This window comes from Acinetobacter sp. YH12136, assembly GCF_013418545.1.
In the GTDB taxonomy this organism is placed as follows: Bacteria; Pseudomonadota; Gammaproteobacteria; order Pseudomonadales; family Moraxellaceae; genus Acinetobacter; species Acinetobacter towneri.
Genome location: NZ_VPBV01000009.1, coordinates 57,672 through 105,140, shown reverse-complemented (window position 1 = coordinate 105,140; position 47,469 = coordinate 57,672). Strand labels below are relative to the sequence as shown.

The 47,469-nt window shown below is 40.9% G+C and carries 44 protein-coding genes, 1 other RNA gene and 1 pseudogene; 24 read left to right on the top strand and 22 right to left on the bottom strand.

What is annotated here, in order from left to right; translation table 11 throughout:
• The 10 genes and pseudogenes from FTU71_RS06195 to FTU71_RS06150 form a co-directional block, all read left to right on the top strand.
• Positions 1 to 120 (top strand): annotated as a pseudogene (locus FTU71_RS06195) (IS982 family transposase); the annotation flags it as partial.
• Positions 121 to 202: 82 nt separating this feature from the next.
• Positions 203 to 2,242 (top strand): UvrD-helicase domain-containing protein, encoded by a 2,040-nt coding sequence (locus FTU71_RS06190; RefSeq protein ID WP_004975304.1) that lies wholly within the window; start codon positions 203 to 205, stop codon positions 2,240 to 2,242.
• Between the two features lie 97 nt (positions 2,243 to 2,339).
• Entirely contained in the window at positions 2,340 to 2,792 is a 453-nt protein-coding gene (gene dut / locus FTU71_RS06185; protein ID WP_004975307.1) for a dUTP diphosphatase, read from the top strand.
• A 219-nt stretch (positions 2,793 to 3,011) separates the two neighbouring features.
• On the top strand, positions 3,012 to 4,451 hold the full coding sequence (locus tag FTU71_RS06180; protein ID WP_180111694.1) for a phosphomannomutase/phosphoglucomutase: 1,440 nt from the start codon (positions 3,012 to 3,014) through the stop codon (positions 4,449 to 4,451).
• A 10-nt stretch (positions 4,452 to 4,461) separates the two neighbouring features.
• On the top strand, positions 4,462 to 5,367 hold the full coding sequence (gene argB, locus FTU71_RS06175) for an acetylglutamate kinase (RefSeq protein ID WP_004975310.1): 906 nt from the start codon (positions 4,462 to 4,464) through the stop codon (positions 5,365 to 5,367).
• 209 nt (positions 5,368 to 5,576) lie between these two features.
• Positions 5,577 to 6,377 (top strand): GNAT family N-acetyltransferase, encoded by an 801-nt coding sequence (locus FTU71_RS06170; protein WP_168710353.1) that lies wholly within the window; start codon positions 5,577 to 5,579, stop codon positions 6,375 to 6,377.
• A gap of 149 nt (positions 6,378 to 6,526) precedes the next feature.
• On the top strand, positions 6,527 to 7,375 hold the full coding sequence (locus tag FTU71_RS06165) for a class II glutamine amidotransferase (RefSeq protein WP_096902262.1): 849 nt from the start codon (positions 6,527 to 6,529) through the stop codon (positions 7,373 to 7,375).
• Between the two features lie 263 nt (positions 7,376 to 7,638).
• Entirely contained in the window at positions 7,639 to 8,094 is a 456-nt protein-coding gene (locus FTU71_RS06160) for a bacteriohemerythrin (RefSeq protein WP_096902263.1), read from the top strand.
• Between the two features lie 147 nt (positions 8,095 to 8,241).
• Positions 8,242 to 9,327, top strand: coding sequence for a hypothetical protein (locus FTU71_RS06155; RefSeq protein ID WP_180111692.1), 1,086 nt, complete (start codon positions 8,242 to 8,244; stop codon positions 9,325 to 9,327).
• Positions 9,324 to 9,644 carry an RnfH family protein gene (locus tag FTU71_RS06150; protein ID WP_004975319.1) on the top strand — a complete coding sequence of 107 codons (321 nt, stop codon included), beginning with the start codon at positions 9,324 to 9,326 and terminating at the stop codon, positions 9,642 to 9,644. Before FTU71_RS06155 ends, FTU71_RS06150 begins: the two co-directional genes overlap by 4 nt.
• A 56-nt stretch (positions 9,645 to 9,700) precedes the next feature.
• Here the strand turns inward: FTU71_RS06150 and FTU71_RS06145 are convergent, their stop codons facing one another.
• Entirely contained in the window at positions 9,701 to 10,099 is a 399-nt protein-coding gene (locus tag FTU71_RS06145; RefSeq protein WP_004975323.1) for an outer membrane protein assembly factor BamE, read from the bottom strand.
• A 118-nt stretch (positions 10,100 to 10,217) separates the two neighbouring features.
• Here FTU71_RS06145 and fur point away from each other — a divergent pair, with 118 nt between their 5' ends.
• The gene (gene fur, locus FTU71_RS06140; RefSeq protein WP_004975325.1) at positions 10,218 to 10,655 is read left to right on the top strand and encodes a ferric iron uptake transcriptional regulator; all 438 of its coding nucleotides are present in this window, start codon (positions 10,218 to 10,220) and stop codon (positions 10,653 to 10,655) included.
• A 72-nt stretch (positions 10,656 to 10,727) separates the two neighbouring features.
• On the opposite strand, the gene FTU71_RS06135 is transcribed toward fur, so the two are convergent.
• Positions 10,728 to 11,846, bottom strand: a complete 1,119-nt coding sequence (locus tag FTU71_RS06135; protein WP_104852406.1) for a PilT/PilU family type 4a pilus ATPase — start codon at positions 11,844 to 11,846, stop codon at positions 10,728 to 10,730.
• 21 nt (positions 11,847 to 11,867) lie between these two features.
• Positions 11,868 to 12,905 (bottom strand): type IV pilus twitching motility protein PilT, encoded by a 1,038-nt coding sequence (locus tag FTU71_RS06130; protein ID WP_179993993.1) that lies wholly within the window; start codon positions 12,903 to 12,905, stop codon positions 11,868 to 11,870.
• A gap of 124 nt (positions 12,906 to 13,029) precedes the next feature.
• Between FTU71_RS06130 and FTU71_RS06125 the strand changes: the two genes are divergently transcribed.
• Positions 13,030 to 13,719: a YggS family pyridoxal phosphate-dependent enzyme gene (locus FTU71_RS06125; protein ID WP_131261727.1), complete on the top strand. Its 690-nt coding sequence runs from the start codon at positions 13,030 to 13,032 to the stop codon at positions 13,717 to 13,719.
• 360 nt (positions 13,720 to 14,079) lie between these two features.
• Here the strand turns inward: FTU71_RS06125 and FTU71_RS06120 are convergent, their stop codons facing one another.
• The 3 genes from FTU71_RS06120 to FTU71_RS06110 all read right to left on the bottom strand — a co-directional run bounded on the left by FTU71_RS06120 (position 14,080) and on the right by FTU71_RS06110 (position 19,366).
• Positions 14,080 to 14,355, bottom strand: coding sequence for a hypothetical protein (locus tag FTU71_RS06120; protein WP_180111690.1), 276 nt, complete (start codon positions 14,353 to 14,355; stop codon positions 14,080 to 14,082).
• 139 nt (positions 14,356 to 14,494) lie between these two features.
• Positions 14,495 to 18,106 carry an AAA family ATPase gene (locus FTU71_RS06115; protein ID WP_180111689.1) on the bottom strand — a complete coding sequence of 1,204 codons (3,612 nt, stop codon included), beginning with the start codon at positions 18,104 to 18,106 and terminating at the stop codon, positions 14,495 to 14,497.
• Between the two features lie 9 nt (positions 18,107 to 18,115).
• On the bottom strand, positions 18,116 to 19,366 hold the full coding sequence (locus FTU71_RS06110; RefSeq protein ID WP_180111687.1) for an exonuclease SbcCD subunit D C-terminal domain-containing protein: 1,251 nt from the start codon (positions 19,364 to 19,366) through the stop codon (positions 18,116 to 18,118).
• 481 nt (positions 19,367 to 19,847) lie between these two features.
• Here FTU71_RS06110 and FTU71_RS06105 point away from each other — a divergent pair, with 481 nt between their 5' ends.
• Together FTU71_RS06105 and FTU71_RS06100 are read left to right on the top strand one after the other, a co-directional pair.
• Positions 19,848 to 20,294: an ABZJ_00895 family protein gene (locus FTU71_RS06105; RefSeq protein WP_004975337.1), complete on the top strand. Its 447-nt coding sequence runs from the start codon at positions 19,848 to 19,850 to the stop codon at positions 20,292 to 20,294.
• A 136-nt stretch (positions 20,295 to 20,430) separates the two neighbouring features.
• Positions 20,431 to 21,348 carry a TIGR01777 family oxidoreductase gene (locus tag FTU71_RS06100; RefSeq protein WP_180008630.1) on the top strand — a complete coding sequence of 306 codons (918 nt, stop codon included), beginning with the start codon at positions 20,431 to 20,433 and terminating at the stop codon, positions 21,346 to 21,348.
• Positions 21,349 to 21,368: 20 nt separating this feature from the next.
• On the opposite strand, the gene thiO is transcribed toward FTU71_RS06100, so the two are convergent.
• Both thiO and hemB read right to left on the bottom strand, forming a co-directional pair.
• Positions 21,369 to 22,487: a glycine oxidase ThiO gene (gene thiO / locus FTU71_RS06095; RefSeq protein ID WP_180038162.1), complete on the bottom strand. Its 1,119-nt coding sequence runs from the start codon at positions 22,485 to 22,487 to the stop codon at positions 21,369 to 21,371.
• A gap of 13 nt (positions 22,488 to 22,500) precedes the next feature.
• Positions 22,501 to 23,514 carry a porphobilinogen synthase gene (gene hemB / locus FTU71_RS06090; protein ID WP_180038160.1) on the bottom strand — a complete coding sequence of 338 codons (1,014 nt, stop codon included), beginning with the start codon at positions 23,512 to 23,514 and terminating at the stop codon, positions 22,501 to 22,503.
• 120 nt (positions 23,515 to 23,634) lie between these two features.
• Between hemB and FTU71_RS06085 the strand changes: the two genes are divergently transcribed.
• From FTU71_RS06085 to FTU71_RS06065, 5 genes are all read left to right on the top strand, one after another.
• Positions 23,635 to 24,132: a thioesterase family protein gene (locus tag FTU71_RS06085; protein ID WP_180111685.1), complete on the top strand. Its 498-nt coding sequence runs from the start codon at positions 23,635 to 23,637 to the stop codon at positions 24,130 to 24,132.
• A 365-nt stretch (positions 24,133 to 24,497) separates the two neighbouring features.
• Complete coding sequence (locus tag FTU71_RS06080) at positions 24,498 to 25,148, top strand: thermostable hemolysin (protein WP_257222412.1); 651 nt, start codon at positions 24,498 to 24,500, stop codon at positions 25,146 to 25,148.
• Between the two features lie 28 nt (positions 25,149 to 25,176).
• Positions 25,177 to 26,868, top strand: coding sequence for an AMP-binding protein (locus tag FTU71_RS06075; RefSeq protein WP_179996954.1), 1,692 nt, complete (start codon positions 25,177 to 25,179; stop codon positions 26,866 to 26,868).
• Positions 26,822 to 27,676, top strand: a complete 855-nt coding sequence (locus tag FTU71_RS06070) for a TauD/TfdA family dioxygenase (RefSeq protein ID WP_180111683.1) — start codon at positions 26,822 to 26,824, stop codon at positions 27,674 to 27,676. Before FTU71_RS06075 ends, FTU71_RS06070 begins: the two co-directional genes overlap by 47 nt.
• A gap of 40 nt (positions 27,677 to 27,716) precedes the next feature.
• Entirely contained in the window at positions 27,717 to 28,532 is an 816-nt protein-coding gene (locus tag FTU71_RS06065) for an SDR family oxidoreductase (protein ID WP_180095838.1), read from the top strand.
• Positions 28,533 to 28,548: 16 nt separating this feature from the next.
• Here the strand turns inward: FTU71_RS06065 and FTU71_RS06060 are convergent, their stop codons facing one another.
• On the bottom strand, positions 28,549 to 29,886 hold the full coding sequence (locus FTU71_RS06060; protein ID WP_180111674.1) for a sigma-54-dependent Fis family transcriptional regulator: 1,338 nt from the start codon (positions 29,884 to 29,886) through the stop codon (positions 28,549 to 28,551).
• Positions 29,887 to 30,079: 193 nt separating this feature from the next.
• Here FTU71_RS06060 and FTU71_RS06055 point away from each other — a divergent pair, with 193 nt between their 5' ends.
• The 3 genes from FTU71_RS06055 to FTU71_RS06045 all read left to right on the top strand — a co-directional run bounded on the left by FTU71_RS06055 (position 30,080) and on the right by FTU71_RS06045 (position 32,048).
• A complete protein-coding gene (locus tag FTU71_RS06055) occupies positions 30,080 to 30,763 on the top strand; it encodes an MBL fold metallo-hydrolase (RefSeq protein ID WP_096902279.1) in 684 nt (227 codons plus the stop codon).
• Positions 30,764 to 30,807: 44 nt separating this feature from the next.
• Positions 30,808 to 31,590: a sulfite exporter TauE/SafE family protein gene (locus tag FTU71_RS06050; protein WP_154320426.1), complete on the top strand. Its 783-nt coding sequence runs from the start codon at positions 30,808 to 30,810 to the stop codon at positions 31,588 to 31,590.
• A 140-nt stretch (positions 31,591 to 31,730) separates the two neighbouring features.
• Positions 31,731 to 32,048: a hypothetical protein gene (locus FTU71_RS06045; protein WP_104852389.1), complete on the top strand. Its 318-nt coding sequence runs from the start codon at positions 31,731 to 31,733 to the stop codon at positions 32,046 to 32,048.
• 78 nt (positions 32,049 to 32,126) lie between these two features.
• On the opposite strand, the gene FTU71_RS06040 is transcribed toward FTU71_RS06045, so the two are convergent.
• From FTU71_RS06040 to ssrA, 11 genes are all read right to left on the bottom strand, one after another.
• Entirely contained in the window at positions 32,127 to 32,909 is a 783-nt protein-coding gene (locus FTU71_RS06040; RefSeq protein WP_257222459.1) for a hypothetical protein, read from the bottom strand.
• 3 nt (positions 32,910 to 32,912) lie between these two features.
• Positions 32,913 to 33,170, bottom strand: a complete 258-nt coding sequence (locus tag FTU71_RS06035; protein WP_004975373.1) for a hypothetical protein — start codon at positions 33,168 to 33,170, stop codon at positions 32,913 to 32,915.
• Between the two features lie 274 nt (positions 33,171 to 33,444).
• On the bottom strand, positions 33,445 to 34,152 hold the full coding sequence (locus tag FTU71_RS06030; protein ID WP_096902281.1) for an ABC transporter ATP-binding protein: 708 nt from the start codon (positions 34,150 to 34,152) through the stop codon (positions 33,445 to 33,447).
• Between the two features lies 1 nt (position 34,153).
• A complete protein-coding gene (locus FTU71_RS06025) occupies positions 34,154 to 35,362 on the bottom strand; it encodes an ABC transporter permease (protein WP_180051698.1) in 1,209 nt (402 codons plus the stop codon).
• A complete protein-coding gene (locus tag FTU71_RS06020; protein ID WP_180111672.1) occupies positions 35,359 to 36,510 on the bottom strand; it encodes an efflux RND transporter periplasmic adaptor subunit in 1,152 nt (383 codons plus the stop codon). The genes FTU71_RS06025 and FTU71_RS06020 overlap by 4 nt, the downstream gene beginning before the upstream one ends.
• Before the next feature lie 185 nt (positions 36,511 to 36,695).
• Complete coding sequence (locus tag FTU71_RS14600) at positions 36,696 to 36,908, bottom strand: hypothetical protein (protein ID WP_136144447.1); 213 nt, start codon at positions 36,906 to 36,908, stop codon at positions 36,696 to 36,698.
• Positions 36,909 to 37,317: 409 nt separating this feature from the next.
• A complete protein-coding gene (locus FTU71_RS06015; protein WP_180111670.1) occupies positions 37,318 to 38,298 on the bottom strand; it encodes a hypothetical protein in 981 nt (326 codons plus the stop codon).
• On the bottom strand, positions 38,298 to 38,498 hold the full coding sequence (locus FTU71_RS06010) for an AlpA family phage regulatory protein (protein ID WP_180111668.1): 201 nt from the start codon (positions 38,496 to 38,498) through the stop codon (positions 38,298 to 38,300). Before FTU71_RS06010 ends, FTU71_RS06015 begins: the two co-directional genes overlap by 1 nt.
• Before the next feature lie 55 nt (positions 38,499 to 38,553).
• Entirely contained in the window at positions 38,554 to 39,501 is a 948-nt protein-coding gene (locus FTU71_RS06005; RefSeq protein ID WP_257222457.1) for a phage/plasmid replication protein, II/X family, read from the bottom strand.
• Between the two features lie 421 nt (positions 39,502 to 39,922).
• The gene (locus FTU71_RS06000; protein WP_180111666.1) at positions 39,923 to 41,167 is read right to left on the bottom strand and encodes a tyrosine-type recombinase/integrase; all 1,245 of its coding nucleotides are present in this window, start codon (positions 41,165 to 41,167) and stop codon (positions 39,923 to 39,925) included.
• Positions 41,168 to 41,345: 178 nt separating this feature from the next.
• Positions 41,346 to 41,705: a transfer-messenger RNA gene (gene ssrA / locus FTU71_RS05995) on the bottom strand.
• A gap of 130 nt (positions 41,706 to 41,835) precedes the next feature.
• Here ssrA and glpK point away from each other — a divergent pair.
• A complete protein-coding gene (gene glpK, locus FTU71_RS05990) occupies positions 41,836 to 43,320 on the top strand; it encodes a glycerol kinase GlpK (RefSeq protein ID WP_180111664.1) in 1,485 nt (494 codons plus the stop codon).
• Positions 43,321 to 43,442: 122 nt separating this feature from the next.
• Here glpK and FTU71_RS05985 read toward each other — a convergent pair whose 3' ends face one another.
• Entirely contained in the window at positions 43,443 to 44,801 is a 1,359-nt protein-coding gene (locus FTU71_RS05985) for an NAD(P)-binding domain-containing protein (protein WP_136144449.1), read from the bottom strand.
• Positions 44,802 to 45,465: 664 nt separating this feature from the next.
• Entirely contained in the window at positions 45,466 to 45,672 is a 207-nt protein-coding gene (locus FTU71_RS05980; RefSeq protein WP_004975391.1) for a hypothetical protein, read from the bottom strand.
• A gap of 395 nt (positions 45,673 to 46,067) precedes the next feature.
• On the opposite strand from FTU71_RS05980, the gene sbmA reads away from it, so the two are divergent.
• The gene (gene sbmA / locus FTU71_RS05975; protein ID WP_180111662.1) at positions 46,068 to 47,264 is read left to right on the top strand and encodes a peptide antibiotic transporter SbmA; all 1,197 of its coding nucleotides are present in this window, start codon (positions 46,068 to 46,070) and stop codon (positions 47,262 to 47,264) included.
• Positions 47,265 to 47,469: the final 205 nt, after the last annotated feature.

Here is a 47,469-nt window from a genome sequence, read left to right as displayed (position 1 = left end):
AGTAAACATCGTTCGATTGCTGGTTTTTTAGCAGGCGTATTTTCTTCACTATGTGCGTATCAACTTTGCCAAAAGAATAAGCCTAAAATTCATGTGATTAAATCTTTGGCTTATCCGTAACTGGGGTAAAGTAGCATTTTAGATTAGTCATCTTTGGCGGAGATGACTATAATCGAGCTCGAACCGAAATAGAGGAAATACTATGACACTGGCAAGTCAGTTAAACGACAAGCAACTTGAAGCGATGAAATACACTCAAGGACCCTTGTTAGTGCTTGCAGGTGCAGGTTCAGGCAAAACTTCGGTGATTACCCGAAAAATTGCCTATTTGGTTAAGCATTGCGGGATTCCTGCGCATCGTATTACAGCGATGACTTTTACCAACAAAGCAGCACGAGAAATGAAAGAGCGTGTGACCAAATTGTTGTCACGTGAAGAAGCTAAAGGATTATCGGTTTCGACTTTCCACACCTTTGGTCTGAATTTATTACGTTTTGAATTAAAACACACGCCGTTAAAAGCCAACTTCTCTATTTTGGATGCCGATGACTGTAAACGTATTCTGATGGATTTAATGCACCGCGATAATTTGTCGGGTGCAGAAAGCAAAGAATTGATTGCCAAAGCCATGAAGATGATTTCGGACTGGAAAAATGATCTGATTGCACCAGAGCAGGCGCATACCACCTGCGAAACGCCAGAAGACATCCAGTTTGCACATTTATATCAACTTTATGAACGTAATTTACGTGCCTATAACGCGGTAGATTTTGATGATTTAATTGTAATGCCGACACGACTTTTGCAAGAAAATGCCGAAGTGCGTGACAAGTGGCAAAACCGTGTTCGTTATTTATTGGTCGATGAGTATCAGGACACCAACACCGCACAATATATCTTGGTGAAATTACTTGTGGGCGTAATGGGGCAGTTCACTGCGGTAGGTGACGACGACCAATCGATTTACGCTTGGCGCGGTGCGAAGCCTGAAAATATGGCCTTGCTGAAAGATGATTTCCCGAATTTAAAAGTGATTAAACTTGAGCAAAACTATCGCTCGACCAGTCGCATTTTAAAAGCGGCCAACACCGTCATTGGCAATAATCCACATATTTTTGACAAAAAACTGTGGTCAGATAAAGGTCATGGTGAAGTGATTCGGGTAATTACATGCCGCAATGATGATGATGAATCAGAACGCGTGGTTAAAGACTTACTCACGCATAAACTGATGAATGGTAAAAGCTGGAAAGATTATGCAATTTTGTACCGAGGGAACTTTCAGGCACGTATTCTGGAAACCCAATTACGTCAAATGCAAATTCCTTACAAGCTTTCGGGGGGGCAGTCATTCTTCGCACGTGCTGAAATCAAAGACATCATGAGTTATTTGCGTCTGATTATTAACCCTGAAGATGACAGCGCATTCTTACGCATTATTAACACGCCTAAACGCGCGATTGGTCCTGTGACTTTGGAAAAACTAGGGCTGTTTGCACAGGAAAACCATTTGTCATTATTGGCTGCTGCAGGTGATCAGCGCCTAACCATGGCAATTCCGAAAAAAGCCACGACGCAGTTGGCAGAGTTTTCAGATTTTATTAGCAATTTTACGCGTAACTTATTGGAAGATGATGAACCTGTGCCAATCATCCGTCAAATGATGCTCGAAGCAGGTTATATCGACTACATTAAAGAGCAAGCAGCTACCCCTGCGCAGGAAAAAACCAAGCTAGATAATATCGAAGTTCTATATAGCAGCATCCAAAGTTTGATTAACCGTGCTGAAGATGTCGATGAAAAGAATATTGAAAGCGTGATTCGTAAAATGGTGCTGCTCGATATGCTCGAACAGCAACAGGAAGAAGAAGACACTGATAAAGTCAATTTACTCACCCTGCATGCGTCCAAAGGCTTGGAATTTCCGTACGTGTATTTGATTGGTTTGGAAGAAGAGCTTTTACCGCATAAAAACTCAATTGTGGCAGATACTGTCGAGGAAGAACGCCGTTTGATGTACGTGGGGATTACTCGTGCACGTCAGGGCTTAACCATTACTTTGGCAGAGCAGCGCAAAGCGGGCGGGCAAATGAAACAAATGACCCCAAGTCGTTTTTTGGATGAATTACCACAAGATGAATTGGAATGGCTCGGACGTAAGAAAAAGTTAGCCGGTGATGTCGATCCGAAATTACAGGCACAGCATTATTTGGAAAATTTACGTGCCTTAATCAAGCGCTAATTTTTTGAAAATACTTAGGGCATTGATGCAAGTACAGCATCAAATGGCACATCGAAAATCGAAAGAAAATTGAAAATTTAAAAACAGGATAAACTTCATGAAAGTTCAAGTTAAAGTCTTAGATTCACGTTTAGGCACAGAATGGCCAATGCCAACTTATGCAACCGCAGGTTCGGCAGGTTTGGACTTACGTGCTTGTGTAGACAGCAGCACCGTGATTGAGCCGGGTCAAACAGTCTTGGTCAAAACAGGTTTAGCGATTTATATTCAAGATACAGGTTTTGCAGGCATGATTTTGCCGCGTTCAGGCTTGGGTCACAAACATGGCATCGTGTTGGGGAACTTGGTGGGTTTGATTGATTCAGATTATCAGGGTGAATTGATGGTTTCGGTGTGGAACCGTAGCCAAACAGCATTTAGCTTAGAACCTGGTGAGCGTTTAGCGCAATACGTTTTGGTTCCTGTGGTACAGGCCAAGTTTGAACAAGTAGATGAATTTGTTGCCACCGAACGTGGTGCAGGTGGTTTTGGGCATACGGGCAAAAACTAAGTTACTTAGGTTTCAGCCTATATCGTTTGGTAAAGTTTTATCTGAAACTTTACCAACAATTCTTGAAAAGTAACGAAAGATGTACTAATAATGACAAGTAAATCACTAGCTCTGATGAGACCATTGCACATCTATTAAAAAATCTAATTAGAATTTTCAAAATATCTCGAGCCAAGATTTATTCACTTTATGTTGGCTCATCTTTGTAGTTGTAAGCCTATGAACAATCCACAAACACTTTTTCCTCAGCATATTTTTCGCGCTTACGACATTCGTGGCAAAGAAACTGTGCTGACCGCGAAATTGGTACACGCCATTGCACAAGGATTGGTGCAACAATATCAACAAGAAAAGCAAACTCAAATTAGTATTGGTTATGATGCGCGTTTAAATAGCCCCGCTTATGCTGAAATTATGCGCCAAGTCTTTCTTGCCCATCAATTTCAAGTGACGATGGTGGGTTGTTGTTCTAGCCCGATGTTGTATTTTATGGCACGGCATACTGCAGGTAATGGCATTATGCTGACCGCCAGTCATAATCCAAAATCTGACAATGGTATTAAATGGATTATGCAGGGTGAACCGCCAACGCCTGAAATGATTCAGCAAGTGGCAATTGATGCCACACCATATTATGTGTTGAATCAAAGTAACAGTGGATGGGCTAATTCTGTCGCTACTACTTCACATGAATTTATAGAAGATGCTTGCCAGCAATATCAAAATGCCATGTTACAGGACATTCATTTGGCACGCCCTTATAAAGTGGTGCTGGATGGTATGTATGGCTCGGCAGGGCATTGCGCTGCATTGGTATTACAAAAAATGGGCTGTGAGGTGGTGGTACTACGCTGTGTGGCCAATGGACATTTTCCAGATCATGCGCCAGACCCATCTCAAGAAAAGCACTTACAACATTTAAAAACTGCGGTACTTGAACATCAGGCAGATATTGGCATTGCTTTAGATGGGGATGGTGACCGTGTGGTATTGCTGGATGAACAGGCAAAGGTTATTTCAGCAGACCGTTTGCTTTCCTTATTTGCAGAAATGTGTCTAAAAACCCATCCACAGCATGAGGTGGTGTTTGATGTAAAATGCTCCACTATGGTACGCAATACCGTGCGTGATTTAGGCGGTCAAGCGGTGATGATTCGTACAGGTAGTACTTTCTTGCGCCGTTATTTAGCTCAGTCGCAGGGTAAAGCCGTGTTTGGTGGCGAATATGCAGGGCATTATGTATTTAATGACGGGCGTGGTTTTGGCTATGACGATGGTATTTACGCAGCGCTGCGCGTGTTGGAATATTTAAGCCACAGTAATTACAGCAGCCTTTCGGCATTGATGCAGAAATACCCTGAGCGTTGCTGCACTGAAGACACGTATATCAGCACACGGAATATTGAACCGAGTGCGGTTTTAAATGATGTTGAAAGTTCTAGCCATCGCAGTGGTGCAGAATTAAGTAAAATAGATGGTGTAAGACTTGATTTTGAAGATGGATTTGGCATTATTCGAGCATCCAATACAGGCGAATATTTTACGGTGCGTTTTGATGCCGATAATCCATCACGACTGAATGATATTCGCGATACATTTGTTTCCATGTTAAGTGAGCGATACCCTGAAATCGCCCAAGACATTTTAGATGCTCAATAAGGAGAGGCGAATGCCACATCAACAGACTGGTATCGACAAAGCGCAAATTTTGACTGAAGCTTTGCCGTATATTCAACGTTTTGCGGGCAAGACCCTTGTTGTGAAATATGGCGGCAATGCCATGACCGATCCTGAGCTGGAAAGTTCTTTTGCTCGTGATATCGTGTTGTTAAAGACTGTAGGCTTAAACCCGATTGTGGTGCATGGCGGTGGCCCACAAGTGGATTCTATGCTCAAGCAATTGGGACGTGAGTCTGACCGTATTGATGGCATGCGTGTCACCGATCCTACGACTATGGAAGTCGTAGAAATGGTCTTGGGTGGTAGCGTCAACAAATCTATCGTCAATCTGATTAACCAACATGGCGGTCGTGCCATTGGTTTGACGGGTAAAGATGGTAACTTGATTCGCGCACAAAAATTATTGATGCAAAAAACTACTGAAACAGGCGAAGTACAACAAATTGACCTTGGTTTGGTGGGTGAAGTGGTGGGTGTCAAAACCGACGTGTTGGAAATGTTTACCAGCAGCGACTTTATTCCAGTGATTGCACCTTTAGGTGTCGATGATGCAGGCAATACCTATAACATTAATGCCGATTTAGTCGCAGGTAAAGTTGCCGAAGCATTGGGTGCGGAAAAGTTAATTTTGCTGACCAATATTACGGGTGTATTAGACGAAAATAAAAACCTGTTAACTGGTTTGACTACGCAGGAAGTAGATCGTTTAATTGATACAGGCGTGATTTACGGTGGCATGATTCCAAAAGTGGGTTGTGCATTGGATGCAGTTAAAGGCGGTGTAATCAGTGCACATATTGTAGATGGTCGTGTGCCACATGCTACTTTATTGGAAATCTTTACTGATCATGGTGTGGGAACATTAATTACCAACCGTGTCCAAACGCGTAAATAAAACTCTATAAGATGATCCCTAAAAGAGCTTCACAATTGAAGCTCTTTTTTATGTCAAATTTACGGCAAGAAACTGAAATTTTGTTGATTCAGCATCCTTGAAATTGCTTTGCACCTATCCTGCAATCTTAAAATTGTAGTCGCTAAAATCGCGGTCATCATAGTGTCATGCTGCTGTCCTAGTGTAGGAGAAAACATGAGGTATCTATGATGCTACAAAAATTAAATCAGTATCGTCAGCAGTTTAGCTTTCCTATGGTTAAAGTGGGTAAAGCACAGAAAAAAAACAGCAAAGCTACGCAATATGCGTTTGAATGGGTTGAAAATTTAAAGCAACTACAAGAAGTACAGCGCTTTCGTGCACAGCAATTTTCCAAGCAATTTGGCATTGAATTTGAATCGGCTTTAGATCAGGACTTGTACGATTTTGGCTGTGAACACGCCGTACTCAGAGATAAATCTACGGGTGAAATTGTTGCTTATACTCGTTTAAAACTTTGGCAAGGGCATGAGCTAGCCAACAGTTATAGTGCGCACGAGTTTAAAATTATAGATGAGTTAGGGCATCTCTCGAATATTGTCGAAATGGGGCGTACTTGTGTGCATCCACGTTATCGTTCAGGCAAAACACTCTCTATTTTATGGCTGAATTTAGTGCCTAAAGTGTTATGGGAAATGCGTGCCAAACACATGATTGGCTGTGTCAGTATTCGTTTGGAAGGTAATGAAGCACGCGCGTATCATACCCATCAAGCGATTCAACAATTGGCAGAAAATCAACGCTGTGATATTCAGTCACAGCAGCCGTTTGAGCCAAGTTGTCCAAGTCATAGCTTTAGCCAAGATGAACGAATACCTAAACTGTTTGATGTTTATCTGAAAATGAATGCTAAGCTGTCTGAGCAAGCATTTTATGACCGTGAGTTTAACTGTCTAGATTATTTTGTTTTGTTAGATGTGAAACAAATGGCGAAACATTTTATTCGCCAAAAGAAAGTGAAAGCATCTTAACTAGAATAATTAAGCAGAGATTTCTACAGCACTGCATATCTATGAGGTGGTACTGTAGAAATCTATTTATATTTTTCAGATTTGAATTATCCACATGGCTGATGCACAATAATCAGATAATTTCATTATTTGTATAAAGATAAGGCCTTATGTGTCAGTTGCTTGGAATGAATTGTGCGACACCTACCGATATTACCTTTTCATTTCGGGGATTTTCGCAGCGCGCAGGAATCACCTCAGATCATTCTGATGGCTTTGGCATTGCTTTTTTTGAAGATAAAGCTTGCCGTTTATTTGTCGATAACCAGTCTGCAGTGGAGTCACCCATTGCAGAATTGATCCGTAACTATCCCATCAAATCGCGTAATGTGATTGCCCATATTCGTAAAGCGACACAAGGCAAAATTAATTTAGAAAATTCACATCCGTTTAGTCGTGAGTTGTGGGGACGCCAGTGGATTTTTGCCCATAATGGTGATTTACATGACTTTCATCCACGTTTATCAGGTCGTTTTACCCCTGTGGGCAATACCGACAGTGAACGTGCATTTTGTTATTTGTTAGATCAATTGGTAAATCGTTTTGGTTATGATGAACCGAGCCTGACGCAAATTTTTGACTTGTTAGCCGAAATTTCTCCTAAAATTGCAGAACATGGCACTTTTAATTTTTGTTTGTCCAATGGTCAGGCATTATTTAGTTATGCGGTGACCAAATTACATTGGTTGGTGCGTGCTTATCCATTTCAGCCTGCACAATTAATTGATTTAGATGTTGAGGTTGATTTTAGCCAAGTCACCACAGCAGAGGATTGTGTGGCAGTGATTACCACTGAACCCTTGACTCAAAATGAAACATGGACAGCATTTCAGCCAGGTGAAATGATTTTATTTCAACATGGACGCCCAATTAAAACCCAAATGACACATATTGCGCGTTTGGAACGTGAGCGTTTAAATCCTGAATTAAGACGGATCACCAAAGCGGATCAATACTAATTTATACGGGTATGTGTGGTTGAAAAATATTCATTTTATTATTGTATAATTCAATTAAATCAAGAATGAAAATGTATAAATTGGTTAATTAATAATTGATTCTTTTAGTCGGGTATTTTTGTTAAAATTTATTTAAATCAATGTCTTGTGTTGTTTTTGTGCGATTTAAACCAATCCCTACCAATTCGCTTCATTTTTATTTATGGGAAATACGGCTACCATTCCGCAATGTGATTAATCATTTATTTCTGTAAGGTGGTCGTATGAAGATGAAATGGGTTCCAGAATACAATACTGGTATCGATGTGATTGACGATCAGCATAAACGTATCCTCGATTATATTAATGAAATTGTTGAAATTAGCGATGGTACAGATCGAGCACGTGTAAAGCAGATTTTAAATAATATTATTGATTACACCCAGTCGCATTTTACGTTTGAAGAATCATTACAAGAAGAAGCGGGTTATAAATACCGCGTACCACATAAACGTGTGCATGATTTATTCATTAAAAAAATTGAGTCTTATCGCGATCGTTTTGAAATGGGACAATCCATTGAAGGCGAATTGCATGAAGTCTTATCAAAATGGTTAATTAATCATATTCAACACGATGACGCCGATTATGTTGGTGCTGTGAAAGAGAATATGATGGGCATTATTAAGGAAAATGAGAAGAAGAAAGGTAAAGGTTGGTTCGCTCGTTTCTTCTCATAAGTCTGAAGCCATAAAAAATGAAAGAATAAAAATTATAAATTTGCGCAGCAAACTGTCTAACGATAGTTTGCTTTTTTCTTTTTTGAGGTTTTGCTTTTCCTTGATGACAAAGGCAAAATAGCAGTAGATTTTTATTAGGACAGCGTCATGCAGGACAATGCTATGTCACGATGGTTATCGCCGCTGATGGCATTTGGTTTATCATTCATTATTATTGGCACACTCGCACCAATGACAGGTATTCAGGTTGAGCGCCAGCTCGACTTTTGGTTGTTGTGGTTAGCAACCATGCTGATTTTGGCATTACCGATTACTTATTTGGAAATTGCCTTAGCCAAACGCTCAAAAACGACAGCATTACAAGCACTTTTAAGTTTAACCCGTGATGCCGATGCTTCTCAAAAATGGCGTTTGGTGGGCTGGCTTGCAGTGGTGTTCATTCCATTTTTAGCAGGCGGTTTGTTGTCTAATGCTGCGCAAATTTTAAATCAATATGCCGCTGCAGACTTGGCTAGTCATGTCTTGTTTGTGATTGTGGCTATTTTCGCACTGGCATTGTCATTAGTGCCGCGTCAAATTTTATTGCTATGTACCGCTGTTGCTGTTGTGGCGGCTTTGGTTTTATCGATGGTGATGGGTTCAGAACTCCCTGCATGGCAAGTCACCTCAATTGAGTTTAGCGAATGGGGCAGTGCAACCGTTTTGGCTTTGGTGGCCAGTGGTTTAGGCATGGGCTTGTACTGGCAAACTAGTTTGCCGCAAGTACAGCAACAATCTGCAGCAACTTCAACGGTATTGCCAATTTGGATTGCTCAGCTATTGGCAGTCGTTGCTTTTGCATTCTTTGCCGTGCAAGCACAAATTCCAGCATTGGCTTTGGTGGTGGCAACTGTTGCAGCAGCAGCGGTTTTATTACAATTGGCACGTGAACAATTGGCACAACGTCAAATGGTGGTTGCGATTCAGTGGGTTGTATTGATTGCAGCAACTTTGGCTTGGGCAATTCCTGCCATTAGTCCTGTATTTAATTTTGCCTTATTGCTTTGGGGCTTAGTTATTTGTTTGATTTACGCTATTTTTGCAGGCTGGATTATGAAAATCAGCCATTTGCGTAAAGCCATGAACTTTAGCAGTGAAGCCTTTTATAACATTTGGCGTATTGCGGTACGTGTGGTGTTACCTGTATCTATCGTAGTGGCGATGGTGGCGTTAATTGGACAGTGGATCGCATGAGTCAAATGGCGCAGGTTTGGGTGGCGTATGCCACACCCGAACAACAATGGCATGTGGCTGTCGCATTTCAGCAGGGCATGACTGTACTGGATGCAATTCAGCAGAGTGGACTTGTGACAGCAACGACTTTACCTGAACCGTTGATGCTGGGTATTTTTGGTGTACGGGTTGAGCCGCAGCATGTATTACAAGCAGGTGATAGGGTTGAGATTTATCGTGCTTTGACCATTAACCCGAAAGATATTCGTCGTAAACGTGCCGCAAAGAACCCAGTAGGGCGTTATGCCAAAAGCAATCGCTTGAGACAATTGCAATGATTTAAAAAACCCCTCAGATGAATTTCAGTGAGGGGTTTCTTTTTATTCTAAAGCGGCTATAGTGGTGGCGCGTTGAGAATCGCTTCTTTCGATCCTGGTAGGCCTGGTTGAGATTCTGGAATCGTTTCCAATCCTTCAACTTTTTCTACAATACCATTTTGATTGAAAAAGATTTTCAAATGCTGACCATGCGCGGCAGGGATCTTGGCTTTTTTAGCATAAGTTCCTGGGATATAGTTGTAAATGTAGTCCCAACGTAATGGATTCATCGGGTCGGCGATGGTAGGACTGCCCAGCAAAAAGCGGACTTGTTGATGACTCATACCGACTTGGACTTTAGACGCTTGAGCTTGGGTTAAAGGTGTACCCTGTGGAATATCGACTTTATAAACGCCCAAGGTCGAACAGCCTGCGAGCAGTGAAGTGACCAATAACGTCAACATGATTTTTTGCATTTTGCTACACTATCCCAAATTAATTATGATGCATTTGATCTTGATCCAGTGTTAGATCATACTGCATCTTAACTTTGTTGCATATTCCAACTTTAATTTTGTTGAGAGACCTTTTTTCATGCCTATTTCAAATCAAGAATTACGCAAAGCTGGACTTAAAGTTACCCTTCCACGAATTAAAATCTTAGAATTATTAGAAAATTCAAAACAACATCATTTAAGTGCAGAAGATATCTATAAAACTTTACTCGATCAGGGTGAAGATGTGGGTTTAGCAACTGTGTATCGTGTGTTAACACAGTTTGAAGCTGCAGGCATTATTGAGCGTCATAATTTTGAGAACAATCATTCTGTGTTTGAAATTATGCAGGAAGATCACCACGACCACTTGGTTTGCTTGAACTGTAGCAAAGTGGTTGAATTTATTAACGATACCATTGAAAAAGAACAGCATGATGTAGCTGAAAAATTTGGTTTTGAGCTCACAGGGCACTCGCTGAATTTATATGGTTATTGTGATGCGCCAGAATGTCGTGAAGCCTTACGCAAGAAATAATTTGCTGTAAGCATAAAAAATAGGCTTCCGTATGGAAGCCTATTTTGTTTGTGTTTAAGCGTTGTTGTGATGTTATTGCCCATCGAAGGTAATATTCGAAGTTGCATGTAACAAGCGCTCGCCACCTTCTTCTGCAAGTTTGATTTGTAGACGCAAATCGTTTGGCGAGTCGGCGTGTTTAAGTGCATCTTTGTAGCTAATTTGTTTGGCTTTATAAAGATCGTATAACGCTTGGTCAAAGGTTTGCATACCCAACTCACGTGAACGCTTCATCAGGTCTTTAATTTCGTGCACATCACCTTTACGGATTAAATCTGCAATCAGTGGTGAGTTAATTAAAATTTCAATCGCAGCACGACGTGAGTTGCCATCAATGGTTGGAATTAACTGCTGTGCCACAATTGCTTTCAGGTTTAGCGACAAATCCATGAACAACTGGTTATGACGGTCTGCTTCAAAGAAGTGAATAATACGGTCAATTGCTTGGTTAGCGTTGTTGGCGTGTAGGGTGGCAAATACCAAGTGACCTGTTTCGGCAAAGGCAATTGCATAATCCATGGTTTCGCGGGAACGAATCTCACCAATCAGAATTACATCAGGCGCTTGACGCAAGGTATTTTTTAATGCGATTTCAAAGGAGTCGGTATCAATCCCGACTTCACGCTGGGTAATAATACAGCCTGCATGTTCATGCACAAATTCAATCGGGTCTTCAATGGTAATGATATGACCTTTGGAATTTTGGTTGCGGTAACCAATAATAGACGCTAAAGAGGTCGATTTACCTGTACCTGTCGCACCTACAAAAATGATGATGCCACGTTTGGTCATCGCCAAATCTTTGAGAATAGGTGGCAGTTTCAAGTCATCCATGGTCGGGATTTTGGTTTCAATCCGACGGAGTACCATGCCCGGCTCATCACGTTGTTGGAATGCGCTGACACGGAAACGTGCTGTTTTTTCACGGTTGGTAATCGCAAAGTTACATTCACGGGTTTCGGCAAATTCCTTGCGCTGTTTTTCACTCATAATTGAGTTAAGCAGCTGACCGACAATTTCACCTGTAAGTTTACTTTTGGCTACAGGCACAATTTGTCCATGAATTTTCATGGAAGGTTCAACATCGGCTGTAATAAACAAGTCAGACGCTTTTTGCTGAATCATTAAGTTCAGTAAATCATTAAAGTCCATCGCGTATCTCGAATTTTAAACTTATAAGAATGATTCAGGCTGTTTTGCAACCGTACGAGCCGTTTGTGGGCTAATCACACCGCGCGATACCAAGTTTTTCAAACTCTGGTCAAGGGTGGTCATACCGTAGTTGGCACCAGTCTGAATTGCCGAGTACATTTGAGCTACTTTGTTTTCACGAATCAGGTTACGCACTGCAGGAATACCAATCATGATTTCATGCGCAGCTACACGACCACCACCATTTTTCTTGAGCAGGGATTGTGAAATGACGGCTTGTAAAGATTCAGACAACATGGCACGTACCATGTCTTTTTCTTCGGCAGGGAATACGTCAATCACACGGTCAATGGTTTTTGCTGCAGAGGTGGTGTGTAGCGTACCAAATACCAAGTGACCCGTTTCAGCAGCAGTCAGTGCCAAACGAATGGTTTCTAAGTCACGCATCTCACCCACTAGAATAATGTCAGGGTCTTCACGCAGTGCCGAACGTAATGCTTCGTTAAAGCCATGCGTATCACGGTTTACTTCTCGTTGGTTAACCAAACATTTTTTAGATTGGTGTACAAATTCGATTGGGTCTTCGACGGTCAGAATATGGTCGTAGCGATTGTCATTAATAAAGTCAATCATCGCGGCAAGTGTGGTTGATTTACCTGAACCCGTTGGGCCTGTCACCAATACCAAACCACGTGGATATTCACAAATATCTTTAAAGATTTGTCCCATGCCTAAATCTTCAAGGGTCAAAACTTTAGAAGGAATGGTACGGAATACTGCACCTGCACCACGGTTTTGGTTAAATGCGTTCACACGGAAACGAGCCACGCCTGGGACTTCAAAAGAAAAGTCCGTTTCTAGATTTTCTTCATAATCACGACGTTGTTTATCATTCATAATGTCGTACACTAATTTGTGTACTTCTTTATGTTCTAATGCTGGTAAGTTAATTCGACGAATTTCACCATCCACACGAATCAGTGGTGGCATGCCCGCAGATAAGTGTAAATCCGAAGCGCCGTTTTTAGCGGAGAACGCCAATAATTCTGTAATATCCATGAAAGTCCCCGAGATCAATTAAATCTTAATTATTTTGATAGAATAATACGGCTTTCCATCAGCTTAACCAACTGTTAGTTGCTGGACAAGGTAAAAAAAGATGAATGAAATGAGAAATGCATCAATGAATAATCTGCAGCTTATGCGCACTCAGGTTTTGCAACAAATTCAACAGGCATGCCAGTTGGCACAGCGCGAGCCAAATACGGTGCAATTGTTGGCAGTGTCTAAGACTCATCCGAGTGAAGCCTTGCGTGAAATGTATGCGACAGGGCAGCGCGCTTTTGGCGAAAATTATTTGCAAGAAGCTTTGGATAAAATGCAGGCCCTGAGTGATTTAGAAATTGAATGGCACTTTATTGGGCATGTGCAGCGCAATAAAACCAAACATTTGGCAGAAAAATTTGCATGGGTGCATGGGGTAGATCGTTTGATTATTGCCGAGCGTTTATCGAATCAGCGCGATGCTCAACAAGTGCCCCTGAATATTTGTTTACAAGTAAATATTGATGCGCAAGACACGAAGGATGGTTGTCAGCCGAGCGAAGTTGCAGAATTAGTCCGACAGATCAGCCAATTACCGCATTTAAAACTACGCGGTTTGATGGTGATTCCTGCACCTGATCATCCTCAAGCTTTTCAAGATGCCAAACAATTGTTTGATGCAGTGAAAGCACAACATGCACAACCTGAAGATTGGGATACTTTGAGTATGGGGATGTCGGGCGATTTAAATGCCGCAATTGCAGCAGGTTCAACTATGGTACGGATTGGTACAGCATTGTTTGGCGCACGTGACTATTCCAAGGCTTAATTGCTAGATGAACAAAGAATCTGCCAAGATTTTGCAAACATTATCTTGTACGTTTTGGCTGACATGAAATGCGGAATTTTGCGGCTAGTGCTGAAGGTTGGATTTTCTTAATATGAACTTATCGGGAATCAGGGAGTTTCCTAAATAAGAAGAATAAGAAATAGAACAACACGGAAGTGCTTGGTACGACAGGAGTTATACCAAAAACTGAATCTAGAAAGCCTCGACAGGATGTCGAGGCTTTTTTAGTTATGTATACTGTAAAGCTGTCAAAGTTTTGGCTTGTGTAGATTATTTTTAATAACCTTCACTATTTTTAGAAAGCGCCACTTCCGTCCAGTAAATAGGTGAAGTAGACATTCAAGATTTATTTTCTATCCAGATTCGAATACGGGCAATCAGTAAAAATAGCAAAAAACAGAACTGAAAGAAGCCTGTGAAAATGATGGTCCAACCGTTATTTCCAGGTGTTTTTCTTGCATCCAACTCAATGACTAAAGTGCAGACGGTGAGAATGATTTCAAAAATTAAAACCGCTTTAAAAACCCAAGGTTTAGGGAAACGTATTAACCATGTGAGAAAAATAATACTTAAACTGGGCAATACAGCAAAGAGAATAATCGTTTTTATATCCATAAAATTAAGTACTTAAAGTGTGGGTGATTTTAAAATATATTCAATACAACTTCATGGAAGCCTAAAATCTGAAATCTCACAGTCATCTCAATAATTCTTCAATCGACAAATAATCTTCAGATTTTAGGCAGTATTGGCTTTAACCAACCACATTGACTTCACTTGCCCCTGCACCCACTGGTTTGACTTGAATTTGCACAGGAATTCGTTCGTGCATTTCCTGAATATGCGAAATCAGCACCACTTTACGTCCCTGACTTTGCAGATGGTCTAAGGCATTCATCACCATGTGCAAGGAAGTCGGGTCGAGAGTGCCAAAGCCTTCATCAATAAATAGCGATTCCAGTTTCATTGAGCCAGATGCCATATTGGCAATTGCCAGTGCCAAAGCTAAAGAAACCAAAAAGGTTTCGCCACCCGATAAAGACAGAACAGGGCGAATTTCACTGTTCATATCTAAATCAATAATCGCCAACCCCAAACTGTCAGGAATACGATGCAACTGATAACGCGAACTCAGTGGCAGCAATTGCTGATTGGCGTATTCCACCAAAATATCCAAGTGATGTTCTTGAGCAATTTTCTTAAATTTCGTACCTTCTTTATGCCCAATTAAATCGTAAATACGTCCCCAGCGGTATTCTTCAGCTTTGATACTTTCAATTTGAGTTTGATAGGTAGCAAAAATCCCTTGATTGGTGCTATTCAGGCGTAGCTGTGCCTCAATCTCATTATAGTTTTGCTGTTGTTTGGCTTTCTCTGTTTGCAGCGCTGCCAGTTGCGTGGTGACCTCGTCAAAACTCAGTTGTGGCTGTTGCTTTAAGTGTTTTTGATATTGCTCTTCCAATGTTTGCCAAGCCGTTTTAGCACTCTCCAAACTGTTTTGTTGTTGCTGCAGCATGTTGCGTATTTGCTGATGTTCGGCATAAGAAATCTGTAAACATTTATCAATGATGCTGGCTTGAAAATGCGTGTGTGTCGCTTGCCACGTTGCAATGTGTTGCTGACATTCAGTGTGTTGCTGCATGCGCTGTTGAATTCTACTATCCAAACCATGTTTTTGCAGTTGTAAGTCTTTTAACATCTGTTCTGCTTGATTAAGTACAGTTCGTTGTGTGCTAAGTGCAAGATTGAGTTGCTGTTGTTGCTGATCTAAAGCCTGCTGCCATTCTTGATAGGTCTGATATTCACATCCCGCATGAGTTCTTGTAAGCTGCTTAATTTGATCACGCAGCTCACTTCCTGCAGTTTTAATCTGCTGCAGTTGTAGGGTTTTCTCTGCATGTTGCTGTTGTAAAAATAGCAACTTTTCTTGCACTTGCTGCTGTTGTTGAGTCAGTTGTTCAATCGTTTTGCTCAGTTGAACTTGCTGCTGCTGCAAGTGATGACGTTGCTCTAACTGTTGTAAGGCATTTTGATAGTATTCAATCGGTTGATTGAGCCAAGCGTGTCTTTGTTCTGCATCTAAAAGCGACAAAATAGGCTGTAAACGCTGAGCGAGGTCTTGGCGTTGTTGAATAGCATATTTGAGTTGTTCTGCCTGCTGTGCAGCATTGCGCCATTGTTTCAGGGTATCGTTTGCTTGTTGAATACTCTGCTGCAAGTGTTGAGTGGATTGATGTGTTGTTGCCCAATGTTGCTGTACGTGTTCAATTTGCTTTGCAACAGGCAGCGCTGCATCCAAATCTAAAGATAAGGATGTTGCAAGCTGTTGCACCAATGTCTGTTGTTGTTCAAGTTGCTGTTGCAGTTCAAGACTGCGTTGTTGTTGTTGATGATAAGTTGCATCGTATTGACTGCGAGCACGCTCCAATTGTTGTAGCTGTTTTTGCGCATGCTCAAATTCAGTTTTGGCCTGCTGCAATTGCTGATCCTGCAATTGGTTTAAAGCGTCACTGAGTAAATTTTCATGCTGAATAAACGGATGTTCATGGCTGCCGCAGACCATACAGGCTTCATTCGGTTTTAATTGGGCACGTAAATCCTGCACACTTTGATGCTGCAATAAACGCTGCTGTTCAAAGATCTGCTGTAATTGTTGCAAGGCTTGTTCAGTAATTTGCACTTGCTGCTGTTGGGTTTGAATTTGAGTCTGTGTCTGCTGTTGCAGACTTAAAGTTTCTTGCTGACGCTGTTGTAACTGCTCAAATAGGGTGGTCTGTTGTTGCCATTGTTCAAGTGCCTGTTGCAAGCGCTCTAAAACATGCACACTCTTTAAAGCATGTTGTAATTGCTGTTGCTCTGCCGTGAGTTGCTGCTCAAGTTGTTCAGGATGTTGATATTGTTTTTCCCAAACCAACAGTTGTTGCTGTGTATGTTGTTGTTGCTCAATTAAAGTATCTAATGCAGATTGGAACAGCGTAGGGTTTTGCTGACGTAGCTGCTGTTCAAGCTGCAAATAATCTTGCAGACGTTGCAACGTAAGGGCTAAATTATCATCAAAATTTGCCCATGCCGCAGTCTGTTTGAATTGCTGTTGTAAATGTTGCTGTTGTTGTTGCTCGGTTGCAAGTTGAGTCGTCAGTTGCTTCAAATTATTTTGCACAGGCTGAATTTGCTGCTCTGCAAATAATTTTTGTGCAGCATCCAAAGCGGTATATTGTTGAAGTTTGCTAGAAATTTCATGTTGTAACTGTGCCGCAATTTCAAGTTGTGGTTTCAATTGTTCAACATGCTGCTGCCATGCCTGAAGGTCTTTTTCCGCTTGCTGTTGCTGACTAATCGCTTGCTGTTGTGCGTATTCCGCTTGTTGCAAGTTTGGTTCAAATTTCAAAAGCTGCTGATTCAGATTTTTTAGCTCGGTATCTGCTTGCTGACGCAAGACAAATTGCTCGCGGATGGTTTGAAATTCATCTAAATGTTTGAGCAATTGTTTTTGAGAGGCGAGTTTAAGATCGGCATCGACTTGAACATCATATATTTCTTTTTTAGCTTGGGTGCTGGCATAGAGTTCATGGCAATCTTTGTGCCATTTCACATCATTTTCATACAGTTTTTCGGTTTGGGTCAGCAAAGCTAATTGTTGACTTAGGTCATGTTGTTGGGTTTCTAAGTCTTTTAGTGCTTCATCGCTGAGGAGCACCACATGCCCCATGACATTTTCAAGATCTGTTCGCTTTTGTTTAATTTCACTAAATTTAACGGCTGCACGTTTACTGACTTCGGTAAAAATTTGCGAATTGGTTAAATATTCAAGTAAATCTGCCCGTTCATGGTCTTTGGCTTTTAAAAATGCCCCAACTTCCGATTGTGCCAATAATACTGCGCGTGTGAATTGCTCAAAACTAAGGCCAATCAACTGCTCTACAATTGGCGTAGCTTCAGAAATTCTTTGATTTAAAACCCGTTGCTCATCTAGGCAGGTAATGGCACGTTCAACTTTTAAGTTTCCATCCACTTTGTTATGTGCACGGCGAATTTGCCAACGTGCCGAATAGCGTTTTTGATCAAGCGCGATAAATTCAAGTTCTGCAAAGCCAGAAGTCGTACCACGACGTAAAATATGTTTAGAATCTTTTAAGGAAATTTCTTTGCCTGCGGTATCGGTCAGGCTGCCTGTTGCACCTCTCAAACGTGGAATTTCGTCATAAAGTGCCAAACACATGGCATCCAGCAAAGTTGATTTGCCTGCACCAGTTTTGCCCGTAATTGCAATTAAACCTGCCTGTGCCAGTGGCTCATCTTCAAAATTGATGACATGCGTGCCTGCCAAAGATGCCAAATTATTTAAACTTAAACGTAAAATTTTCATGGCAAATCCTTAAACTTTATTCTGATCAAGTTCTTGTTGGGCTTCGGCCAAAAGCTGTAAAAAATCTTGGCTCACTTTGGGATCAGGTTGATAGCCCATTTTTTCCCATAAATCTAAAAATAATTTTTCAGGCGTTGGCGGTTCTAAATCAATTTTTGATTGTTGCAAGTTCGAGTTTTCACTATTTTGAAAGCGTCGTGCAATACGCAGTAAACGATAGCGGTTGGCAGGTAGTGCGTGTTCAATTTGTTGACGCAAATCAATGGGTGGTGGCGCATCGCTGATATATTCAATTTCTAAAAAATGCCGTGCGCAGACTTCTGCAATTTCATCTTTTGGCAATTGATGAAGTTCAGTAATTAATTCAGAAAGTTCGCAGCGAATCCGAAGCAGCTCTACCGTGCGTGGAATAATCAAGCTTTCATATTGGAAACGCTGTGCATCTGCCTGCAACGGGTCAATTCTGACCTCAAGAACTTGGTGTTTATAATTCAGCTCGCTAAATGATAAGGGAATGGGTGAACCGCTATAGCGGATATGCGGCTGTCCGACCTGTTGCGGTTTGTGTAAGTGTCCGAGTGCGACATAGTCAATCACTTCATCAAACAGCGCAGTCGATAAGGCTTCTTCATTCCCCACTACAATGGGGCGTTCTGAGTCGGAAGTTTCGCCACCTTGCATGTGTGCATGTGACATTAAAATCAGGGCTTGATTTGGCTGTTTACGAGCTTTGGCTTCTGCAATCAGTTGTTGATGTAAGTAAGCAACCGCAGATTGATTGTCACTGCTATGTTCATTTAAACCTGTAATTTCTGCACTGCGTAAATAGGGCAGGGTCAGACACCATGCCACAATATTTTGCGCAGCGTCATAAATAGGCACTAGGAGTTTATCTAAATCTAATTTTTGCTCGGCTGTTTTACCAATCACGCCCACAGCTTTGGCGTTGAAGCGGTCTAAAAAGGGTTCAACTTGCTCAATGCGATACCCAGAGTCATGATTGCCTGCAATCATTAAGGTTTGCATGTGTGGAGCAAGCACATGCGCATCGGTAAGGAATTGATAGAGTTGTTTCTGAGCGCTCGAAGCAGGATTGACCACATCAAAAATATCGCCTGCTATGAGCAGGGCATTCGGCTGTTTGCTTTTAATTTGAGTTAAGAGCCAATTTAAAAATTCAGTATGTTCATATTCACGTTCATGGTGATGGAAAAATTGCCCCAAATGCCAATCAGACGTATGTAAAAAATGAACAGCCATGCGTGTTCCAATCTTGATGTTGAATTATGGGATAACTTAACATAACTGAGCGCAACACTGCGGCAAAAAACCAGTTTTCTGCTTTTAAAGCGACAATTTGGGTCGCAGAGATTTTAAAGAGAAGGGAAAGTAAAATCTGTCGTGATCTGTATAGAAAAATATAGAGAGTTAAAATACTGATGTTAGAAAGGCTAAAAAAAGACCTTAAAAAATAAAGACCGACGATTCGAGTGATGATGAAATCGTCGGTCAAAGAAAAACTTGCGATACAGTAAAGCTTTGGCTGCTGTTCAAAGCATGACTGTATGCGATTTATTGCTTTAGTCAGGTCACCGAAAATATTGTGGATGCCATACACATTAACGGTTGTTGTGACCTTGTAGCCTATATAACGTCAGGCTTTTGTATTCGGTTGACAATTTCATGAAAAAAAAATCAATTTTTTTTATACTAGGCTGAATCTTTTGTCTGAGTCATCTTTATGGTATCGCTAAGCCGTTATTTTATCTGGTTTTTCTTGTATTGCTTTGTGATGACCTGTATTTGTGGCGTATTGGCTGCATTATTACCTGCGGGTGTAGGCGGGATTTTAACTGCGGTGCCTTATTTGGTTGCCATGATTTTAGTGCTGTATAAGTTTTTAAAACAACAACGCCGTGCGCCGAATGACAAGGAACGCAAGACATTTACTTTAGGATTTAGCCTGATTTTTTGGGGCTATAACTTGGCGTTTTTATTATTAGGTTTGGCGATATTTTCTCGCCAAAACCCAAGCATTTGGCAAGATTTTTTACAGTATTTGCAACAGCCACAATTTATGAGTGTGGTGGTGATCATGTTCTTGTTGATCGCAATTCCATTGTATCTGCTGACCTATTGGTTTTATGGTAAACAGGCACAGCGTATGGCAGTTAAAATGTTTGGTTGATAAAAGAAGTTGTTAATATCTGATTTTCTTCAAATATACATGATCAGTTATGTGATGATGATTTGCTCAGACTTGAACATTCAGTCTAAATCACGTATAGCTAAAACTATATTTTTCATCATGCTGAGATTGGAAGATGCATAAACCTTTGGTACTGGTAACAGGGGCAAGTGGTTTTATTGGTTCACAATTGTTGCCATTTTTATTGCAACAGGATTATCGGGTGGTGGGGCTAACCCGACAGCCCAATCGAGTATCCAAACATCCACAATTACGCTGGATTCAGCAGTTAGATGAACTCGACACCGACCAAATTGATTATGTGATTAATTTGGCGGGAGAAAGTATTGGGCAGGGCAGATGGACAACAGAACGCAAACAAAAATTGCTCGATAGTCGAGTTCAGACCACACTGTACTTATATCAATATCTTGAAAAGCGCCGTATTTTCCCCAAGTGTATTATTTCAGGCTCGGCAGTGGGGTATTACGGAATTGACCCGCAGGAACAATGGTCAGCAGTATGTACCGAACACAGTGCAGCACAAGATATTTTTATGTCGCAACTGTGTCAGCAATGGGAACAAGCTGCTTTAAGCTTTAGCCAGCAAAATACTAAAATTATGCGCTTGGGCGTGGTGTTTGGGCGCGGTGGTGGCATTTTACCGCAAATGTTATTACCAATTCGTTTAAATGCCGTCGGGCGGATTGGGCATGGACGGCAGCCTGTTGCATGGGTGCATATACAAGATGTTTTACAGGTCATTCACTGGTTAATGACGCAACCTGTAGACGCCAAAATTTTGAATGTGGTTGCACCTGAAAAAACCAGTCAGCAAGACTTTGCCGAAACCGCAGCTCGGCTTTTAAAACGTCGTCCATTTTTGGTGTTACCTGCTTTTGTCTTGCGTTGGTTATTGGGCGAGCAATCGCAATTGGTGCTGAATGGGCAATATGTTAAACCACAAGCGTTAGAACAAGCAGGCTATTGCTTTCAATATCCAAAACTTGAACAGGCGCTAGCGGCTTGTCTGGGTGCATCATCCTCTACTTAAACAGAGGATGCTGCTGAGTGTTATGCACAGATTGAGGTGGGCTGTAACTGCTTTGGATCATAAGCGGCAGGATCAACAATCGTTTCTTGCCCAAGCATGAGCTGTCTTAATAACTGCGCTGAAGCAGTGCCCATACATAAGCCATTACGGAAGTGTCCGAAATTCATCCATACATTATTTAGGCTTGGCACTTTGCCGATATACGGCACACCTGTAGGCGAGCCTGGACGTAAACCAGCCCATTGTTTCACAATGGGGAACTGTGCCAATTCAGGCACCATTTCAAAACAAGCCGTTAAAATATCTTGTTGGGTTTGCGGGTTTGGTGTGGTGTCAAAACCAACGTGACGCATACTGGAACCGCATAGCACATGCCCATCTTGACGTGGAATCAAGTACATCACCTTGTTCATGCACATGCTTGGCAACCATTGTGCAGGGGTTTTAAATAACACAATTTGCCCTTGTACAGGCTGTACAGGAATCTCTAAACCCAGTTGTGCCGCCCACTGCTGTGACCATGCACCTGTCGCAAGCACGATATGATCTGCACGATGCAAGCGACCATCGGCAGATTGAATGGCTTGAATACGATCTTCAGTGATCTGAAATTGCTGAATTGGGCAGTGTTCAAAAAATCGCACGCGCGGATGTTGTTTCAAATATTGCGTGAGCGATTGTAATAAACGCGGATTGCGCACATTGGCAAGTTGTGAGAAATACAGGGCTTGTTTAAATTTGGGATGGATATGCGGGTTAATTTGTTCGAGTTGTTCCCGATTCAGATATTCAGCTTGCTGCATCGGTTCATGATGACGTTCGGCATAATTTAAACCAATCTCAAAATCATCTTCATCAAAAATCAACATGCCTGTTTCATGGATTTCAAAATCAATGCCTGTAATAGGTTTGAGTTTTTCATTCCATGCTTGGTACTGCGGTTTGGCAAATTGGGCTAAGTCATTGACCGCTTGAGGATAACGCCATGGATACATGGGAGAAAGAATTCCACCACCTGCCCATGATGCCGCTTGTGCTGCTTGTTGTTGATCAAAAATACTGATAGAGCAGCCCTGCTCTACCAGTTCGAGTGCAGACAACAAACCGCTGATGCCTGCACCAATGATTGCGATGTGCATGAAAGTCGCCTGTTTATGTCATATCTTTAAGTTTGAGTGCTGCTTCTTCGGCAAAATATGTCCAAATACCATCTGCACCTGCACGGCGGCAACTCATTAGCGATTCAATAATCACACTGTCCGACAACCAGCCATTTTGAATCGCGGCAGCAAGCATGGCGTATTCACCACTCACTTGATAGACAAAGGTTGGCACACCAAAGTTATCTTTCACTTCACGTACAATGTCTAAATAAGGCATGCCTGGTTTTACAATCACCATGTCTGCACCTTCTTGAATATCCAGTGCAATTTCATGCAAGGCTTCGGCACGGTTGCCAATATCCATTTGATAATTGTATTTGTTGCCGCCTTTTAGGTTGCTGGCAGAACCGACTGCATCACGGAAAGGACCGTAAAAGCTAGAGGCATATTTGGCTGAATAAGCCATGATAGAGGTATAGATATGCCCGTTGCTTTCCAACGCCTGACGAATCGCACCAATACGGCCATCCATCATGTCACTTGGCGCAACCACATCTGCACCCGCTTCGGCATGGCTTAAAGCCTGTTTAATTAGACATTCAACCGTTTCATCATTCAGGACATAGCCTGTGTCATCAATAATGCCATCTTGACCATGAGTGGTGTACGGGTCGAGTGCGCCATCGGTAATAAGTACCATCTCTGGCAATTCTTTTTTCAGCAGGCGTAGTGTGTTTTGCACCAAGCCATCTTCACGCCATGCTGCTTCTGCGGTCAGGCTTTTATCTTCTTGTGGCGTGACTGGAAACAATGCCAGTTTAGACACGCCCAGCTGCATTAAACGCTCGGCTTTTTTCAGTAATAAGTCGGCAGATAAGCGCTGGATATTCGGCATACTTGGAATATCTTGGGTTTGATTCTGACCTGGTAAAACAAATACAGGGTAAATCAGGTGATCAGTCGTTAGATGCGTTTCACGCACCATGGCGCGTAATTGATCATTTTTACGAATACGACGCATACGAGTGGCAGGAAATGCAGGACGATTGAACGTATAGGTCATAAAAATCTCACTGATCAGTATTAAACTAGACGACTATTGTAGCCCCTTAAATTTCATTTGGGCATACATTGGCTGTTTTTATTGTTGGTAAATTGAGTTGTTTGGACTTTTGGGCACGTTATGAGTAATGCAGAGAAAAATTGGACTGGGAATATACATTTAGGCGCGAAAGTCGATATTGATGTCGTGCTAAGACAATTGGTCAATGCATTTAATGGATCGCCATTTTTTCAACACAATGGCATGAGCATGCGTGTGGTAGATGGTCAAATTGAAGCCTATATTGAGATGCAACCGTATATGGTGGGCAACGTGGCTTTCCAAATTTTACATGGTGGTGTTGCTGCAACCATTTTGGACAGTGTGGGCGGTATTGTGGCGATGGGAGAGCTGTATAAAAAGACAGAACCTGAAACCTTGCCCGATACCATTAAAAAAGTCACTCGTTTGGCTACCGTAGATATGCGAGTAGATTATTTAGCACCGGGACGCGGCAAGTATTTTATTGCCCGTGCGGAAACTTTGCGTTTAGGGCGTAAAGGCTGCACCATGCGCATGACGATGGTCAATGATGAAGATAAACCAATTGCAACGGCAATTGCGTCTTATGCCTATTAAAATCTAAGGTAGGGCGCGAACAATTGTGTTTTGCATAATTGGATGACTGTTTATTTTTGATTAGTTTATTGTTTTAAACATATAAGGAGTTGAGTGATCATCTCCTTTTTTTGTGTGCATGAAGAGTTTTTTGAATTGTGACAGTTTGTAGCGACTTAAGTTTTCTTTAAGTTTAGATTTCTATCTTGAGCATTGAGTTATTTTCTATCCAATGTGATGCACATGATCAAATTTAATTTTGATGCTCAATCATCCAGTCAAACGCATTTTCTGGATGCGAATTTTCATCAGCAAAAAATAAAAAACAATTCAACGGGTATGCATCTGTAGCGCAGCCGTATAAACCACAAACGAACCCAAAACAGTTGAACCTAGAACAGCCACATTTAGATATATTACACAGCTATGCCTCGGTGATTCAAGCACACACAACAGCACAACATTTAAATGTGATAACTGTGACCCAAGATGCTAGCAAACAACGCTTGGCATTAGAGCATTTTATTCGAGATAAATACCAAAAAGTCCATCAGGCATCCATAAATACTTTTTCAGATACCTTGTTTGCAGGCTATGTAAACCACGACATGCAAGTGGTGATTGGCATGCAACCATTGGGCGCAAACCAAGCCTTTTTGGAACAGTATTTAGGTGCACCCATTGAAACCATTTTAACCCAATTGAGCCAAGTGCCTGTAACGCGCGCGCAGATTGTTGAAATTGGCAACTTGGCAGCGCAAGACATGAGCAAAGCCAAATTGATGGTGGCTTTTTTGGTCTTTCACTTATCGCAGAACAATGTGTCGTGGGCAGTTTGCACAGGAACAGCAGCAGTGCGCTATGTGTTACAGCAAATGGGTTTGCATTTTCAGGTACTAGAAAAAGCCAACCCCGAAGCCTTGGGCGATGCACAGCATCAATGGGGCAGTTATTACCAACAGAAGCCTTATGTACTGGCGATTGACGTTGCAGCAGCGTTGGCGGTCACGCAACAGCAATATTGTTTTTATGCCTAAGGTCATGCAGAAAGGCGGAAATTGAAAGATGAATGAGTTATTTGAAAACCTGAATCACTATGCCCAAACAGACCCTGAGCGTGAAGCAATTGTGACGGCACAAACCACACTGAGTTATGCTACATTACAGCAACGGGTTGAGTTGCTCAGTGCAGAATTGGCAACTTATCAAGTACAGCGTTTGGCGTTGTGGGGTGTGAATCAGGCCGATTGGATTGTGGTCGATTTAGCCGCACGTAAAGCTGCAATGACAGTCATTCCTGTGCCTTTATTTTTTACTGCTGCACAAGTGCAACATTTACTGCAAGACAGCCAAGCGGAGTTGCTGTGTATTTTGACGGATACTGCACAAAGCGATACTCCGTCCAATGTTAACTCGGCTATTGGAAATACTGCTATTCCAGAAGCTTTGTTGGAGATGATTGATGCAGTTCAGGCACAGGTTTTGCCACCATCAGATTTATATCAAGGGCAGTTGTTTCGTCTAAGCGTTGAAACAGCACAACCGCATTTATCCCCAAATTCTGCTGAGCAGCCTACAAAAATTACTTATACCTCGGGCAGTACAGGTACACCCAAAAGTGTGTGTTTGGCAGAAGCCACCATCAATTCAATTACGTACTCTTTAAGTCAGGCATTGCAAAGCAGCCAGCTTGGGCGGCATTTGTGTCCAATTCCATTTGCAACATTGCTTGAAAATATCGCAGGCGTGTATGTGCCTTTTCACATGGGGCGTGCAGTGGTGGTGGCTGAAGTCAGTCAGTTCGGTTTGCTGTCCAACCATGAGTTTGATGTTTCACGCTTTGTCGATGCCGTGCAGCAATATCGCATTGAAAGCGTGATTTTATTGCCGCAAATGCTCAAAGCGATTGTGGAATATATCCATCAACACGGCGATTTGGGCTTGCGCACTTTGAAGTTTATTGCCGTGGGTGGTGGCAAGGTGTCTGCAGATTTACTCAAGCAGTGTCAGCAATTCAATTTACCTGTTTATGAAGGTTATGGTCTGTCTGAATGTGCATCGGTCGTGAGTTTAAACCTGCCTGAAGCTCGCAGAATTGGCAGTGTTGGCCGCGTATTACCGCATGTTCAAGTCGAAATTGCTGCCAATCAAGAAGTGGTGGTCAAGGGCAATGCCATGTTGGGATATATGCATGAACTTGGGCGTGAGCAGGATGCGGTATCAGCCGATATTCACACAGGCGATGCAGGTTATTTTGATGAAGATGGCTATTTATATATCACGGGGCGTATCAAGCAAATTATTGTCAGCAGTTTTGGGCGCAATATTTCACCAGAATGGGTTGAATCGAACAGTTTGAGTGAGCCTGAAATTCAACAGATTGCCGTGTTTGGTGAAGCGCAGCCGTCATTATCTGCAGTGATTTATGCCGAGGAACATCGTTCAGATGCGCAATTGGCAGCCGCGATTTATCGTGCCAATACCCGTATGCCTGATTATGCCCAAATTAAACACTGGTGCCGTGCTGAACAACCTTTTTCTTTAAATAATCAGATGTTAACCGATAACGGAAAATTGCGTAGAGCAGTCATTCAGCAACAGTATCAGACAGCTTTGGCACATCCTACAACGTATTTAATGGCTGATCTTGGAGATGTTTCACAGATAGACATCAACCTGTCAGTCATCAATAGAGATAGAGAGAAATCACATGAATATTGCACAACAGCAATTCAAACATTCCCCACAACAAATTAAAGATCGTTTGGTGGAGCACGGTTGGGTTTTACTTAGAAATGAACATTATGATGTGAATGCGTTTAGTGGGCTGATGAGCAATATTTGCCAAAAGCTGACCTATGACCCTGCACGTGAAAATGTGACCCGACAATCGCAAAAAGTAGATGCAGGTACGCAGGCAATGGGACTGCATATAGAAAATGGTTCAACCCCAATGCCGCCTGATATTATTGCTTTTTTTAGTGAAAAAAGTGCTTCGCGTGGTTCGCAGACCACCTTATGTGATGGACATGAGGTATGGAAAAAACTGCCTGATACACTGAAACAGAAATTTGCTGAACCGATGACCATCAGCCGTTACTTACCTAAAGTAATGTGGCAAAAGTATGTGGCAACTGCACTCAATATTGCCGATGCTGCACATGTCGGGCAGCGGGAACTCGCTCATTTTATTGCGATGATTCCTAGACAACGGATTCGCCCTGCGCATGATGAAGGCGTACAGTACGATTTAAGCATGCCGATGATTCGCCATGACAATTTAAAAGCTGTGCCTGCCTTTGCCAACACCTTGTTGGGGCCTTCTTATAATTACGAAAAGCCGCGTTTTTACTTTGCCGATGGCAGCGAAATCCAAGCGGAATTATTGGAAGAGTTGGCAGAGCGATGCGAGCGTGAAACCTCAGAAATTGACTGGCAAGATGGTGATGTGGTGCTCATTGATAACAAGCGCTTTATGCATGGCAGAGGTGAAATATTGGTGCCATTAGAAGATCGTAAACTCTATATTTGTATGGGCTTGGGACTGAATCCTGCATTTTTATAATTGAGTTGTATCGAATATCTTAAAATTGAGAGTATCTTTTATGTCAAATTTAACTGCGGTGATTTTCGGGGCAACAGGCGGGATTGGTCATGCGATTGCGCATCATTTTGCTGAAAAAGGCTTAAACTTAATTTTGGTTGGGCGTAAGCAAGACACCTTGCAACAACTAGAGCAAAGTCTGGCGCAGCAGTATCCTCAGTTGCAATTACACAGTCTGCGTTGTGATTTAATTGATGCCAGCAGTCGTCATGATTTTATTCAGGCACTTGCCGCATTAAAACAGCCGATTCATTACTATATTAACAATGCAGGCATGAATGATTTTCGTCTGTTTGCGCAGCAATCACAGGATACCATTGAGCAAATGATGTTGGTCAATGTGGCTTATCCGCTGCAACTGATTCAGGATGTGATTCCATATATGTCGGACAGTCAGCCGAGTCAGATCATCAATATTGGCTCGACTTTTGGCAGCATCGGCTACCCTGGCTATGTGAGTTATTGCGCCAGTAAGTTTGCCTTGCGTGGTGCAACTGAAGCATTGGCGCGAGAGTATGGTCAGACTGCCATTCGTTTTAGATATTTCTCCCCACGCGCGACCAATACCAGTATGAACAATCCCGATGTGATAGAAATGAATATCAAAATGGGTACAAAAGTGGATGCACCTGAATTTGTGGCACAAGAGCTGTATCAATTTTTACAAACAGACCGTCAATCCTATCAGGTCGGGTATCCTGAAAAAGTCTTTGTCAAACTGAATCAGTTGATGCCTAGCCGAGTCGCGGCTGCCATTCAAAAAGATTTAGACACCATTTATGAATATGCAGATCAAAGCAAAGCGACTGATTCCTGATTTTTAAGTTTCCGCCTCATAAATGATATTTTTTTCGATATCGCCATAAGGTGGTTCGGCTAATGCCCAAGGCTTGTGCCACCAATTGAGTTTGCCCCTGATATTTTTCCAGTAAATCCTGCAGTGTGTCTTTATCTACTTTATTGTTGGTTTTGATGGGCAGCTCAATAGGTTGTGGCGTTGGGGTAGCTGTGGCGAGTTTCAAACTAGCATGCACAATTTCATCGGGTAAATCGTGTTGATCAATTTCCGTTTTACCTGCGGACATGGTCAATGCATACAGCAAGGTATTCTTTAATTCACGTACGTTGCCTGGCCAGTCGTAATTGATTAATACCTTCAGTGCTTGCTCGGTTAAATGTGGCGTGACCTGAAACTGGGCTTGCTGCTGCAAAATAAATGCGGCAATTTTGGGAATATCTTGCTTGCGTTCACGTAACGGCGGCACAAAAATTGGAATCACCCGTAAACGATAAAGTAAATCTTGGCGGAATCTGCCTAAACGTGCTTCTTCACGTAAAGCGCGATGGGTTGCGGTAATAATTCTAACATTCGATTTAATCGCTTTTTCACCGCCTAAAGGGGTGAATTCGCCCGTTTCTAATACTCGCAATAATTTGGCTTGCAGTTCCAGTGGAATTTCTGCAATTTCATCTAAAAATAAAGTACCGCCTGCCGCACGTTCAAACACACCTTTATGCTCACGAATTGCCCCTGTAAATGCACCTTTCACATGCCCAAACAATTCACTTTCTAAAATATTGGCATTTAAAGCAGCACAGTTAATCGCAATAAAGACTTGTGCATGCCGTTGGCTGCGTGCATGTATTGCTTGCGCCACCAACTCTTTACCACTACCAGATTCACCACGTACCAAAACAGGAAATTCAGTAATCGCCACCCGTTCAATAATGGAATACATATGCTGCATTTGTGGCGAATCACTGTGGAAAAACTCCGCCAAACTATTTTGTGCTTGGGTAAATGGAGTGAGTGTTTGTGATGACACTGTTGCAACGCTAGGCTGAAGAAAGAATAAACGTCCTGTGAAATCGGCTGTATGGACACGAATATTTAAGCTGTGGTAGTGCCATGCCTTAGCACTATTCGGGAGTTGCAGCAGACCTGTCTGTGGTTGTGATGCTGATTGTGATTGTAGTTTTAATTTCAATAATTGATTTTTTAATGTTTTACCCGTAGCTGCAGAAACAGAAGCATCTTGTGCATATTCATAAATCCATGTTTGAGCAATGTCGTCATAAACATAGAGCAAACTGTCTGGACAAAGTTGTTGTAAATGAAACAAAAAGCTTTCAAGACTGGCTTGTTGTTCAAAGTCATGTATCGCATTCATGATGTTTCATCTTTTGTTTCATTATTGATTCAATTGAAACACAAAATCCAACAGATGTGAAACATGGAGGATGATCTAAATTAAATAATATTTCTTAATATATTGTATTTTATTAATATATTTAAAAGAGATTAAGTTGGCACTATATTTGCAAAATTAAGAATAACAAAATATAAAACTCAGTATCTATCTCATGATCTTTCATCAATTTTTTGAAGCTGACAGCTCGACCTATACTTACTTATTGGCATCTGAACAAACCCGTGAAGCGGTGCTGATTGACCCTGTAATTTCAGAGGTTGAGCAATATGCTGCTTTTCTAGAACAGCATGATTTGCAATTGGTGTATAGCTTAGATACGCACGTACACGCTGACCATATTACTGCTGCCAACGAACTCAGAACACGTTTTGGTTGTAAAACTGTATTACATCGTAATTCAGGTGTGGTGTGTGGCGATATTTTCATTACCGATGGCAGCGCCATTCGTGTGGGTGAATTATTGATTGAAGCACGTTATACCCCGGGTCATACCAACGCCTGTACCAGCTATGTGGTCAATGGCATGGTATTCACTGGCGATGCGTTGTTAATTGATGGTTGTGGTCGTACTGACTTTCAGGAAGGCAACCCAGCGACTTTATATGACAGCATTCATCTACAAATTTTTAGCTTACCTGATGACACTTTGGTGTACCCAGGGCATGACTACAAAGGGCGTGTGTCTTCTACCGTTGGGCAGGAAAAACGCAATAACTCGCGTTTAGGACAAGGGCGCACCAAAGCGGAATTTATTACCCTCATGCAGAATTTAAAACTGCCTTATCCAAAACATATTGATGTGGCTTTGCCTGCCAATAAAGTTTGCGGCAAGTAATGCTTGCACAGCACAACACAGTGATGGAATAGGGGAAAATACGCATGTGGATGTTAATCCTAGAAGGCTTGGCGATTGGTACTTTGCTGGGTTTGACAGGGGCAGGGGGCGGTATTCTTGCCGTTCCTGCTCTTATGGCAAGCCAAGGCTGGACTGTGGCGCAGGCTGCACCCGTGGGTTTATTGGCAGTCACTTTGGCGGCTTTGGTTGGCACAGTTGAAGGCTTGTTCAAACGTATTGTACGTTATCGTGCTGCATTGTGGATTGCCCTAATCAGTATTCCATCTGCGCGTTATGGGGTGCATTTGGCAGGTATTGTCCCGCCCATTTGGTTAACACTGGCGTTCAGTCTGGTCATGTTTATTGTGGCGTATCGTATTTTCTTTAATAAAGTCAACGACCAAATTAATCCACCGTGTAAGGTAAACCAAAACACAGGACGCTTAATTTGGAATGTTAAAACGGCGTCTTTGCTTGGTGGTGTTGGTGTAATTGCAGGCTTGCTGACGGGTTTGTTGGGTGTGGGCGGTGGTTTTATTATTGTGCCGTTATTGCGTAAATTTACCGATTTGGATATGCGCAGTATCGTCGCAACCTCTTTGATGATTATTTTCCTGATTGGTGGCGTGAGTATTTCAGCACACGTTTTAGATGGCTTTCAGTACCCAATGGCAGTCACCATCACCTTTGTTCTGGCGTGTATTGTCGGGATGTTACTTGGACGTACTTTGGTACATCGCATGAATAGCAATACTGTACAAAAGGTATTTGCTACGACAGTTATTGGTGTTGCGTTCTACCTCATTTATACAGCGATTATGGCTTAAGTCTAATATTTGGATACTATGTTTTTACTTTGAACTGCAGTATTGTGAATAGGTAACGTATTGTTAAGTGTAAGAAAAAGCACTAGACCTAGACCAAATTAAAGATTAGCTTAGTTGTATAAGATGACAAGGAGCCAAGAATGAAAAAACATTTATTTTGTGTGGGTGTCGAGTTCCGTAAAGCATCCGATGAAACAGGCTCTTATGCGTATTTGACCGCATATTTAGGCGCAGATGACTTACATGAAGCGATTGATCGCGTTCAGAAACAACTGGAGCAAGAAGGCAATAAAGTATTATTTGTGCGTGGTTGCTGGGTTGTCGATGCCGATTGTGATGATGGTTTCTGCCCAACCGAAGAAAGTAATGCTGCCTCTAAAGCAGACCTGCTGTTCAGTGATGAAATCTATTATGGCAAATTGCAGCAATGGTCTATCAACAATGGCTATGAATACTGAGTAATACGCCAATAGGTTCAGTTTACTGACCTGTGAATATTTAAAAAACCGCGTTTGAATGATTCAAGCGCGGTTTTTTTATTCTTCATCAACCAAATGAACAAGTACATATTTTTCAAACCAGATCGGAAACTCTCTTTTAAAATCTGGATTAATGATCAATGTATCTCCGTTAGTCACTTCACAGATATAAGAAGCCATATTCTTGGTCGCATTACTTGAGTTATCAAATAAATACGCTCGGTCAGATACTTCAATCGCATCAATCAACATGTGCATAGTGCGGAAATAGCGTTCACGGATTTTAATTTCTTCGACTGGATGACCACCATTTTTCACACGTTGTTTAACTCGGTCCACATTAATATCAGGGTCCTCAGTCGTCACAAAGTATAAATAGGTACGATAGCCTTGCGTTTTAGCATCTCGCAAAAACTCGATTTTACTCTCATGAGACATTACGGTTTCAAATGTAAATCCAACCTTAAGCGTAAGTAACTCTTTACGGATGACATCAAGAATTCGGGCTGCGAGGTAGGAATCAATCGTGTTCCCGCTTAAGTCGATTAAGCTTCCATCAATCACAGGATCTACTGAGAGGAGAGGACTTTTGCTTAGAGTACCATCTGCATTTTTTAGTGGTCGACTTGCTTGAGTAAGATAATCAACCAATATGTTTGCATTAATGCGTATATCAAATTGACTTAGATCAAGAATGGGTGTGGCTTTAAGATCGCGCTCAAGGTTGTCAGCATTCAAAAACAATTTAGATAAACGGCTATCTAAACCATTAATCATCGTACTTTTGCCCGATCCATTTGGACCCGCAAACATTCTGATTCGAGGTGTTTTTGGCAACATAAATTATTCTGCAGTAGCCTCTATGTTACGTTTTCTAATTTTAAAGGTTCTGCGACCATTAAACTGGCGGGCTAGATCAGGGTTCCGACCAGATAACTGTTTGATTAAAACTGGTTTGCCATTCGGGGTTTTGCTGACTAAGGCATCATTTTCCACATAAAGTACTCGATCACTGTGAGCTACTGCAATGAAGCGTTCACGCAAAACGTCAGCTGCAGCTGTAGCGATTTCACTTTCATTGGTTCGGTTTCTAGTTGACATATCTAAAACCTCTAGGTGATTAAGTTTCATGGTTAGCGCGTCAATTCTTGGATTAAGAATAAATTGCTCTATTTAATCAATATATGCGTATTTTGATTAAATTCCAAGAACAGTATGAAGCTAGTAAGTATTATATTTTTGCATTTCTGATGCTATCAGAATACCACATCAACCGTTTTTTAGCATTGTGTCGCATGTAACTTGAAATGCAGATATTTTATTGCTTTTGATATTGAGCTAAAACATCAGTTTCCAGCGCTGAAAACTTTAGAGCCTACTTAAAAGGACGTCCTTCGCCTTGTTCTTCATAAGTCACACCATCTCGAATGTGGTACAAGCGTTTAAAGGTAGGGATGATTTTATCGTCATGTGTGACTACAATAATTGCAGTTTGAAATTTTTCTGCCATTTCGTGTAATAAGCGAATCACGGTCATCGCACGTACACTATCCAATGGTGCAGTGGGTTCATCGGCTAAAATCACAGGCGGTTGATTAATCAAGCCACGTGCAATGGCGACACGCTGTTGTTCACCACCAGACAATTGCCCAGGCATGGCATGTACCCGATGCTGCACATCGAGCGCTGTTAAAATTTCCAATGCGCGGGCGCGGGCAATGTCATTGGCTACGCCTGCTAACATCGGCAGCAGCGCTACATTATCCAAAACATTTAAAAAAGGAATTAAGTACGGGGTTTGGAACATAAAACCAATTTTATCGCGGCGTAAGGCACTTAAGTCTTTGACTAACCAACGTTGATCAAAAATCACCTCATCGCCCAAAGTCATGCGTCCTTCGGTAGGATCAATCACGGCACCTAAACATTTGAGCAAGGTGCTTTTACCCGAACCTGAGGGGCCAATCAGCCCAACCACTTCACCGGGTGCAACCTGCATTTTGACATCTTTTAAGGCATAAAAGGCATTGTCACCTTGTCCAAAACGCTTTTTTAAACCTTCAATTAAAATGCCGTGTGTCATGTTATCCCCCAATTGCTTCGGCAGGGTCAATGCGCAGTGCCATCCGAATTGCAACCAAACTGGCTAACATGCAAATCAGCATCACCGCAATAAATCCAAAAATAGAATCTTGCGGAACCAATAAGACATATTTCGGGAAATATGGTGCGGCAAAGGTTGAACTGATTTTACCAACAGCAAACCCAATTAATCCAAGCGCGAGTGCTTGTTGCAAGATCATCCAAGCGATTGTGCGATTGCGTGTGCCAATTAATTTTAAGACCGCAATTTCACGAATTTTGTCCATAGTCAGGGTATAAATAATAAATGCCACAATCGCGGCGCTGACCAAGGCCAAAATCACCAAAAACATGGCAATTTGTTTGGCGGATGTGGCAATCATTTTGCTGATTAAAATGTGTTCCATCTGCGGGCGGGTATAGACTGTTAGTTGTTGCCAACGCTGAATATGTGCTGCTGTTTCTTCAGCTGAAGCACCTGCATTTAAACGGACTAAAATAGCATTCACATAACGGTTGCTACTTTGTGCATTGAGTACGCTTTCAAGCAAGTCAGGATAAGCAGGGCGATTATAAATCGGGTTTTCTGCAATTCGTCTACGGTCTTGTAAAATGGCAGCATTGTCCTTTTGGAATTGCGCCTGTTGTGCATCTTTCAGCGGAATAAAAATCATCGGGTCACCACCCGAAGACACCATGCGTCGGGTTAAACCCACCACGGTAAAGGTGTTACGACGGATTTTAATACGATCACCCAACTTTAATCCCGTACTCATGTCGGCTACGGCTTCATAGTGCCCGCGGGTCAATTGACGTCCTGCCAATAAATGTGGCGGCCACCCCAAGTTATTCCAAGCATGTTCACCTGTTTGAATCCCGACCACCATCGAGCGAATATCTTTATCTTGATGATGCACTTGCATGGTTAAATAAGTAATATTTGAAGCATGCGCCACCCCGGGCATATTCATCACGCTGCGATATAAATCATCACGCACACTTGAAGGTTCTGCATAAGGGCCAAGTGTATCTTGCTGCACTACCCATAGGTCAGCACCACTGTTATTCAGCAGGGCTTTGGCATCATCTACCATGCCGCGATACACGCCAGCCATAATTAAGGTCACACCAATCAGCAAGCCGAGTCCAAAGCCAGTAAATACAAATTTACCCCATGAATGGAAAATATCACGACCTGCCAGACTAATCATTTAGCTGCTCCTGCAAGTTGCTTGACAACCCGTAAACGGTTTTTGGCATGTAGGGGTTTTTCACTATACAGCACCACTTGATCATTTTCGGATAAGCCTGCGAGCACTTGCACATCGCCCGCTAAATTTGAACGTCCCAATTGAACTTCAACAAATTGTGGTTTTTCTGCTGCAACTTTCCACACCCCCACTTGGTTATCGATACGGTGAACTGCCGCATTGGGAATGGTTAAACTGCGTGCCAATGGTGCGAGGCTGATGGTGACTTCTGCTAACTCACCCAAAGGCGGAAGAGGCGTTGGTGGTTGATTAAAAACCACTTTAGCTAAAATTTCTTCGGTAATGGCATCGGCACGAGGTTCTACCCATAACACATGACCTGCCAAAGCATTATTTTGCCGTGAACGTAAATGAATTTGAGCAGGTAAACCTGCAGCTAAACCAATCGCACTGGATTGATCGAAACGGGCATTCATCCAAATGGAGTTAGGATCGACAATTTCTAGTACGGTTTGACCTGCTACCACCGTTGAACCCGGTTCTGCATAACGTGCAGTGACGACACCTGCAGCTGTGGCCACTAAATTTAAATTATCACGCTGTGCTTGTAAGGTATTCAGGTCTGCACGTGCTTTATTGAGTTCTTGTTGCATCGCGCTGAGTGCCGCCGTTGCCAAATCGAGCTCTTGTTGTTTAATGGCTAAAGATTCTTGGCTGGTGGCATTGATTTTGGCCAGTTGTTGATAACGCTTGACTTGTTGCTGCGCAAAATTTTGACGGATTTGAGTGTCTTGTTGCTGAGCGGTAATTTTTTGGATTATCGCACGTTGAGCCAATAAACGATCTTCCAAATCGACAGGATCCATTTCGCCTAACAGTTGTTCTGCTTGTACGTTATCGCCAATATCTACTTTTAAGTTTTTTAAGCGACCTGCTGCAGTTGGGCCAATTTTATAATTATAACGCGCTTCAACGGTTGCTACGCCAAACAGGCTAGGTTGAATGGATTGATATTTGACTTGCGTGAGGGTGACGTTGACAGGGGCAAATGGGCCTGTGCGTAAGACTACGTAAATTAACAATAAAACCAAAGCTACAATGACCACAATCACGGAAATCGTTCGCTTGCCTAAGGGAAATACCTGCATGTGTACTCCGCATAATTTTTTATCAATTAAGGATAATATAATCTATTTTGTTGTTGTGCGGGGGAGTTATTCGGTTTGGGGAGTGAAAGCGAAAAATGTTTGGAGATGAATAAACCGTCCAATAAAAAGGCTCAAATCCTAAAAGTGGATTTGAACCTGTATTGTGCAAAAGTGAGCAATCCTGATCATTTTTCGTGAAGTTTTACCTCAATTTGATAGTCGTCTTGGGTCACTTTAATTTTATGGTCTTTATATTTGCGTTTGCTTGGCGAGAGTGCAGAGCTAGTCACTGCCTTATGGAACTCACTATCTGACATGAAAAAATAATAAGCCTTATAGCCCAATAAAATCTTATCAATTTTTTTATCTTTTTTTCTCAGCAGTACGGATGAGTCCATTTAAATAATCTAAGCTGATGTTCTCTGACATTCCCAAACCCTCAAAAATAAAGTTGAATTATCACATGAGGAAGAAGCAAGTCATATTACAGATTGATGACAGTTGCATTTAGAGTGTGTTTACTCGTGGTAAACGATGCTCAAAAGTTGTGGGTCAAATTGACCCAATTTTGCCCCAATTTATTCAAATTTGGGTCAATTTGTTCTGGATAGCATTGGACGCTAAACCCATAAAAAAAGCCCTTAAACATTGAGTTTAAAGGCTTTTTTAGTCATATTTAGTTATGTAACTTCATATGAATTTAAGAATTTGGTGGGGTGGCGACAATTGAATTGAAGTTGTAAGATATTGTTTATTATAATTAAATTAATATTAGAATTAATTGCCATACAAAATACCATACAATTGCTATTTTGTTTTCTCCTTCAAAGACTGTACTTGCCTAAATATTTCTTCATCCAATAAGGTTAAATATTTATCATTTTTGTCTTTATTAGGCTTATTCTGTTTGGTGTAGATTGGAAAAAATATTAATATACTTAGAAGTAAGAACGTAATAGTTGTAATTATCCATCCAAGATTAAGTGTATTTTTTAGTACAATCGATACAATAAGTGAAATTGCTACTGATCCAGAAATTAAAGCTATCAATAAAGATTCATGATCTATGGGTTTTAAGTGACTAAGATTTTTAATAGCTATTTGTTTTGCTTGCTCATAGATGGCTTGATCTGATAAAAAATTATCATATCTGAGGGATTCTTTATTAACTTTTTTTCTGGAATCTAAAGCCTTTTGTTTCAACTTTATTAATTCATCATCTGTAACTGTTTCAACCCCAAGATATGAACATAATAAATCTGTAACTTCAGGATTATCAATTTTAACCACTATACTCATCCCATCTTTAAAAATAAGATTAATATTAACTAAGTAGTCAACTTTTTCAGTGTATTCTGAGTTTTCAATCTTTTTTGTATTTTTAGTTCCAGTGACTCCACCTATTATTGCACCAGTAGGACCTAGTAGGACTCCTCCTATAACTGCTCGCTTTACTAAATTTCCAGTAGAAGCCGTAGTGGTAGAGTTTGCTTCAGTGGTGACTATAGTTTTTGAAGTAGATAAATCCTCTACAACTTCTATTTGTTTAATATTATCTAATCTTGCAATAGGTTTTGGGAAACCATTTACGTCATGAATTTGATATAAGCAAAAAGGACCTTCAGTTAAAAATAATTTAGCAATTTTAGCTTTTTTCTTTACCCCTTCGCTCCAAATATCAACTATATACATAATATTCCCGCTATTTTTTTTAAGTACATTGACCGAGATCATAATTCTTGATAAAAAAAAGAGCAACCATATCGGCTGCTCTTTAAATTTGCGCATTAACTATAACGATTTTTCTTTTTTAACTCCCACCATTCAATCAATTCACTGTGATCAAAATACACGGCGGATTGTCTGGTAAAGCCTTCTTTAATTGGTCGTGGAAAACTTGGATCATCCTTAACCATCTTATTTAATTTATCACGTTGTACTGATAAAAAATGACAAACTTCATTCATTGTTAAGCGTAACTTCTGCATCTTTATATTTCCCCCTCAATTCACGTTAAATCGCTATATTTGCCCCAAGTCAATGTCATACCATCAAACCATAATCTCTCGCTAAATCACGCTTATAACGAGCTGTAGTAGATGCTGTATAACCCATATGCAACGCACCTTGCTTCTGTGTCGCTAAGAATCGAATATACTTAGCAGGTAACTCTATTTCTGACACAGGTTCGGGTAGATTCAGTTTGCTATGGGAATCCTCAACTAAATGCTTAACTAACTCTTCATTCCAACAATAACCATAGTGTAGTTCGCTATCTCTTAACTGCTGATTAAATAAACGTACTTCACATCTAATCATACGATCAGCATACTCTCTCAACTCAGTTGTAAGCGTTGTCTGTTGCTTGTTATGAGAGCGAATTTCTTGACCTTTAAAATAGTAAAGCAATGTAGTCCGCTTACTACCTTTGCCAAAATAAATACCATTCTTTTCGACTTGTCTATCACGCCGTGGATAAGTTCCATGCTCTTTAATTGAAGTTAAATATTGTTGAGCTTTTTCCTTATTACCAAACAATAATGCCTTATTTATGTCGATTCGATAAATGCGAAACAATCCCAACTTAATATTCTCAATCTCGGTATCAGTTGGAGTAATTGCATTGAATATCTGACTGAGTCTATTCACAGTATCGAGGGCTAACTGAATCAAGTCAGTTGTACCTGTAACATTTTGACCATTCAACCACTTAAACAAATTACCGTGAATTAATATCTCATTTTTGTTAATTGCTTTAATTTGAATATGATCGTTATAAGAACCACATACCCATTGCTTGCTATAAGATTCTTGTAATGGTTGAAATTCACCATCAAACTTGGTCAGGGGAATAACCATATCTTGAGATAATTCTAGTGGATTATTTGTTATTTGTACTTTTAGTTTTAAGTAATCAATAGCAAATAGATTTTTAGCTTCCAACACCTCTTTATTGTTAACCTCTTGATTTAAAACATTATTCAATACCATATATTTTCCTCATATAAAATTTAGAACGCAAAAAACCCTCAAACATCAATAGTCTATTTTTAAACTAGATGTAGAGAGTCAGGACTTTAAGTTTTACTGCACCTTAATAAGGTTAGATTGGATACGATAGTTATGATTTGTACAATCGTTCCGTTATGTTGTGTTAACATAACACATTAACTTTTAATAATACGATATATTCAACTCGGAATGCAATAATTTTTATTGCTATTTGATTGTTTTTTGATCATTTAATTCTATTGTTAAAACCTTATCAAATGAGAAAAGTATCCACAAAAATACTATTTCATAGTTTCTTGGGGTGGGAGGGGAGTTTGTTTAACTTTGCAGTATTGTTAGATGGAGTGCTTAACAATCTAGACACTCCCTGTTTGTTCAAGTTTTATAATATTAAAATATCCTATGCGCTTTTAAATTGTAGCACTGTATTATCTGCCAATCGCTCTAAATGATCAGCATACCATTGCATCATAATTTTGCGCTCTTCATAGTGAGTAGCTTTATCATAAGCAGCTTTTACGCCTTTTTTACTGTGTGCTAAACACGCTTCCACAACTTGTGACTTGTCGCTGAATTGGTTATTGAGAATTGTACTCGCAATGTGACGAAACCCATGAGGATTTTGTATTTCACCATAGCCTATTCTTCTGAGTGCCATAATAAAAACTGTATTTGATTTTGTTTTATTTTTATTGCTTCGACTAGGCATCAGAAAAGATGAATGAGCGTTTAATTGTTGTAATTCTTTCAATAACTCAATCGCCTGTTTTGGCAAAGGGACTTTATGTTCTTTTTTAGTCTTCATTCTCGTTGCAGGAATTAACCATGTACCTTTATCTAAGTCAAACTCTTTCCATCTAGCTTCACGTAGCTCAGTTGGTCTACAAAATAACATTGTTAGTAATTTAAGCGCAATGCGTGTGTCAGTGGTTGGATAGAGGTTAATTGCTCTTAATAACGATGGTAAAGCATCTTCATCAACATGCTTCATGCTATTGCTTTCATGCTTCTTTAAGTATTTATGTAGGTTTGCAATAGGATTAGATTCTATTTTACCCATCACTTCCGCATAGTCATATATTTCTCTAATCAATGCTCTAACACGTTGCCCCATCTCAATAATAGGTTCGCCTGTACGAGGATTGAGCTTGTTCTGAATATCTTGAAATAATGAATGCCATTCCTGTTTGGTGATTTTTCGATAATCACGCTTGCCCATGATGGGGAATACATGGTTATTCAGTGCGCCAATGTTTCTTGTTTTGGTTGCAGCTGTCCATGTTTTCGTTGTGTAGTAATCCTCTGCAAGCTGTTGTAGAGTGCATGACGTTTGCTCTATTTCAGCTTGTCTTTCTTCGGCTTTCTGTAATACTGGGTCGATCCCTTGAGAAAGTAGCTTTCTTGCTTCATCTGCTTTTTGTCGTGCCCATTTTCCACCTACTTCAGGATAAGGACCGAGCCCTAGCCATGACCATTTACCTGTACTTGGTTTTTTATATCTTAATTCCCAACGCTTATTACCCTTAGTAGTAACAACAAAATGTAAATTTTCGCCATCATTAATTCGATACTCTTTAGATTCAGATTCCAATGCACTGAGCACGGTATCTCTCATTGGGAGTTTCTTAACATCAGCTTTTTTCATGAGTTTCTTGTATGGTGGATTTTTTCTAACTCACAATATACACGCTACCATACACAGCAGCAAGCTATAAGAAACTTCATATAACGGCATAAATAGGCATAAAAAAAGCCTAAACCATTATGATTTAAGCTTTTCTTACTCATATAGCGTTATGTAAAGATATATGAATTTAAGAATTTGGTGGAGGTGGCGGGAGTTGAACCCGCGTCCGCCAACACTACACTCGAGAATACTACATGCTTAGATATCGTCTATTGTTTTAACACTCTAAGACCCGACGAACAGGGTTCAAAGTGCGATCCTCTAAGTTTGGTATAAAGTCCCGAGGCTCAACTTTATACGGACTTGTGTGCGTGCGCTTCAGTCGGGTTCACTGACCACAAGTATTCAGTGAAGCGGACAAGCGGCCCTTAGGCAGCTAGAGCGTAAGATTCGTCGTTTGCGACTATTTTAATGCAAATTTGATTTACGAGAGAAAATGCGCTCTCGGCATGCATCTATGAGCTTCATCATCAGCGTCGAAGCCAATAACACCCCCATATCACAACGCAATCATAGCATAGCTGGCAAAAATTACGATGTATTTTCTGCACAATTACACATTTCAATGCGCTTAATTACATAATTGCGCTAATATTTTATTTTTCAAGCCAAACACAATAAAAAATATGAGTTATTTATTAGCACTCGATCAAGGCACGACTTCCAGTCGCGCTATTATTTTCAATGAACACGGACAAGTTCAGGCTACAGCACAACGTGAAACCCACATTCAGACGCCACATTCAGGCTGGGTAGAGCAAGATGCCCAAGAAATCTGGTCAAATCAAATTGCAGTGGTGCAACAGGCTTTGGCTACAGCAGGAATTTTAGCCAAAGATATTCGTGCAATTGGCGTGACCAACCAACGTGAAACGACTGTAGTGTGGGATAAACGCACGGGAAAACCACTGGCCCCTGCAATTATCTGGCAAGATCGACGTGCTGCAGACTGGTGTCATCAGTTGATTCAAAATAACCAGATGCAATTGATTCAGGAAAAAACAGGTCTGCGTATCGATCCGTATTTTAGTGCAGGCAAACTGGTGTGGTTGCTTGAGCATGTCGATGGGTTAAAAGCATTGGCACAACAGGGGCACGTGGCTTTTGGCACCATCGACAGTTGGTTAATCTGGAATTTGACCCAAGGCGCAGAGCATGTCATTGAAGCGAGTAATGCCTCAAGAACCATGTTGATGAACTTACATCATCAAACTTGGGATGAAGACTTACTGGAACTGTTTCAAATTCCAGCATCAGTTTTACCTAAAATTATTGCATCAGACAGTTATGTTGCAGACACCGCAACTGGCTTATTGGGTGATAATATTCCAATCACAGGTATTTTGGGTGATCAGCAAGCAGCTTTATTTGGACAATCTTGTTTTGAGGTAGGTACAGCAAAAAATACCTACGGTACAGGCTGTTTTATGTTGTTCAATACAGGCAATCAGGTGCAGTTTAGCCAAAATAAGTTACTCACCACTCTGGCATGGCAATGTCAAAATGAAACCCATTTTGCCCTAGAAGGCAGTGTCTTTATGGCAGGGGCAGTGGTGCAATGGCTGCGGGATGGTTTAGGGATTATTCAAAAAAGTAGCGATGTAGAACAACTCGCCAATAGTGTAACTTCTAGCGATGGTGTTGTGTTAGTCCCTGCATTTACAGGGCTTGGTGCGCCACATTGGGACAGTGAAGCGCGAGCGCTTTTATGTGGAATGTCACGTGGCACCAACAAGGCGCATATTGCCCGTGCTGCCTTAGAATCCATTGCATTTCAAGTATCGGATGTACTCACTGCCATGCAGTCGGACTTAGATCATCCACTAAAAGAACTTCGGGTCGATGGTGGTGCCAGTCAAAATGATATGTTGATGCAATTCCAAGCCGATATTTTAAATGTACCTGTGTTGCGTCCTAAAATGCTGGAATCTACCGCTTGGGGTGCTGCTGCTATGGCTGGTTTAAGAGCAGGCGTATTTTCTGACCTATCTGAAATTTCGGCATCTTGGCAATTAGATCGAGTGTTTGAACCTCAAATGAAAGAGGCAGAACGGGCTGAGCATTTACTGCGTTGGCAACAGGCCTTAAAACGTGCCAAGTCAGATTTATAATTTGAACAGCAATTAAGTTTAGATATTTAGATAAATCCTTAAACAACAAACCCCATGCGCATAACGTATGGGGTTTTTTTGATTTTTTACGGTCTAGGGTGATGGCTTTTTGTGTTTAAGCCTTACATCGCTTCACGTTGCGCTTCATCTTCCAAATAGCTTTCTAAAGAATCATCTAACGCATATAACCATGGCGTGTGATGTGGCTTGGCCATTTTTCCAGTCATCACTGAGCGATAGACTTTATCTCTAAAGCCCATAATATTTTCTTTTTTATGCTTTTTCCATTGCATGAAAATATCATGTACTGCATCAATATTGAATGATGGATAGTCCGTCTGCGCAATCAGGCGTTTGATGTAATCCCCTTGAAAACGTGCAGATTGTTCATCGCTCATTAAGCGTTGTTCTTTTTCATGCAAGGTTTGGGTATGGCTTTGCATTTCCTCTATGCTTGGCAACGCAATTTTGCCCAAAATCACATCGCGGACAAACCATGCCTGCGCATCGAACATATTGAAGGTGTACCATTGATCTTGCATACCCAAATAGAACAAACGTGGATTCTTTTCCCAAACCACACCTTGATATAAACCTAGTGGATAAAGGCAGTTATGCGTTCTGAGGCGCAAGCCATCTTCAATAAACGGGAAGTGGTGTAAATAGCCCGTACATAAAATAATGGCATCAATTTTGGCCGATGTTCCATCACCAAAATAAGCAGTATTTTCATCTACACGCAGTAATTGTGGTTTTTCAGACCAGTTTTTGGGCCACTTAAAGCCCATGGCTTTACTGCGATAGCAACTGTAAATTTGTTTGGCGCCGTATTTATAACATTGCGAACCAATGTCTTCGGCAGAGTAGCTGCTGCCCACCAACAGCACTGATTTACCTTTAAATTCCAGTGCATCACGGAAATCATGCGCGTGTAAAATACGACCATGGAATTGATCAAAGCCTTCATAAACAGGGACACGCGGGGTAGAAAAGTGCCCAGAGGCCACCACAACATAATCAAACTGTTCTGAATAATGACGTTGCTGTGCGTAATCTTCGACATCAACCGTAAATTTTTGCGTCGCATCATCATAATGAATATGCTGAACGGCGGTATTAAAGCGGACTAAGTCTTTCACCTGTGCTTTTTCTGCACGACCTTGAATATAATCCCACAACACTGCGCGTGGCGGATAAGACGCGATTGGTTTTTTGAAGTGTTCATCAAAAGTATAATCGGCAAATTCTAGCGCTTCTTTAGGGCCATTTGACCATAAATAACGGTACATACTGCCGTGGACAGGTTCGCCATGTTCATCTATACCTGTGCGCCAAGTATAGTTCCAGAGTCCACCCCAATCATTTTGTTTTTCGAAACATACAATTTCAGGAACTTGTAGACCTTTGGCCTTTGCTGACTGAAACGCTCTTAATTGGGCCATGCCGCTTGGGCCAGCGCCAATAATTGCAATTCGATCCATTGCTATCTCCATTAGTTTTTGAGTTCTTAATTACTTCTCCAATTTTGAGTGACACAATTCAGGATTTTAAATATCCGCATTATAAAAATAAGCAAATACAATCCTAAATTTAGAGATCAAGTAGATCTTGTCAAAATAGGATGTGAATTAAAAAAATAGAAAAAATAAAACACACTAAAGACAGTAAAAATTGCTTAAGCAACTCATCTTTATAAAAAAATGTGTTTTACAAGAAGCATGATCTTATCATAATTTTTGATTAATTTTGGTTTTGCTTAGTTGTAAAAGTGAATTTAAAGTCATTGCTGTTGTTGTTTTGGTTTGATCAATTGGTATATTTTATTGATTTTTATAGAGAAAATAAGATGAAAATTTAAAGCTAATTTTTATCTCATTTTGCCCAATATAAAGGTGATTTTGATGAGATTGTTGCAAAATCTACAATGATATACAGAGGATTGAAAACTGAATCTTAGGCAACATTTTCAGAGAGCCATACCCGAAGTGGACTTCTGAAAAATTAAAAGGATGCTGTGATTGATAGGTGTAATGAAAGTTTAGTTTTTATAAGCCATGAAAGCAGTAGCGTATTTATCAAGCTTTATCTAATGATTGAATGTGCTTTGCGTACATTCAATCATTAAAGTTTGTGGCGACTCAGTAATTAAAGTTTACGCCACACCTTATTTTCATCTTCTAAAGAGACAGTAAAGTTAAATTCGTCGTCTACGGTAACCAAGTAGGAGTTAGGATTAACCAATAAAACTTTTAAAATTGTACCTTGCTCGAATTCAATTGGTGCGCAGTTTTCTTTACGTAGAACAATAGGTTCAAGTAGCTCAATAGCAATGTTTTCTGTTGGAGATTCCATACCGCACCCTAAATGAGTTATTTTTAATCAACTGTATTATATAGTAAATTGATGAATAATCTACACAAAATCGTAAATTTGTGTCGGGTTTAAATATTTTGTACTTGAATTGTTGGTCAAAAAATCGCAATAAATTTGCCCAATACTTCATAATTTGACATTTTAAAAATATAAGAAATTGAAATTTGATGTAATTTCTTAGATGAATGGCAAATGAACAGCGCAGTAAAATATAGCCGATTGATGAAATTTACAGTTTTCAGTATAAAAATAAAATTATTGCTGAAAAAACAGCGTATAAAGTATAAAAGTTAAAGTATCCATTCACGCTTTTTTAAGTGGTGAAGGCACTGGGTTTTACATTCCAAATTAAAAAATAAAGGCTTTTTGTCTGCATGTTTAAGTCATTTTTTCCAAATCCAAAGTGGTTTTTTATTTCATTGCTTGTTTGGTTCGCGATCAATCTGGCTTTATGGTACTCGGGCGGTAGCGCATGGGGTAGTTGGATTGGCTTCCCGCAAGGCTATGCCGAAGCAACATTACCCATCGATGTCAGCCGTTTTTGGTCACCTGCATTTTTATGGTTTTATCTGTGGTTTTTTGTGGCAACGACGCTGTTTGCCATTTTCTGGAAACTTAAAGCAAATCACCCATGGCAGCGCTGGTCGGTATGGGGATCGGCATTCATCCTGTTTAATATTTGGTTTGGGGTACAAGTCAATGTTGTGGTGAATGCCTGGTACAACCCATTTTATGACCTGATTCAAAAAATGCTCAGTAGTGGCGGTGGAGATGTCAATGAACTCTATGCAGGTGTGCTGACCTTTTTATACATCGTCATGGTGGCAGTGACCTTAATGGTTTTGAATTTATTTTTTGTGAGTCACTATGTTTTTCGTTGGCGTACGGCAATGAATAATTATTACACCGCACATTGGGAAAAACTCAGACATATTGAAGGGGCTTCACAGCGTATTCAAGAAGATACCATGCGCTTTGCCAGAACCATGGAAACTTTAGGGGTAAATTTAGTCGAAGCCCTAATGACTTTGTTGGCATTTTTACCTGTGCTGTTTAGTTTGTCTGTGCATGTCAAAGCCCTGCCTATAGTGGGGGAAATTTCGTATGCCTTAGTTTGGGCTGCAGTGGGTTGGGCAGTATTTGGTACAGTGGTGTTAATTGTGGTGGGTGCGAAGTTACCAGGTCTGGAATTTAATAACCAAAAAGTTGAGGCGGCTTATCGTAAAGAATTGGTTTATGGTGAAGATCACGCTGAACGTGCTGATCCGCTGAGTTTAAAAGAACTGTTTAGCAAAGTGCGTTTGAACTATTTCCGTTTATATTTCCACTATGCCTATTTTAACTTGGTACGCATTTGGTACATGCAATTGGACAATATTTATGGTTTATTTGTGTTGTTCCCAAGTATTGCCGCAGGGGCTATTACATTGGGTTTGATGATGCAAATTGCCAACGTATTTGGCAAAGTCCGTGAATCTTTTCAGTATCTGATTGCATCTTGGCCAACCATTATTGAGCTCTTGTCTATCTATAAGCGTTTAAAAGCATTTGAATCGACATTGGATCACTAGTTGTGGTGGCGACATCCATGATTTGTTGTGGATGTCGCGTTCACATGTTCAGAGCCATGATTGCTAAATATAAATAGATCTGAACAGTTGTATAAAAAATAATATGAGTGTTAGTATTCAAAATCATAAAAAACTGTGATGAATTGGATTGTTTTATAAAAATATCAAACGCGATTCAAATAAAGCGATGATTATTTAACTATAA

Bases quoted from the DNA above. Each gene is read 5' to 3' on its own strand.
- FTU71_RS06190 (WP_004975304.1), top strand. From the start codon at position 203: ATGACACTGGCAAGTCAGTTAAACGACAAGCAACTTGAAGCGATGAAA.
- dut (WP_004975307.1), top strand. From the start codon at position 2,340: ATGAAAGTTCAAGTTAAAGTCTTAGATTCACGTTTAGGCACAGAATGG.
- FTU71_RS06180 (WP_180111694.1), top strand. From the start codon at position 3,012: ATGAACAATCCACAAACACTTTTTCCTCAGCATATTTTTCGCGCTTAC.
- argB (WP_004975310.1), top strand. From the start codon at position 4,462: ATGCCACATCAACAGACTGGTATCGACAAAGCGCAAATTTTGACTGAA.
- FTU71_RS06170 (WP_168710353.1), top strand. From the start codon at position 5,577: ATGCTACAAAAATTAAATCAGTATCGTCAGCAGTTTAGCTTTCCTATG.
- FTU71_RS06165 (WP_096902262.1), top strand. From the start codon at position 6,527: ATGTGTCAGTTGCTTGGAATGAATTGTGCGACACCTACCGATATTACC.
- FTU71_RS06160 (WP_096902263.1), top strand. From the start codon at position 7,639: ATGAAGATGAAATGGGTTCCAGAATACAATACTGGTATCGATGTGATT.
- FTU71_RS06155 (WP_180111692.1), top strand. From the start codon at position 8,242: ATGCAGGACAATGCTATGTCACGATGGTTATCGCCGCTGATGGCATTT.
- FTU71_RS06150 (WP_004975319.1), top strand. From the start codon at position 9,324: ATGAGTCAAATGGCGCAGGTTTGGGTGGCGTATGCCACACCCGAACAA.
- FTU71_RS06145 (WP_004975323.1), bottom strand. From the start codon at position 10,099: ATGCAAAAAATCATGTTGACGTTATTGGTCACTTCACTGCTCGCAGGC.
- fur (WP_004975325.1), top strand. From the start codon at position 10,218: ATGCCTATTTCAAATCAAGAATTACGCAAAGCTGGACTTAAAGTTACC.
- FTU71_RS06135 (WP_104852406.1), bottom strand. From the start codon at position 11,846: ATGGACTTTAATGATTTACTGAACTTAATGATTCAGCAAAAAGCGTCT.
- FTU71_RS06130 (WP_179993993.1), bottom strand. From the start codon at position 12,905: ATGGATATTACAGAATTATTGGCGTTCTCCGCTAAAAACGGCGCTTCG.
- FTU71_RS06125 (WP_131261727.1), top strand. From the start codon at position 13,030: ATGAATAATCTGCAGCTTATGCGCACTCAGGTTTTGCAACAAATTCAA.
- FTU71_RS06120 (WP_180111690.1), bottom strand. From the start codon at position 14,355: ATGGATATAAAAACGATTATTCTCTTTGCTGTATTGCCCAGTTTAAGT.
- FTU71_RS06115 (WP_180111689.1), bottom strand. From the start codon at position 18,106: ATGAAAATTTTACGTTTAAGTTTAAATAATTTGGCATCTTTGGCAGGC.
- FTU71_RS06110 (WP_180111687.1), bottom strand. From the start codon at position 19,366: ATGGCTGTTCATTTTTTACATACGTCTGATTGGCATTTGGGGCAATTT.
- FTU71_RS06105 (WP_004975337.1), top strand. From the start codon at position 19,848: ATGGTATCGCTAAGCCGTTATTTTATCTGGTTTTTCTTGTATTGCTTT.
- FTU71_RS06100 (WP_180008630.1), top strand. From the start codon at position 20,431: ATGCATAAACCTTTGGTACTGGTAACAGGGGCAAGTGGTTTTATTGGT.
- thiO (WP_180038162.1), bottom strand. From the start codon at position 22,487: ATGCACATCGCAATCATTGGTGCAGGCATCAGCGGTTTGTTGTCTGCA.
- hemB (WP_180038160.1), bottom strand. From the start codon at position 23,514: ATGACCTATACGTTCAATCGTCCTGCATTTCCTGCCACTCGTATGCGT.
- FTU71_RS06085 (WP_180111685.1), top strand. From the start codon at position 23,635: ATGAGTAATGCAGAGAAAAATTGGACTGGGAATATACATTTAGGCGCG.
- FTU71_RS06075 (WP_179996954.1), top strand. From the start codon at position 25,177: ATGAATGAGTTATTTGAAAACCTGAATCACTATGCCCAAACAGACCCT.
- FTU71_RS06070 (WP_180111683.1), top strand. From the start codon at position 26,822: ATGAATATTGCACAACAGCAATTCAAACATTCCCCACAACAAATTAAA.
- FTU71_RS06065 (WP_180095838.1), top strand. From the start codon at position 27,717: ATGTCAAATTTAACTGCGGTGATTTTCGGGGCAACAGGCGGGATTGGT.
- FTU71_RS06060 (WP_180111674.1), bottom strand. From the start codon at position 29,886: ATGAATGCGATACATGACTTTGAACAACAAGCCAGTCTTGAAAGCTTT.
- FTU71_RS06055 (WP_096902279.1), top strand. From the start codon at position 30,080: ATGATCTTTCATCAATTTTTTGAAGCTGACAGCTCGACCTATACTTAC.
- FTU71_RS06050 (WP_154320426.1), top strand. From the start codon at position 30,808: ATGTGGATGTTAATCCTAGAAGGCTTGGCGATTGGTACTTTGCTGGGT.
- FTU71_RS06045 (WP_104852389.1), top strand. From the start codon at position 31,731: ATGAAAAAACATTTATTTTGTGTGGGTGTCGAGTTCCGTAAAGCATCC.
- FTU71_RS06040 (WP_257222459.1), bottom strand. From the start codon at position 32,909: ATGTTGCCAAAAACACCTCGAATCAGAATGTTTGCGGGTCCAAATGGA.
- FTU71_RS06035 (WP_004975373.1), bottom strand. From the start codon at position 33,170: ATGTCAACTAGAAACCGAACCAATGAAAGTGAAATCGCTACAGCTGCA.
- FTU71_RS06030 (WP_096902281.1), bottom strand. From the start codon at position 34,152: ATGACACACGGCATTTTAATTGAAGGTTTAAAAAAGCGTTTTGGACAA.
- FTU71_RS06025 (WP_180051698.1), bottom strand. From the start codon at position 35,362: ATGATTAGTCTGGCAGGTCGTGATATTTTCCATTCATGGGGTAAATTT.
- FTU71_RS06020 (WP_180111672.1), bottom strand. From the start codon at position 36,510: ATGCAGGTATTTCCCTTAGGCAAGCGAACGATTTCCGTGATTGTGGTC.
- FTU71_RS14600 (WP_136144447.1), bottom strand. From the start codon at position 36,908: ATGGACTCATCCGTACTGCTGAGAAAAAAAGATAAAAAAATTGATAAG.
- FTU71_RS06015 (WP_180111670.1), bottom strand. From the start codon at position 38,298: ATGCGCAAATTTAAAGAGCAGCCGATATGGTTGCTCTTTTTTTTATCA.
- FTU71_RS06010 (WP_180111668.1), bottom strand. From the start codon at position 38,498: ATGCAGAAGTTACGCTTAACAATGAATGAAGTTTGTCATTTTTTATCA.
- FTU71_RS06005 (WP_257222457.1), bottom strand. From the start codon at position 39,501: ATGGTATTGAATAATGTTTTAAATCAAGAGGTTAACAATAAAGAGGTG.
- FTU71_RS06000 (WP_180111666.1), bottom strand. From the start codon at position 41,167: ATGAAAAAAGCTGATGTTAAGAAACTCCCAATGAGAGATACCGTGCTC.
- glpK (WP_180111664.1), top strand. From the start codon at position 41,836: ATGAGTTATTTATTAGCACTCGATCAAGGCACGACTTCCAGTCGCGCT.
- FTU71_RS05985 (WP_136144449.1), bottom strand. From the start codon at position 44,801: ATGGATCGAATTGCAATTATTGGCGCTGGCCCAAGCGGCATGGCCCAA.
- FTU71_RS05980 (WP_004975391.1), bottom strand. From the start codon at position 45,672: ATGGAATCTCCAACAGAAAACATTGCTATTGAGCTACTTGAACCTATT.
- sbmA (WP_180111662.1), top strand. From the start codon at position 46,068: ATGTTTAAGTCATTTTTTCCAAATCCAAAGTGGTTTTTTATTTCATTG.